The 55,231-nt window shown below is 58.6% G+C and carries 56 protein-coding genes (2 of these 56 cut by a window edge); 28 read left to right on the top strand and 28 right to left on the bottom strand.

Translation table 11 applies throughout. From position 1 onward, the window contains the following. Both DFR37_RS13575 and DFR37_RS13580 read right to left on the bottom strand, forming a co-directional pair. Positions 1–38, bottom strand: partial view of a LysR substrate-binding domain-containing protein gene (locus tag DFR37_RS13575; RefSeq protein ID WP_170139918.1) — the start only. The gene continues 334 nt to the left of window position 1, outside the view; the window shows 38 of its 372 coding nt (coding positions 1–38); it begins with the start codon at positions 36–38; the stop codon falls past the left edge of the window. Next, on the bottom strand, positions 11–589 hold the full coding sequence (locus DFR37_RS13580) for a LysR family transcriptional regulator (RefSeq protein WP_113933860.1): 579 nt from the start codon (positions 587–589) through the stop codon (positions 11–13). Before DFR37_RS13580 ends, DFR37_RS13575 begins: the two co-directional genes overlap by 28 nt. A gap of 187 nt (positions 590–776) precedes the next feature. Between DFR37_RS13580 and DFR37_RS13585 the strand changes: the two genes are divergently transcribed. Beyond that, positions 777–1,058 (top strand): hypothetical protein, encoded by a 282-nt coding sequence (locus tag DFR37_RS13585; protein ID WP_113933861.1) that lies wholly within the window; start codon positions 777–779, stop codon positions 1,056–1,058. 96 nt (positions 1,059–1,154) lie between these two features. Here DFR37_RS13585 and DFR37_RS13590 read toward each other — a convergent pair whose 3' ends face one another. The 13 genes from DFR37_RS13590 to DFR37_RS13650 form a co-directional block, all read right to left on the bottom strand. Beyond that, a complete protein-coding gene (locus DFR37_RS13590) occupies positions 1,155–2,774 on the bottom strand; it encodes a CocE/NonD family hydrolase (RefSeq protein WP_113933862.1) in 1,620 nt (539 codons plus the stop codon). A gap of 39 nt (positions 2,775–2,813) precedes the next feature. Beyond that, on the bottom strand, positions 2,814–4,097 hold the full coding sequence (locus DFR37_RS13595; RefSeq protein ID WP_113933863.1) for an MFS transporter: 1,284 nt from the start codon (positions 4,095–4,097) through the stop codon (positions 2,814–2,816). A gap of 145 nt (positions 4,098–4,242) precedes the next feature. Then, entirely contained in the window at positions 4,243–5,199 is a 957-nt protein-coding gene (locus DFR37_RS13600) for a fumarylacetoacetate hydrolase family protein (RefSeq protein ID WP_113933864.1), read from the bottom strand. After that, a complete protein-coding gene (locus DFR37_RS13605; protein ID WP_242341852.1) occupies positions 5,196–5,708 on the bottom strand; it encodes a VOC family protein in 513 nt (170 codons plus the stop codon). Before DFR37_RS13605 ends, DFR37_RS13600 begins: the two co-directional genes overlap by 4 nt. 3 nt (positions 5,709–5,711) lie before the next feature. Next, positions 5,712–6,764: a CDP-6-deoxy-delta-3,4-glucoseen reductase gene (locus DFR37_RS13610; RefSeq protein ID WP_113933865.1), complete on the bottom strand. Its 1,053-nt coding sequence runs from the start codon at positions 6,762–6,764 to the stop codon at positions 5,712–5,714. Positions 6,765–6,875: 111 nt separating this feature from the next. Next, entirely contained in the window at positions 6,876–7,805 is a 930-nt protein-coding gene (locus DFR37_RS13615) for a LysR family transcriptional regulator (protein ID WP_113933866.1), read from the bottom strand. A gap of 85 nt (positions 7,806–7,890) precedes the next feature. Then, on the bottom strand, positions 7,891–8,826 hold the full coding sequence (locus DFR37_RS13620) for an alpha/beta hydrolase (protein WP_113933867.1): 936 nt from the start codon (positions 8,824–8,826) through the stop codon (positions 7,891–7,893). A gap of 46 nt (positions 8,827–8,872) precedes the next feature. Continuing rightward, positions 8,873–10,504 carry a dipeptide ABC transporter ATP-binding protein gene (locus DFR37_RS13625; protein WP_113933868.1) on the bottom strand — a complete coding sequence of 544 codons (1,632 nt, stop codon included), beginning with the start codon at positions 10,502–10,504 and terminating at the stop codon, positions 8,873–8,875. Positions 10,505–10,507: 3 nt separating this feature from the next. Next, on the bottom strand, positions 10,508–11,404 hold the full coding sequence (locus DFR37_RS13630; protein WP_211317253.1) for an ABC transporter permease: 897 nt from the start codon (positions 11,402–11,404) through the stop codon (positions 10,508–10,510). A gap of 79 nt (positions 11,405–11,483) precedes the next feature. Next, the gene (locus DFR37_RS13635) at positions 11,484–12,425 is read right to left on the bottom strand and encodes an ABC transporter permease (RefSeq protein WP_113934016.1); all 942 of its coding nucleotides are present in this window, start codon (positions 12,423–12,425) and stop codon (positions 11,484–11,486) included. A 91-nt stretch (positions 12,426–12,516) separates the two neighbouring features. Continuing rightward, the gene (locus DFR37_RS13640; RefSeq protein WP_113933869.1) at positions 12,517–14,100 is read right to left on the bottom strand and encodes an ABC transporter substrate-binding protein; all 1,584 of its coding nucleotides are present in this window, start codon (positions 14,098–14,100) and stop codon (positions 12,517–12,519) included. Between the two features lie 34 nt (positions 14,101–14,134). Beyond that, on the bottom strand, positions 14,135–15,397 hold the full coding sequence (locus DFR37_RS13645) for a M20 family metallopeptidase (protein WP_113933870.1): 1,263 nt from the start codon (positions 15,395–15,397) through the stop codon (positions 14,135–14,137). Positions 15,398–15,701: 304 nt separating this feature from the next. Continuing rightward, complete coding sequence (locus DFR37_RS13650; RefSeq protein WP_113933871.1) at positions 15,702–17,261, bottom strand: phospholipase D family protein; 1,560 nt, start codon at positions 17,259–17,261, stop codon at positions 15,702–15,704. Between the two features lie 232 nt (positions 17,262–17,493). Between DFR37_RS13650 and DFR37_RS13655 the strand changes: the two genes are divergently transcribed. From DFR37_RS13655 to DFR37_RS13665, 3 genes are all read left to right on the top strand, one after another. Further along, a complete protein-coding gene (locus DFR37_RS13655) occupies positions 17,494–17,886 on the top strand; it encodes a DUF3597 domain-containing protein (protein WP_113933872.1) in 393 nt (130 codons plus the stop codon). A gap of 212 nt (positions 17,887–18,098) precedes the next feature. Then, the gene (locus tag DFR37_RS13660) at positions 18,099–18,776 is read left to right on the top strand and encodes a type 1 glutamine amidotransferase domain-containing protein (RefSeq protein ID WP_113933873.1); all 678 of its coding nucleotides are present in this window, start codon (positions 18,099–18,101) and stop codon (positions 18,774–18,776) included. 162 nt (positions 18,777–18,938) lie between these two features. Further along, a complete protein-coding gene (locus tag DFR37_RS13665; RefSeq protein WP_113933874.1) occupies positions 18,939–19,448 on the top strand; it encodes a DUF1993 domain-containing protein in 510 nt (169 codons plus the stop codon). Positions 19,449–19,791: 343 nt separating this feature from the next. On the opposite strand, the gene DFR37_RS13670 is transcribed toward DFR37_RS13665, so the two are convergent. The 4 genes from DFR37_RS13670 to DFR37_RS13685 all read right to left on the bottom strand — a co-directional run bounded on the left by DFR37_RS13670 (position 19,792) and on the right by DFR37_RS13685 (position 22,666). Further along, positions 19,792–20,172, bottom strand: coding sequence for a DUF427 domain-containing protein (locus DFR37_RS13670; protein ID WP_113933875.1), 381 nt, complete (start codon positions 20,170–20,172; stop codon positions 19,792–19,794). A 105-nt stretch (positions 20,173–20,277) separates the two neighbouring features. Continuing rightward, positions 20,278–20,907, bottom strand: a complete 630-nt coding sequence (locus DFR37_RS13675; RefSeq protein WP_113933876.1) for a pseudouridine synthase — start codon at positions 20,905–20,907, stop codon at positions 20,278–20,280. A gap of 68 nt (positions 20,908–20,975) precedes the next feature. Continuing rightward, on the bottom strand, positions 20,976–21,977 hold the full coding sequence (locus DFR37_RS13680) for a pyridoxamine 5'-phosphate oxidase family protein (protein WP_113933877.1): 1,002 nt from the start codon (positions 21,975–21,977) through the stop codon (positions 20,976–20,978). Between the two features lie 62 nt (positions 21,978–22,039). Continuing rightward, the gene (locus DFR37_RS13685; protein ID WP_113933878.1) at positions 22,040–22,666 is read right to left on the bottom strand and encodes a glutathione S-transferase family protein; all 627 of its coding nucleotides are present in this window, start codon (positions 22,664–22,666) and stop codon (positions 22,040–22,042) included. A 147-nt stretch (positions 22,667–22,813) separates the two neighbouring features. On the opposite strand from DFR37_RS13685, the gene DFR37_RS13690 reads away from it, so the two are divergent. Beyond that, positions 22,814–23,776 carry a LysR family transcriptional regulator gene (locus tag DFR37_RS13690; RefSeq protein ID WP_113933879.1) on the top strand — a complete coding sequence of 321 codons (963 nt, stop codon included), beginning with the start codon at positions 22,814–22,816 and terminating at the stop codon, positions 23,774–23,776. A gap of 59 nt (positions 23,777–23,835) precedes the next feature. On the opposite strand, the gene DFR37_RS13695 is transcribed toward DFR37_RS13690, so the two are convergent. From DFR37_RS13695 to DFR37_RS13705, 3 genes are all read right to left on the bottom strand, one after another. Then, positions 23,836–24,423, bottom strand: a complete 588-nt coding sequence (locus DFR37_RS13695; RefSeq protein ID WP_113933880.1) for a TMEM175 family protein — start codon at positions 24,421–24,423, stop codon at positions 23,836–23,838. A 17-nt stretch (positions 24,424–24,440) separates the two neighbouring features. Then, positions 24,441–24,938: a MarR family winged helix-turn-helix transcriptional regulator gene (locus DFR37_RS13700; protein WP_113933881.1), complete on the bottom strand. Its 498-nt coding sequence runs from the start codon at positions 24,936–24,938 to the stop codon at positions 24,441–24,443. 127 nt (positions 24,939–25,065) lie between these two features. Continuing rightward, complete coding sequence (locus tag DFR37_RS13705; RefSeq protein WP_242341858.1) at positions 25,066–27,381, bottom strand: heavy metal translocating P-type ATPase; 2,316 nt, start codon at positions 27,379–27,381, stop codon at positions 25,066–25,068. A gap of 396 nt (positions 27,382–27,777) precedes the next feature. On the opposite strand from DFR37_RS13705, the gene cadR reads away from it, so the two are divergent. The 14 genes from cadR to DFR37_RS13775 all read left to right on the top strand — a co-directional run bounded on the left by cadR (position 27,778) and on the right by DFR37_RS13775 (position 39,499). Continuing rightward, entirely contained in the window at positions 27,778–28,209 is a 432-nt protein-coding gene (cadR, locus tag DFR37_RS13710; protein WP_113933882.1) for a Cd(II)/Pb(II)-responsive transcriptional regulator, read from the top strand. 118 nt (positions 28,210–28,327) lie between these two features. Then, the gene (locus DFR37_RS13715; RefSeq protein WP_211317251.1) at positions 28,328–29,056 is read left to right on the top strand and encodes a GntR family transcriptional regulator; all 729 of its coding nucleotides are present in this window, start codon (positions 28,328–28,330) and stop codon (positions 29,054–29,056) included. A gap of 199 nt (positions 29,057–29,255) precedes the next feature. Beyond that, complete coding sequence (locus DFR37_RS13720) at positions 29,256–29,969, top strand: c-type cytochrome (protein ID WP_113933883.1); 714 nt, start codon at positions 29,256–29,258, stop codon at positions 29,967–29,969. Continuing rightward, positions 29,969–30,940 (top strand): c-type cytochrome, encoded by a 972-nt coding sequence (locus DFR37_RS13725; protein ID WP_113933884.1) that lies wholly within the window; start codon positions 29,969–29,971, stop codon positions 30,938–30,940. Before DFR37_RS13720 ends, DFR37_RS13725 begins: the two co-directional genes overlap by 1 nt. Before the next feature lie 91 nt (positions 30,941–31,031). After that, positions 31,032–31,631, top strand: a complete 600-nt coding sequence (locus DFR37_RS13730; RefSeq protein ID WP_113933885.1) for a nuclear transport factor 2 family protein — start codon at positions 31,032–31,034, stop codon at positions 31,629–31,631. Positions 31,632–31,774: 143 nt separating this feature from the next. Next, the gene (locus tag DFR37_RS13735; RefSeq protein ID WP_113933886.1) at positions 31,775–32,884 is read left to right on the top strand and encodes a transglutaminase-like domain-containing protein; all 1,110 of its coding nucleotides are present in this window, start codon (positions 31,775–31,777) and stop codon (positions 32,882–32,884) included. A 111-nt stretch (positions 32,885–32,995) separates the two neighbouring features. Then, positions 32,996–34,564 carry a phytoene desaturase family protein gene (locus tag DFR37_RS13740; RefSeq protein WP_113933887.1) on the top strand — a complete coding sequence of 523 codons (1,569 nt, stop codon included), beginning with the start codon at positions 32,996–32,998 and terminating at the stop codon, positions 34,562–34,564. A gap of 131 nt (positions 34,565–34,695) precedes the next feature. Next, positions 34,696–35,559 (top strand): MBL fold metallo-hydrolase, encoded by an 864-nt coding sequence (locus DFR37_RS13745; protein ID WP_113933888.1) that lies wholly within the window; start codon positions 34,696–34,698, stop codon positions 35,557–35,559. Between the two features lie 34 nt (positions 35,560–35,593). Then, positions 35,594–35,746 carry a hypothetical protein gene (locus tag DFR37_RS23015; protein WP_170139919.1) on the top strand — a complete coding sequence of 51 codons (153 nt, stop codon included), beginning with the start codon at positions 35,594–35,596 and terminating at the stop codon, positions 35,744–35,746. A 263-nt stretch (positions 35,747–36,009) separates the two neighbouring features. Further along, positions 36,010–36,393, top strand: a complete 384-nt coding sequence (locus tag DFR37_RS13755; RefSeq protein WP_113933889.1) for an OsmC family protein — start codon at positions 36,010–36,012, stop codon at positions 36,391–36,393. Between the two features lie 67 nt (positions 36,394–36,460). Then, complete coding sequence (fdxA, locus tag DFR37_RS13760; RefSeq protein ID WP_113933890.1) at positions 36,461–36,790, top strand: ferredoxin FdxA; 330 nt, start codon at positions 36,461–36,463, stop codon at positions 36,788–36,790. 91 nt (positions 36,791–36,881) lie between these two features. Continuing rightward, the gene (locus DFR37_RS13765; RefSeq protein WP_113933891.1) at positions 36,882–37,085 is read left to right on the top strand and encodes a SlyX family protein; all 204 of its coding nucleotides are present in this window, start codon (positions 36,882–36,884) and stop codon (positions 37,083–37,085) included. 60 nt (positions 37,086–37,145) lie between these two features. Then, complete coding sequence (locus DFR37_RS13770; protein WP_113933892.1) at positions 37,146–38,021, top strand: LOG family protein; 876 nt, start codon at positions 37,146–37,148, stop codon at positions 38,019–38,021. 35 nt (positions 38,022–38,056) lie between these two features. After that, entirely contained in the window at positions 38,057–39,499 is a 1,443-nt protein-coding gene (locus tag DFR37_RS13775) for an MFS transporter (RefSeq protein ID WP_113933893.1), read from the top strand. Between the two features lie 4 nt (positions 39,500–39,503). Here DFR37_RS13775 and DFR37_RS13780 read toward each other — a convergent pair whose 3' ends face one another. Then, positions 39,504–40,349, bottom strand: a complete 846-nt coding sequence (locus tag DFR37_RS13780) for an aldo/keto reductase (protein ID WP_113933894.1) — start codon at positions 40,347–40,349, stop codon at positions 39,504–39,506. A 252-nt stretch (positions 40,350–40,601) separates the two neighbouring features. Between DFR37_RS13780 and panB the strand changes: the two genes are divergently transcribed. Both panB and DFR37_RS13790 read left to right on the top strand, forming a co-directional pair. Next, on the top strand, positions 40,602–41,423 hold the full coding sequence (gene panB, locus DFR37_RS13785; protein ID WP_113933895.1) for a 3-methyl-2-oxobutanoate hydroxymethyltransferase: 822 nt from the start codon (positions 40,602–40,604) through the stop codon (positions 41,421–41,423). A 70-nt stretch (positions 41,424–41,493) separates the two neighbouring features. Then, positions 41,494–43,047, top strand: a complete 1,554-nt coding sequence (locus tag DFR37_RS13790; protein WP_113934019.1) for a DNA recombination protein RmuC — start codon at positions 41,494–41,496, stop codon at positions 43,045–43,047. A 15-nt stretch (positions 43,048–43,062) separates the two neighbouring features. Here DFR37_RS13790 and DFR37_RS13795 read toward each other — a convergent pair whose 3' ends face one another. After that, positions 43,063–44,640, bottom strand: coding sequence for a sensor domain-containing diguanylate cyclase (locus DFR37_RS13795; protein WP_113933896.1), 1,578 nt, complete (start codon positions 44,638–44,640; stop codon positions 43,063–43,065). A gap of 88 nt (positions 44,641–44,728) precedes the next feature. Further along, positions 44,729–45,766: an aromatic ring-hydroxylating oxygenase subunit alpha gene (locus DFR37_RS13800; RefSeq protein WP_113933897.1), complete on the bottom strand. Its 1,038-nt coding sequence runs from the start codon at positions 45,764–45,766 to the stop codon at positions 44,729–44,731. A 92-nt stretch (positions 45,767–45,858) separates the two neighbouring features. Between DFR37_RS13800 and DFR37_RS13805 the strand changes: the two genes are divergently transcribed. After that, a complete protein-coding gene (locus tag DFR37_RS13805; RefSeq protein ID WP_113933898.1) occupies positions 45,859–46,773 on the top strand; it encodes a LysR family transcriptional regulator in 915 nt (304 codons plus the stop codon). Further along, positions 46,770–47,756: a pseudouridine synthase gene (locus DFR37_RS13810; protein ID WP_346724946.1), complete on the top strand. Its 987-nt coding sequence runs from the start codon at positions 46,770–46,772 to the stop codon at positions 47,754–47,756. The genes DFR37_RS13805 and DFR37_RS13810 overlap by 4 nt, the downstream gene beginning before the upstream one ends. 37 nt (positions 47,757–47,793) lie before the next feature. Here DFR37_RS13810 and DFR37_RS13815 read toward each other — a convergent pair whose 3' ends face one another. Further along, a complete protein-coding gene (locus DFR37_RS13815) occupies positions 47,794–49,083 on the bottom strand; it encodes a Glu/Leu/Phe/Val family dehydrogenase (RefSeq protein ID WP_113933899.1) in 1,290 nt (429 codons plus the stop codon). Between the two features lie 292 nt (positions 49,084–49,375). Here DFR37_RS13815 and DFR37_RS13820 point away from each other — a divergent pair, with 292 nt between their 5' ends. The 3 genes from DFR37_RS13820 to DFR37_RS13830 all read left to right on the top strand — a co-directional run bounded on the left by DFR37_RS13820 (position 49,376) and on the right by DFR37_RS13830 (position 52,402). Then, entirely contained in the window at positions 49,376–50,107 is a 732-nt protein-coding gene (locus DFR37_RS13820) for a phosphoadenylyl-sulfate reductase (protein ID WP_113933900.1), read from the top strand. Between the two features lie 88 nt (positions 50,108–50,195). Next, entirely contained in the window at positions 50,196–51,104 is a 909-nt protein-coding gene (gene cysD, locus DFR37_RS13825) for a sulfate adenylyltransferase subunit CysD (protein WP_113933901.1), read from the top strand. A 2-nt stretch (positions 51,105–51,106) separates the two neighbouring features. Next, complete coding sequence (locus tag DFR37_RS13830) at positions 51,107–52,402, top strand: sulfate adenylyltransferase subunit 1 (protein ID WP_113933902.1); 1,296 nt, start codon at positions 51,107–51,109, stop codon at positions 52,400–52,402. Here DFR37_RS13830 and DFR37_RS13835 read toward each other — a convergent pair. Then, positions 52,399–52,878 carry an acyl-CoA thioesterase gene (locus tag DFR37_RS13835; protein WP_113933903.1) on the bottom strand — a complete coding sequence of 160 codons (480 nt, stop codon included), beginning with the start codon at positions 52,876–52,878 and terminating at the stop codon, positions 52,399–52,401. The two genes, DFR37_RS13830 and DFR37_RS13835, sit on opposite strands and share 4 nt — an antisense overlap. Before the next feature lie 86 nt (positions 52,879–52,964). On the opposite strand from DFR37_RS13835, the gene DFR37_RS13840 reads away from it, so the two are divergent. Next, the gene (locus DFR37_RS13840) at positions 52,965–53,663 is read left to right on the top strand and encodes a YggS family pyridoxal phosphate-dependent enzyme (protein ID WP_113933904.1); all 699 of its coding nucleotides are present in this window, start codon (positions 52,965–52,967) and stop codon (positions 53,661–53,663) included. A gap of 118 nt (positions 53,664–53,781) precedes the next feature. Beyond that, complete coding sequence (locus DFR37_RS13845) at positions 53,782–54,807, top strand: amino acid ABC transporter substrate-binding protein (RefSeq protein WP_113933905.1); 1,026 nt, start codon at positions 53,782–53,784, stop codon at positions 54,805–54,807. A 109-nt stretch (positions 54,808–54,916) separates the two neighbouring features. On the opposite strand, the gene DFR37_RS13850 is transcribed toward DFR37_RS13845, so the two are convergent. Continuing rightward, positions 54,917–55,231: the 3' portion of a hypothetical protein gene (locus tag DFR37_RS13850; RefSeq protein WP_113933906.1), read on the bottom strand. 165 nt of this gene lie beyond the right edge of the window; only the last 315 of its 480 coding nucleotides appear in the window; its start codon lies beyond the right edge, outside the window — the gene reads right to left on this strand; its stop codon occupies positions 54,917–54,919.

Here is a 55,231-nt window from a genome sequence, read left to right on the forward strand (position 1 = left end):
CGGCCCCGCGTCAGGCACACGCAGTCGTGCGACAGCAAGTCGTCCGGTTGCTGCGGGCGGCCCGTCTGCGCAGGTATTCGGGGGAAGCGCACATTACCAGGCGGGTGCTGGCCAGCTTGCGGGCGATGATGTCCGGAGTTTGCGGGACATTGAATTGGAACAGAATATCAAGCTCGTCTTCTGCCAGGTCGAGCGGATCGTCCGCCAGAATAAGTTCTATACGAAGCCCTGGGTACAGTTGCGCGAAACGGGCGACTTCCGGGGCAAGGCGGCTGCGGCCCAATTGCAGCATGGCGCCCAGGCGCAGGCGTCCAGTCAATTGCTGGCTATGGCAAGTAGCCTCGGCCTCGGCATCCTCGATTTCGGCCAGAATGCGCTGGGCTCGCTCGTACATCCCTGCCCCCGCTTCAGTCAATTGAAAGCGCCGCGCATGGCGGTCGATAAGGCGTACTCCCAGCCGGGCCTCCATGGCCGCCAGGCGACGGCTGACGGCAGGTGGCGAGCTATCCAGAACCAGGGCCGCTTTACTCAACGACCCCGCCGCAACTATATGAACGAATAACTCCAGGTCGTTGATGTTGTCAGCCATGCATGATTCCGTTTATTGGAATTTAACTTTGCATTTTAGGCGGTTTCTGACGGAATTGCTCAGGTCTAGAATTCATTTATAGGAAGTTTCATGCGATGTCTGTTGCATCGAAACACGAAACGACCTGTCGCTGGTAGACAGCCACGTGAATTTATTGTCTCGCAATGCAAACTATTCAAGGAAAATCATGAGCAAAACAATCAACGCCTTAGCCCTTACTTTCGGCCTTCTGGCTTCGGGATCCCTCGTCACAGCCAACGCTCAGGGTGCCAACCCTGCATCGGCGCAGAACAACCAGGCAACTTCCGTCGGGGTAACGGTGAAGCAGGACCTGGCCGACTGGCGCCAAGCGGGTTTCGACGAACAAACCTACCGTGCGTTGTCGCAAGACGTGTATGGCAAGGCTTATCAGCAGCGTTATGCGGAGTATCAGCGCCTTCGTCAATTGCACAGCCAGGCGCAGAACTAAAGTACGGACTTTTCGGCCTCTTGCGGTAAGCCGCGGGTCGATATTATTGGCCACGTCTCCGACGTGGCCAATTTCCGTTGCGGATACGCCAGATTGTCATCCAGGGCAGTGCGGCAACACCAGCCGCGATGGGTGTGCCGCATCGTGATGATAAGTGTCCGTTCCGACTTTTTGCCCATACCAGTGCGTCATGGGGGCATCCGCGATCAGCGAATCGAAGTTGCTGATTTCCAGACGAAGGCGTTCGCCCGGATTGACCAGGAACGACATAGGCAAGAGCTCGACCCGCAGCTCGTATATCTTGCCCGGTATCAGGGGGTCGGCCTTGGCGTGCGTGTGAAAAGGCAGCATGTCCTGTGTAAGGTCCGGATCTTCGGCACGGTGCGATGCCCGCAACCAGCCTTGCGTAACTTTACGCACGGTAAACCCATGCTTGGCAGGCGACAACACCTGCAGCTTGACGATCAGGTCCATATCTTCCTGGTTGCTTGATCCGTGCAGTATCAGCACGCCATGCCCGGTAAACTCCCGGGCTTCGTCAAACTCTGCGCTGGTATAAGTGATGACCCGGGCCGTATGGTCGGGAACGCCATTGATGATAGTCGTTACGCCCAGCATCCATTCCGGGTCGGGATAACTCCATGATGTGCTGTCTGCTTCCCGGTCAGAAGGGGTCCTGGCCAGCGAGCCGTCGTTCAGCGAGCGCAGTACTCCGGCTTTTTGGGATGATAAATAGAAGGTGTCGGGCACCATTTCGGGCGGCGGCCAGCGGTTGGAGGATCGATACTCGCCCGCGCCATTGACGAAAGCCCGCACAGCGGGCCGCTCCATTACTTTGGTGTCGCGTCCTTTCAAGTGGTAGTCGTACCAAGGAAGAATCTCGCGTCGGTGGAAGTCTTCATCATCGAAGGTCTTCTGGGCGTCCGAGAAAGTGTAGGATTCAATCAGCAATAATTGCCGAGGTCCGCGCACACGGTTAAACCCCATGACGTTTCCACGCAGATGCAAGCCCGCTTTGCTCCACGCCCCAATGGAAAACACCGGGATATCAACCTGGTCCAGTTCCCAGAATGGCGAACGCCTGCGATGCCATTCGTTGTCCAGTGTATTGGACATGATGTTGGGCAATAGCTCGTGCCGCTGGCCGCCGCGAACATCATGGCCTTCAGCCTGGTGCTGCATCATCACTGAGCCAAGCAGCCATGGCCCCAGCAGGCCGTGTTGGGGGATACCGCCGTGATATAGCCAGTCCCGGTACATATCATTGGAGCCATCGTACGGCACGATGGTCTTCAGATGCGGGGGGCGAGTACGCGCCGCGTTCCACTGGCTCCAACTGAAATACGACTGTCCGATCATGCCGATATTGCTGTCGCACCAAGCCTGGGCAGCCACGTATTCGATGGCATCATGGATGGCTTCTCCCTCGGTCCGCGAGACGGGGTCCCAAATACCTTCAGATCGGCCGCTGCCGGGAACGTCCACGATTACGTAGGCGTAGCCTTCGTCCAGATACATTTGCATCGGACCGTATTCGACAAAGGGAAATACCCAGTGAGCCGGAAGCCGGCGCAAAGCCTTTTGGTAGGGCGACGCTGCCAAGAGGACGGGGTAGGGTCCCTGTTTGACGGCCGGCAGATAAACATCGGCGCGTACCGTAATACCGGTGCGGGTAACAAGCTCGATTTCAAAGGGCTGCACACTGACGTCGACCATTGCCTTCCTCTTTTAATGCTGGTTGTCTAGTATTGACTGTCAAGTGGCCGTTGCGGGCTCGACAGTCGCTGCGGTATGTCCGGGGGCGGCGAAACGATAAGCCCCCAGCCTTTGGAAGCACAATGCGCACAGAACCAGCAAAAGAGCCAATGCGAACAGCGCCTGGCTATAGCTGCCGAACTGACTGCGGCTGATACCGACCGCCATGATGCCCAAGGCAGCAAAAAGCTGGAAGGCTGCGAAGATCACGCCATAGATGGCTCCAAACGCCTTGATGCCGAAATAGCGGGGAATGATGTAGCTAAGTACGTCGAACTCGGCGCCCACTACAAAGCCGATGCATGCCGCGCACAAAATTGCCGAATTGAACGGCGCGCCCGTCCCCAGGCCGGATAAAGCCAAGGCGGCGACGACGCACAGCACCATCATGATGGTCGAGGCATGGATACGGTCGAGCAACCAGCCGGTACAAACACGTCCGAAGATCAAGGCTATGCCAAGCGTTGCCTGTAGTCCGCCAGCGGCTTGCGGCGTCATTCCCAGGTCGATCAATACTCGGGTCTGATGGACGATAGCCGCTGTAGTGACTGCGCCCAATAGGGAAAATGCCGCAATAATGATTTTCAGCTCGCGCGTCTGCCATGCTGCCTTCAAGTCCATGCCGCGTAGCATGCCGGCCGATTGAGCTTGATGTTTAATGGAGTCCTTGCGGTCTTTTAAAAAGAAAAATGCTATTGGCCAGGTTATGGCTATGGCCACCAAACCCAACGCAACATAGGCATGACGCCAGCCGTAATGAGTAATTATGTAAACGGCAAACGGCGGCAGCATGGCCGCGCCTATTCCGATGCCCGCATTGGCAATGCCAAAAGCCAGGCCCAGCCGCCGCTCGAACCACATGCCCGTCAGCTTGAGATAGGCTATCGGCCATGCCCCCAACCCGCACCAGGCGATAACTACCCACGCGGCATAGAACACCCAGATGTTGTTGGGCAGGAAATACATCGACGCAAAACTAAGGCCCAGCAACGGCACTGAAACCAGCACCAGCCGTCGGCCGCCAAAGCGGTCGACCAGACGGCCCTGCACGATTGATGTCAGCATGATCATGACTGAAATGATCATGGCGCCAGCGGAAATCGACGCTATGCTCCAGCCGAATTCTTTATGCAACGGGGTAATGAATGTCCCAAAGCAGAACACCAGCAGTACGCTCGGCCCCAGCGACAGCCCGACCATGCTGGCCAGCGTTGTGGCCCACCCTTGATACACCTTGCCAGACGAATCGATCAACGATTCGCTCTCCATTGTGTTGCTATGCATGTTTGTCTCCTGTGTTTTTTATAGCGTCGCCCCATGGCGCCCGGATTTTTTCTATGTACTCAAGACCGGTCAACCGGCCTTTTATTTGCACCACATCTCCTTGCATGCCTTATCCCGGCTGCTGTACCTGATGTCTCTGTTCTTGCTACCCTTGAAGCACATTGTGTAATGTGCCGATGCCTTCGATCTCCACCTCGATCACATCGCCGCTTGTCATGTATACCGGCGGCCGGCGCCCGACGCCCACGCCAGCCGGAGTTCCCGTCAGCAAAACATCGCCCGGCCTGAAGGCATACCAGTTCGAGAAATAGGCGATGGTTTCGGGAATACTGAATATAAGGTCGCTTACCGGCGATGACTGCATAACCTTGCCGTTCAGGCGTGTCGTCAACTGCAAGGTGCTTGCGTCCGGTACTTCGTCCGCCGTAAGCAAGGCGGGGCCCAGCGGGGTAAAGCCCGGAAACTGCTTGCCCATGATGTTGACTTCCCAAGTGCGGCGGGCGTCCCAGGGCGTGGTTGCCTGCCAGACATCGCTTACCCAGTCGCGTGCGGATATATCATTGGCGACGGTATAGCCTGCGACATAGTCAAGTGCCCGCTCGGCGCAAACGCAATGACAGTCGCGGCCGAACACCACCGCCAGTTCGCCTTCGTAGTCCATGTGCCCCGAAGCGTGTGGCGGGATGGCAATCGTGGCGCCGGTTCCTGTCAAGGAATTGACGCTTTTCATGAACGCCGTGGGATGCGGCGGCACCGGAGTTCCGGCCATTTCCGCCAAGTGCGAGCGATAGGCAAGGCCTGCTGCAACGACCAGGCGGGGATTGGTTACCGGAGCGAGCAGCCGTGTCGAAGCCGGGGACAACGCCCCGGTATTGCGCAGCACAGCCAGGTCGCCGGATGACAAGGCTTCCACGCGCTGTACGATCCTCCGGATGACGTCCATCCCCTCGGCTCCGGCCTCGAGGATGTCGCGCACGTTTTCGGGTATCCAGGACTGGATTGTTCCGCCAAGGGCGGCGCGCCGCAGATGCAGGATTTCACCCGACGTGGTGATGGCACCCGGCTGGCCCGTAGAGCCGCTGTCGATGGTGACCAGCTTCATTGCGGCTTAACCTCTTTGGACGTAAAAAACCTGTCGCCAAAGTCGAAGTAATCGTCATGCTGGAAGCCGTTTTCGTAATACTGGATTTCCCACCAGTTGTGATCGAGGTCTTCCATGTAGAACGAATAAACGCCATGCATGTCCATGACGTCCAGAACCTGTCTTATCCCATACTTTTCCTTGTATTCCAGGGCCTTGGCGTGTGCCTGCTCGACTTCTTCGCGGCTTGTTACGTCAAGGCCCCAATGGTTCAGGACATTGCACGGATGTATCTGGTCGCCCACCTCGACGCAGACAATGTGAAACGCCATGCCCAGCCTCACCGCCAAGGCACTGATCGCATGATGCACGCATTCCAGGCCCAGGAACTCTTCATAGAATTTTCGGGAGGCCGCTAAATCGAAGCATTCCAAAGTGCCATGTCCGAGTACATAAGGCTTGAGCACCGAAGTGCGCTCTCCAGGGTCGATACGGCAAGATTCGGGCATTGGATTCGTGGAAGTTGTCATAGGTCAGTCCTTAATGTCCAGGGCAGGAGATGCTTTATCCGCTTCGCTGACAAAAGCGTCGGCGCGGAATTCGTGGTCTGGAAGGTGGCATGCGCCAATAAAGTCGCGTCGCGCTGATTCGACGACGATGGGGGCGCCACAGGCGTAGACTTGATGGTCCGTCAGGTCTGGATAGTCCTGCATGACGGCCCGATGCACAAATCCGTCGCGACCGTCCCAGCAACAATCGGCCGTGGCGTTGCTAAGCACTGGCGTGTAGCGGATGTATGCATGGTCGCGCGCCCACTGCAGGGCAAGCTCGTGCAGATACAGGTCTGCGCGCGTTCGCCCACCCCAATAGATGTGCATGGGACGTTTGGACTTTTGGGCAATCCCATATTCCACCATTGCCTTGATAGGTGCGAAACCGGTGCCCGATGCGAGCAGCACGACAGGCTTGTCCGACTTCTGGTCCAGAAAGAACTGGCCCAGGGGCGCTTCGATGCGCAGCATTTCGCGTACTTTAAGGGTCGAGAACGCTTTATCGGTAAATGCGCCGCCCGGCATATGCCGTAAATGCAGCTCCACTTGACGAACGCCATCGGCGGCGGGTGCATTCGCAATGGAGTAGGAGCGCCGCAACGCGTCATCGAACACAATATCCAGATACTGCCCCGCATGGAAACGCAAGGGCTCATTGGGCGGCAGGCCCAGCGTCAAGGCAATTACATCTGGCGCCATGCGGGTGATCGACAAGACGCGGGAGGGAAGTTGTTGTATGGGGTGGCTTAGCGAGGTATCGTATTCGTCGATTTCTATCGTGCAGTCGCTTAGCGGCTTGGCTTGGCATAAATGAGCATAGCCTTGGGCGCGTTCTTCTTCGCTAAGGTAGGCCGGATGTACATTGCCCAGGTCGACTTGGCCCGTGGCGACCCGCCCGCGGCAGGATCGGCACACCCCCGACCGGCAACTGAACGGCAAGCCGGCTCCGGCGTTCAGGCCCGCGCCCAGAATCGCCTGTTGAGACGTGCAACTGAATTGCCGCCCGCTGGGCTGTAGTGTCACCGTATAGCTCATGCCTATACTGTCTCCGGATATATTGTTTGTTATCGGGAAAAGTATAGGAGTACGCGGCGGCCCGCACTAACAAATTGTTGTGATAGAGATTATGGGTTTTGCGAATAAGCCTCAAGCGGGCAAAGGCGCTTTAAGGAAAGCCTGGAAAGCCAGCTCGCGAAGCCAGAGGTTGGCCGGATCCGCATTGAACCGATCATGCCATTGCTGCCAAATTGGGAATGGCCCCACGTGGAAAGGCAGACGTACGCTGCGCAAGTCGGACCGGCCTCGGAGTATGGTGCCCGCCAAACGCATCGGTAGCGATAGAACCAGATCGGACGTTGCCGCTACGTCGGCCGCGCCGAGGGCATGGGCCATTGTCAGCACGACATTGCGCTCGGCAAGTATTCCTTGCTGATACAAAGTGTCTTGCAAAGCCGCGTCGCTGGCGCCGCTGGGCCGGTACGTTACATGTTGGGACTGCAGATACTCTTTGTACGTGAACGCATCCGACTGCATACTATGCTGTCGCCCTATCAAGGCCACAAAGGTCTCCTCGCACAGAACCTGTACCTGAAACCCCGGTCCCATGGGCAGCCAGCTTCCAATGGCAATATCGACCTTGCCGCTTAGCAGCAAAGCGCGCGCCTCTTCAGCACTGGAAGCGCCAACTGTCTCGAAGCGTGCGAACGGCGCCGCGGCGCGCGCGGGATTCAGGAAGCCCGGCAATAGCACTAATTGCCCTATGTCGTTGATGGCGATCCTGAACAGGCGGTCGGTTGTCGCAGGATCGAAGCGCTGGGTCTTGTCGATAGCCTGGGTGAGTTTATGCAAGCCTTCCTCGACCAGGTCGATAAGCGCGTCCGCCAGCGGCGTCGGCACCATGCCCACTTGTGTCCGCAAGAACAGCGGATCGTCGAATCGTTCGCGCAGCCGCTTAAGCGCGTTGCTGACTGCCGATTGCGTCATGTTCAGGTGTTCGCCCGCCTTGGTGACATTGCGTGTCACGTAAATGGCTTGAAACACAAGGAACAAATTCAGGTCAACCGTTCTTATATTCATATCCGGCGTGCTTGCAGCGGTAAGTAATGGCTCGAACCAGTGTTGAACCCGCTTGGTATGGGCAGGCCGGAAGCAAGGATACGCGCTACTTCACTTGCTTCAGTGCTGCCGCTGCAACCAACCCGTAAGGGTTGCCGAAGTCGTCCATCATTTCAAAGTGGTTGTAGAACTTAGCTTTGATCAGTTCGACGGGCTTGCCGGCGGCCTGCATTGCTTGGGCAAAGCTGTCGGTTTGGCGTTTGAATTCGTCAGTTTCCAGGCTGCCGTGGGCCAGTATTACCGGCGTGTGGATTTTTTCCAGATGGCGCTGTGTGCTCATGGCGTCTTCGATGGCATCCGTAAACGGGATATAGGAGGAGCGAACCGAAAGCCGCACGGGCTTGAGGTCGTACATGCCGGAAATCAAGGTCGCGCCTTTGATGATGTCGGCGGGGACACCTTGCGCCTTCCAGTCTGTGGTCAGCAGCACGCCGCCCAGGTGGGCCCCGGATGAGTGGCCCGATATGTAGATGCGGTCGCGGTCGATGCCTAGTTTGTCGGCATTTTTGTAAATCCAGACCATGGCTTTGCGCAACTGGGCGGTCATACCGTCAAGGCCAATATCCTGAACTTTGCCGAAGTCCAAGGCAGCATAGCTGATGCCTGCATGCACAAACATTTCTGCGGGAAAGTGATAACTGGATGCATTGCCTGCACGCCAGGCGCCGCCGTGAATAAATACGTGCAAAGGCGCTTTGGCGGCCTTGGCCCGGAAAAGATCCAGACCTTCGTCCTTGCTGTCACCATAGGCGAAGTGTTCAGGAGCACCCAAGCGTTGGCGAGTTACTTCGCTGCGCATGTCATAGCGTTGCAGAATTTGCTTTATGTTTGGCGCCCATTCGCCTTGGGTGTAATTGTGATCCAGCTGCGCCTGGGTGTAATTCATGAACACGGGAGCGTCTTTAGGCGTTTGCGCCATTGTGGCGGCAGGCAGAGAGAGCAGTGCGGCACTGAGTGCGGCCACGGCGATGCGTTTGATCATTGTCAGTCTCCGTTTTTTTTAGATCTAAAGTATACCTTTGCAGCCGCTACACTGCGCCCGCAAATGAAAATCCTTGCCCAGGCGCCGCAGCCAACAAGGTCTTGGTGTAGGCGTGTTGGGGCGCAAAAAAGACGTCTTTGATTTCGCCCTGTTCGACCACTTCGCCCTGACTCATGACGATGACGCGGTCGCAAATCTGGCTGGCGACGCGAAGATCGTGGGTGATGAACAATATACCGATAGACAAGCGCTGCTGGATGTCGGCAAGCAGGTCCAGGATTTGCGCCTGTACGGAGACGTCCAGCGCGGATACGGCTTCGTCGGCTATCAGAATTTTGGGTTCGCACGCCAGGGCGCGGGCGATGGAAATGCGTTGGCGCTGTCCGCCTGAAAATTCGCTGGGGTAGCGGCGTAGCGCGTCGGGGCTTAGCCGCACCAGGGTCATCAGTTCTTCGGCGCGTGCCCAGGCCTGGTCGCGCGGAATTCCGAAATTGATGGGGCCTTCGATAATGGAGGCGCCCACGGTCTGGCGCGGATTCAGCGATCGGTACGGATCCTGGAAAATGACCTGGACCAGGCGCCGGAGCGCCGACAGATGCTTGACGCCCAGATGTGCGAACGAGTGCTCGCCAGAGATAATGTCGCCGGATGTCGGGTCTATCAGGCGGGCAATGCAGCGCGCCACGGTGGATTTTCCGGAACCGGATTCGCCGACGATACCCAGCGTCTCGCCGGGCCGGATCGACAGCGAGATGTCCTTGGCGGCCTGCACGATGCGCCGCTTGCCGGGCCAACTGCCGGTCTTGTAGGTTTTGCTAAGGTTGCGCACGTCAAGCAGCGGCACGGCATTGCCCAAGGGCGGGCGTTGCGGTGCGCCCAGCTCGGGCACGGCCTTCAGCAGCATTTTGGTGTAGGCCTCTTGGGGCCGGGTCAGGACGTCCAGCTTAGGGCCTTTCTCGACCATATCGCCCAATTGCAGCACAACGACTTCATCGGCAATTTCGGCGACCACGCCGAAGTCGTGGGTAATGAACAGAACGGCAGTGCCGTTTTCGTTTTGCAGTTCCAGTATGAGCTTGAGAATTTCGGCCTGGGTTGTAACGTCCAGCGCCGTGGTGGGCTCGTCGCAAATAAGCAGCGCGGGCTTCAGGATGAGGGCGATGGCTATGACAATGCGTTGGCGTTGGCCCCCGGATAGCTGGTGGGGATAGGACGAGAAAACGCGGTCGGGGTCCGGCAGTTTTACGTGGCGGAAGATCTCGAGGATTCTTGCCTTGCGTTGGGCCGGCGCCATGTTGACGTGCCGCGCCAGCATTTCGTCGACTTGCGCGCCGCAAGTCATTACGGGGTTCAGCGCCGTCATGGGCTCTTGGAACACCATGGCCATGGACGTGCCGCGCAAGCTGCGCAATTTGTCGGCGCTTGCTCCAACCAGTTCGGTGCCTTGCAGCTTGATCGAACCGGCCTGGGGTTTGACTTCTTCAGGCAATAAGCCCATGACGGCGCTGGCTATCACGGATTTGCCCGAGCCGGATTCGCCTACCAGGCACACTACCTTGCCGGGGGCGACATCGAACGAAATGTGCCGAACGGCATAGCGCCTGTCGGCGCCGGCCGGCAAGGCTATCGTCAGGTTTTCAATTGACAGTACGTTGGGCACTGCGGCGGTGGTTTGCATTGTTCAGCCTCCACGCTTGTTGAATTTGGGGTCCAGCATGTCGCGCAAGCCATCGCCGAAAATATTGACCGCCAGGACTGTCAGGCTAAGGAAGATGCCCGGCAACAATACGCCGTGGGGATATTGGTTGAACTGCGCGCGGCCGTCGGCCATGATGTTGCCCCATGTGGCCATTTCCGCCGGCAGCCCAACGCCCAGGAAGGAAAGAATGGCTTCGACAAGAATTGCCGCCGCGCACACAAATGTGCCTTGAATGATCAATGGCGCTATGGCGTTGGGCAAAATATGCCGCAGCAGCACTTTCCAGGTGGGGGTGTCCAGGGCCATGGCGGCTTCCACATAGGGCTCTTCGCGTACGGTCAGCACGACCGAACGCAGCAGGCGTGCCACTCGCGGAATCTCGGGAATGGCAATGGCCACGATTACGGTGGTAAGGGTGCCGCCGAATAAGGCCACCAGGCTGATCGCGAACAATATGCCGGGAATGGCCATTACTCCGTCCATGACGCGCATGATCAAGCCGTCCAGATGGCGGAAATAGCCGGCCAGAAGGCCGATCAGTATGCCTACGAACACAGCCAGGACCGCCACCGCCAGCCCCACGGTGATGGAAACACGGGCGCCATACAAAGTACGGCTCCAGATATCCCGGCCCAGGCTGTCGGACCCCATGATGTATAGATGGTTGAACGAGTCGCCTGCCAGGCTGACGAATTCGGCCTGTGTGCCGGGCAGCAGGTTGCCATTGGCCGGGTCCATGACCTGGGGATCGATGGTACCCAGCCAGGGCGCGAAGATGGCCATCAGAATCAATATCAGCAATACGATGCCGCCAATGCGGACCGACCAGTTCGACAGCACGCGGCGCATCAGCGAGCGCCTGCGTACGGGCGCCGGCATCGTGTCGTCGTTATAAAGGTCCGGCGGCTGTTTGGCGCCTGGCGCCATGGCTTCGTCGAGAGTCTTCAATTTTTTAGCCTTAATACCGGACGCGCGGGTCGAGGACCAGATAGCTCAGGTCGACCAGCAGATTGATCATGACGTAGATCACGGAGAAGAACAGGGTAATGGCCTGGATGAGCGGGAAGTCGCGCGACAGCACGGCGTCTACTGTAAGTTGTCCCAGGCCCGGAATGGCGAACACGGTTTCGGTCACCACCACCCCGCCGATCAGCAAGGCCACGCCTATGCCGATGACCGTTACTATGGGGATGGCCGCATTGGCCAAGGCATGCCGCATCAGCACGCGAAGTTCGGACACTCCTTTTGCACGCGCGGTGCGGATGTAGTCTTCGGTCAGCGCTTCGGCCACGGCCGCGCGGGTTACCCGTGCAATCAGGGCTACGTAAATGATGGACAAGGTAATGGCGGGCAGGACCAAGTGGTGCAGCCAGCCCCAGAAGTCGTCGCTGAACCGGGTGTATCCCTGAGTTGGAAACCAGTTCCAGTGCAGGGCGAAAGCCCAAATCATGAGATAGCCGATGACGAACGAGGGAATGGAAAACCCCAGCACGGAAAACCCCATCAGCGTTCGGTCCAGCCAGCCGCCATGGCGCCACGCCGCCGCAACCCCCAGGGGGATGGCGACGACGATGGTAATAAGCAGGGTAAGCAGCGACAGGGAAACAGTGGGTTCGATGCGCTGCGCAATCAGGTGGGTGACCTTCATCTTCATGAAGTAGGACTCGCCCAGGTCGCCCTGAGCCAGGCGGCCAACCCAGTGCGTGAACTGCACGGGCAGGGAGTCGTTCAGCCCCAGTTCGGCCCGCACACGGGCTATGTCGGCCGAGGTTCCGCTGTTGCCCACGATCATTGCGGCTGGGTCGCCGGGAGCCAGCCGCAGCATTAAAAATACTATCAACGCCACAATGACAAGCACTGGGACGGTTGCCACAATTCGGCGAACCAAAAGCACTAGCATTGGAACCTCGGGGTCATCGGTAGTAGAAGCATGGTTTTGCCTGTCAGGCGGTGCGCCGGTTTGCATGCGGCGCACCGTTGATTCGAGTGGCTTAGTTTTTCTTTATATTCCAGAAAACAGAGACGGGCGAATCGACCAGGCCGCTGACCACGCCTTTACGCACCGCGGTAAAGTTGGTGGACTCGCCCAATGGCGCGTACAAGCCATAGTTGAAGACTTCTGTCTGAATGGCCTGGGCCAGTTCTTTGCGTTTGGCGGGATCCATAGTGGCCAGGAACTGTCCCTTCAGGTCTTCGAGCTTGGGGTCGGTGGCCCATCCGAACCAGCCCTTTTCGCCATTGCCAGTCATGGGCGCGAAAAATAGCGGGTTCATGGTGTCGGAAGCGCCCCAGCCCGTGACAAACATATTCCAGCCGCCTTTGTCCGCGGGGTCTTTCTTGGCCCGGCGTGCCAGCAGCGAAGGCCAGTCCATCGAGACCAGGTCTACCTTGAAGCCGCCCTGGCGCAGCAGTTGAGCCAATACGACGGGGAATTTATTAAGCAGGGTGAAGTCGGACGGATTCATCAAGACGATGGGCGTGCCGTCGTAGCCGGCTTCTTTCAAGAGCGCCTTGGATTTTTCGAACTGGGGCTTGCCGGTGAAGTAGGAGGTATCGTCCGTGGCATACGTGGAGCCGCAGGGATAGATGGATGTGCAGGTGTTGTAGAGGTCCTTATTGACCATTTGGGCACGCATCAGCGCCTGCTGATTGATGCTCATGATTGCCGCTTGCGATATCTTCGGATTATTGAAGGGCGGAATCAAGTGGTTCAGGTGCATGGCATACGAACCTTTGGGAACGGGCACCAGCAACTGGATGTTGGGATTGGCCTTGAGCGCTGCATATTGCTCGGGAGGCGTCCAGGACAGCATGTCGACTTCGCCGTTGATCAAAGCGTTTGCCTGGGTTTGGCCGTCTTTCAAAATAACCCATTCGACTCGATCAACATAGACATGCTTGCCGCCCGCGGTTCCCGATGGCGCTTCGGACCGCGGTACATACTTGGTGTTTTTTTCGTAGACGACTTTTTCGCCCGGGCGGAACTCGTCTTTCTTGAAAATATATGGGCCCGAGCCCGTGTAGTCGCTGATTTGCTTGTCGGCCGGTGTTTGGGCAACACGTTCGGGCATGATGAATGGCGGGTTCGACGCGGGCTTGCTCAAGGCTTCCAGCACCATGCCGAATGGTTGTTTAAAAGTAATGGTGAATGTCTTGTCGTCGACGGCTTCGAATTTATCGATGGCGGCAAACATCTTTTGTCCCAGGCCATCGCGCTGTCCCCAGCGTTTGATCGAAGGGATGACATCCTTGGTGGTTACGGGTTGGCCGTCGTGCCATGCCAGCCCGTCGCGCAAGGTGAACGTCCATTTCATACCGTCCGGACTTTTGGTGTAGGTATCGACCATTTGCGGATGCACGTCGCCCTTGGTATCTACGCCGAAAAGCGTGTCGTAAATCATGTAGCCGTGGTCGCGCGTTACAAATGCTGTGGTCCAGATGGGATCCAGGACTTTCAGATCGGCCTGGGGCACCATGCGTAATACGTTTTTGTCATTGTTGGGGGCGGCAAAGGACATTGAGGCAGCAGCCAGCATGACGCCGGCAATCAATGGTTTTATAGCTTTTTTGAACATTTTCTTGTCTCCATTGGGGTGGGCAGGTCAGGTATTACGATTTGCCATGGCATAACCATGCCGATGCCGCGGTAAGCATCGATTGCAATCCGGTCTTTAGCGTGGGGTTGAGGACTGGCGCAAATTTGGGTGAATGGTTATTGGGTATGTGGTTGAGCGTATTGTTCTGTTTTGCTTCGTTGTACACGGCGGGGTCGGTGCCGCCCACGAACCAGAAGACATAAGGCACACCCCATACGCGGCCAAAGACGCTGAAGTCTTCGCTGGCCGCGAACGGTTCGGTTTCGTAGGCTTGTTCGCCGAACTGGCGCTTGAACGCCTGCGCCGCCTTGTGGGTGGCTTCGACGTCGTTTCGTGTAATCGGGTAGCTGTTTATCGTAGTGAATTCGGGCTCTTTGGGCGCGTTCGAGGCCATGCATTCGGCGCAGCAGATGCGCTTGATTGCGCCCAGAATGTGGCTGCGGACGTTTTCATCGTAGGTGCGGACGTTCAGCTTTAGCGTGGCGTCGTCGGGAATGATGTTTTCTTTGGTGCCCGCTTGAAGCGAACCTATGGTCAGCACGGCATTGTCGGAGGGGGCGATTTCGCGCGACACGATGGTTTGCAGCCGCAAGGCGGTGGATGCGGCCATAATGACCGGATCGATGGATGTTTGCGGTTGCGAACCATGCGATCCGCGCCCGAACAGCTTGACTTTTATGCTGTCGCCGGCCGCGAGAATAATGCCGTCCCGATACCCTACCATGCCGGCCGGGGCAACCATGACATGTTGGCCAAGGATAACGTCGGGCTTGGGAAAGCGTTCTACCATGCCATCGTCCATCATGCATTGCGCGCCACGGCCCACCTCTTCGCCGGGTTGGAATACAGCCAGCACCGTGCCTTGCCAGTGTTGTCGATTTTCGATAAGGACTTGGGCTGCGCCAAGCAGCCAGGTAGTGTGCATGTCGTGGCCGCACGCGTGGGCGACGCCTACCTCGGTGCCATCGTCATCTTTAACTCTGACCGTGCTGGCATAAGGCAAGCCCGTCATTTCGGTGACCGGCAGGCCGTCCATGTCGGCCCGAAGCATGACGGTTGGGCCTTCGCCGTTCTTCAATACGCCTACGACTCCCGTTATGCCAACCTGGCTGGAGACTTCGAAGCCGAGTTTTTCCAGATAACTGGACACGATGCCGGCAGTGCGGACTTCGTTCATGGACAGTTCGGGATTCTGGTGCAAGTCTTTGTATATTTCCTCTAGAACAGGCAGCAATTTGCTGCTTGAGGCTTCAAGGGCTTGGGTGAGCGGGTTCATCCTGTCTCCGGTTCGTTCGGTTTGCGGTATTGGCGGCATGGCCTGTTCCGTCCGATATTGGCTGAATTATTCTCGGTTTATTTCAAGTTGGCTATAGATGAAAACGTCTATATCGCCAAAAATTAGTTGCATTGATCAACTAAATTGTGAGAGCAGGAGATAACGTCTGTCAACAGATGATTCCCCTAGGATCCTGCCTGCCGGTTCGGCCGTCTCGGCCATCGGCACGATGTTTTGCCGCCGAGGCAATTCTTGCCGAAAACGGCTTGCCGAGCGGGCGTATTGTCTTGATCCTGAATGGCTTTCAAAGCATCCAGTCAATCGGCAATAGCGAAAGAAAGCCCACGGCCAGGCGGCGCCAAAGACTGGCGCCGGGCTCGGTGTCGTGGCGAATTTCTTTGCCATCTTTCTGTTCGATCCAATAAAGATCGCCCGTTTCCGACAGATGTACTTCGTAGGCGATTTCCGGAACCTTGTCGTGGAACGCTTTGGCGATAGCCCGTGCCAACTCGGGGCTGTCGATGACGAAGCCAAGTTCAGTGTTGAGTTTTGCCGAGCGCGGATCGAAGTTGAATGAACCGACAAAAACCCGCGATCCATCTACCGAGAATGTTTTGGCGTGCAGACTGGAGCCGGAAATGCCAAAACGGCCCGCGCTTTGCTTTTCTTGGCTGTCCGAGGATAGGCGGCGCATTTCATAAAGTTTGATTCCCGCCCGTAGCAGAGGTTTGCGCCGCTTGGCGTAGCCGGCGTGTACTGCAACGACGTCGGTGGCCTCGAGCGAGTTGGTCAGGATTTGTATTTTTACGCCGCGCTTGGCCATGGCGGTAAAGTTCTCGACGCCGGCCGCGGTAGGCACGAAATAGGAAGAAACCAGCTCGACCTCGGACTTCGGCTTGCCGATGATTTGCCCGAGCTCATGCGTCAACAGTTCGTTGGGGGGCGCCTCGCGCAGGCCTTTGCTTGGATCGTCGCTGACCATTTTTGTTTTTGCCCATTGCAGGTCGATGGTGCCGTCCGACAATTGGCGGATCAGGCTGGAACCACGCAGCGCCTTGAAATAAGCGCTGGCGCGTGGGTCGTTTTCCAGTTTGGAAGCCCGCTCTTCCAGCAATTGAAGCTGCAAGGGGTCGCCGGGCGGCAAAATAAGGCTTACCGGATATGACGATAGGCTGTTCCAATAGTCGTCGAAGTTGCGCGAGACGTCCTTGACCACCGGCCCTATTGCCAGCACGTCAAGGTCGGCAAAAACCATGTCGTCGGCGGCTCCGAAATACTCATCGCCGATATTGCGGCCGCCGACGATGGTGACTTGATTGTCGGCCGTGAACGATTTGTTATGCATGCGCCGGTTCAAGCGGGAAAAATCGCTTAGATAATTTATCCAACGGGGCGAGCGTATGAAAAACGGGTTGAACAGGCGTATTTCGATATTGGGATGCGAGTCCAGCGCGGCCAATAGGCTATCCAGGCCCGAGGTCGTCATGTCGTCAAGCAGCAGGCGTACGCGCACGCCGCGTTCGGCGGCCATGCGCAGCGAATCGAACAGCAGGGTACCTGTCAGGTCGCCATGCCAGATGTAGTATTGGATATCGAGTGTGCGTTGCGCGGCCCTGGCCAAAAGGACCCGTGCGGCAAAAGCCTCGCGAGCGTCCGCCAGTGTGTGGATGCCGGTTTTGCCGGGGTAAGGAGAGCTAAGGCGCATGCCGGCCTTGCCCAGTGTGGTGGCTTGCGACTCTTCGGGTGTTAACGCATGCGTGATGGTACGGTCGGCCAGTGATGGCGCGGTCGTGCAGCCCGTAATCAATAGTGACGCCAGGGAAATGCACAAAGCGTAAATCATCACACGTATTCGTATGTTCATTGTGCCGGGAGTCCGCAAGTTGTTGGGTTGGGAGTTTCAGGCTGTGTCAACGAGACCGTAGCCCAGTATAAAAGAAGGAAGCGGCTTGACCTACTTTGACCTTTGTAACGCTGCTGATACACCATGGCCAGGCGTACGTTGGTATATTGCTGAAGGACAACTCTTTGTCCATGTGGCAGCACAACTTGTTGAAAGATTCATTTTCAGTTGTTCAAACACTTAGGGGATTACCATGGGTTTTTTTAGCAAGATTCTTCAAAAGCTGGGCATCGGCGATGCGGCCGCGGCCCCCGCCAACGAGGCGTCACCCGCTTCAGCGCCGTCCGCTCCGGCATCAAGCGCGGCACCGTCCGGCGTCATGCCTATGGTCGACGTAGTCGCCCAACTGGAACAAAAGGCCGCTGCAAACCCGCAAAAGCTGAACTGGCGCACTTCCATCGTCGATCTGCTGAAGCTTTTGGACATCGACAGCAGCCTTGCTGCGCGCAAGGAATTGGCGCAAGAGCTTGGTTGCCCGGCAAACTTGATGGGGGATTCGGCCCAAATGAATATTTGGCTGCACAAGACCGTGCTGGCGCGAATCGCTGCCAATGGCGGCAACGTGCCGCAAGAGCTTTTAAGCTAATTCACATTTACGTCCGCCGGAGCCCGGCCGGTGCCATGCTGGACAGGAACGGCAATAGCAATGTCCCGGACGACGGCGTGCCGCCTGGGCGGCACGCCAACGCACCGACTCGGCTTCATGTAGCGCTTTGAAGCGTGCCTGTCCAGGACTATGATGCATTGACAGTCCGAAGAATATTCGAGGCAATTCGTCAACAATTTCGGGGGCCGAACATGAACATACTGATGGTGCTGACTTCGCATGGCAAGTTGGGCGCAACCGGCAGGCGCACCGGTTTCTGGCTGGAGGAGTTCGCCTCGCCTTACTATGTGTTCAAGGACGCGGGCGCGAAGGTAACTATTGCGTCGCCGCTGGGCGGACAGCCGCCAATGGATCCGGCCAGCGACGAACCCGCCGGGCAAACCGATGCAACCCACCGCTTCAAGGCCGATGCCGACGCCCAGGATGCGTTGGCAAACACCATAAAGCTTTCCGAAGTGTCCGCGGAAGATTACGATGCGGTGTTTTATCCCGGCGGACACGGTCCGCTGTGGGACCTGGCCGAGAATGCCTTTTCCATTGGCTTGATCAGGTCGATGTACAACAGCGGCAAGCCGGTGGCCGCGGTATGCCACGCGCCGGGAGTCCTGCGCCACGTCAAAGGCGCCGGCGACAGCCTGCTGGTCAAGGGCAAGAATGTGACAGGATTCGCCAACACAGAAGAAGAGGCCGCAGGGCTTGCCAAGGTCGTGCCGTTCCTCGTTGAAGACATGCTCAAGAAAAGTGGTGGCCTTTATACAAAAGCCGCCGACTGGCAGCCGCATGTCGTCGAGGACGGCTTGTTGATTACCGGACAAAATCCAGCCTCGTCCGAAGCGGCGGCAAAGGCGCTGCTAAAACGGCTCGAGTAGTTGGCCGCTGGCCTTTGCGCAGCCCCCGCCGGGCTTCGGCAGGCGGACAAGCACACCATGGAGTTCCGGAATCAGCTATGCCGCACGATGGCTTGCCGGTGCGGCCGCACGAATGGACGCGGGCATGCCTATAATCGCCATACACTCAATCAAGGAAAGACCATGACTATTTCTCTGTACGCTGCTTCCGTTCCGGTTTTCAAGCAAATGCTTGATGGCCTGGATGCCATTCTTGTGAAGGCGGAAGAATATGCCGCCGCCCGGAATATCGAACCTGGCGTCCTTTTGCAGTCGCGGCTTTTTCCCGACATGTTGCAAATGCTGCGCCAGGTGCAGATTGCCTGTGATTTTGCCCGCGGTGTATCGGCCCGACTGGCTGGGCTGGAGGTGCCGAAGTTCGATGACAGTGAGCAAAGCTTCGCTGACCTGCGCGAGCTGATCAAAAAGACGCTGGCCTTTATTGAAGGCATCAAGCCATCGCAAATCGATGGCCAGGAAAACCGCGAAATCGTCTTGCGCCCCGGCACGCCCAAGGAAAAGAAGCTTACCGGCCAGTCTTACTTGCTTAGCTATGGCCTGCCGCAGTTCTTCTTTCATATCACCACGGCATACGGCAATTTGCGCCACAACGGACTGGAAGTGGGCAAGCGCGACTATATGGGGCAATACTGAGCTAGATATTGGCAGCCTGCTGCCAAACTGACGGGGGTTTAGCCCGAGATTAAGGCGAGCATGTGACTGCTCGCCTTTTCAATTGGACCCGTCTGAAAATACACACGGCAAAAAAACGAAAATAAAAGTTCCGAAGTCTGTTTGCATGGGGCAGGATCTGGAGGCCGGAAGATGGAAGCTTATTGGCTTTTGGCGAAGCCCTAGGTATTTCCATGCCCAGCGGGTGCCGAGTCGGCCAATGCGAGAGCGGTGTGCTGGACGTCTAGCTCCTGTCGCTGGCCAAGCATCGCTGCGCCCGCGGAGCATCGCCGGATAAGGTGCTTGTTTTTCCGGGGCCTGCGCTTCAGTTGGGTTGCTCCGCAATCTCGTCCACGCGGTCGGGGTAAAAGGCCAGATAGTCCTTGATTTGTGCAACGGCAGGCGGTGGCGCTTCGTAAGTCCATACCGCATTGACCGAGCGGGCACCGCCCAGGGGTATGCTGTAGTAGCTTGCGTCGCCTTTGTATGGGCAGTGGGAAGTATGGTCGGTTCGTTCAAGCAGAGACATAACCACGTCTTTGCGCGGGATGTACTGAACCGCGGCGTACGAGGCTTCGTGCAGCGCCAGCGCTTCGCGCGTATCGGCAACTGTCTTGCCCGCAAGGCGCACAATCACCCTGGCCGGGCTTTTCGCGATAGTAATCGGGTGGTCGGGACCCGGAGTCTTCACCTGCTTTCCGTTCATGACCTGTCCTCCTGTGGAAGTGCCCATGGCAGGATGCGGCATGGGCCGAGATATTTATAATAATCCCGGCCAAAACAATGGGTGATTGTTGTGCCGTTGTCCCGATCAAAAAGAGGGCGGCACGGTTTCGCGCCACTGCCCCGGCAACAAGTCTTCCAGGCTCCAGTTGCCTACGCGAACTCGTATCAAGCGCAGCGTCGGCAGTCCGACCGCGGCCGTCATGCGCCGTACCTGGCGGTTGCGCCCCTCGTGGATGGTCAGCTCCAGCCAGGCGGTCGGCACGCTAATGCGAAACCGCACAGGCGGATGCCGCGGCCATATTGCCGGGGTGTCGATCAATTGCGCCAGGGCCGGCAGTGTTGGGCCGTCATTCAATACTACCCCGGTGCATAAATGCCGCAGCTGCTCTTGCGTTGGCGCGCCTTCCACCTGGACCCAATAGGTCTTGGCCATTTTGTGCTTCGGATCGGAAATGCGCGCCTGCAAACGGCCGTCGTTGGTCAGCAGAAGCAGGCCTTCACTGTCGCGATCCAGGCGCCCGGCTGGGTAAACGTCGGGGACGGGGACGAAGTCCTTGAGCGTGGAGCGGCCCTGGCCGTCGCTGAATTGAGGCAGGACGTTGAAGGGCTTGTTCAGGACAATCAGCCTGGGCTGGGCCGGCGGTGTTTGGGAAACGCGGTGTACGCCTGGCTTGTTGAGGCGGGGCTGGCGGATCAAGCGAGAGGAAGAAGGCATCCGGTAGTCACCAAAGACGGGATGCGATCAGTGTAACCGGCAGGCGTAAAAGAAAATATCAAAATTGGCTACAAGGCGCCAGCGGATTCTTGCCAGCTTCCGGTACCCGTCAACTGTTCTGAATAGCGTACGGGCGACCAGTGTATCGGCAAGGCATTGGCAATGCGTCGGACTGTATGCAGGTGAAACTGTATTAGGCGCTGCGCGCCGGTAAAAGCGCTTACCTCGGGTCCGTCCCAAATAATATGCGCATCGCCCGCAAGGTAAAGAAGGTCCGACGAGTCGAAGTCGATGAAGAGCAGGCCTGCGCGTGGATTGCGTACAAGATTGCCGATGGTATTGAACAGAAAGTTTCCAGTGAAATCCGGGAACGTCAGCGTCTGATCGTCGTCTATGCGTATAAAGCCGGGCCGACCGCCCCTATGGGAAACATCGGCGCCTTGGGCAGTTTGATCCTGTTCGCTGAAATAGGCGGACGCGATAAAAAATGTATCGGCGCGGCTTAACAAGCCTTGATCGTCCTTACTGAGCCGATCTGTATCGGGAAGGCGGCGGATTGAGTCAGGGGCTTTGTCTTTGATCGGGCTGGGCTCCCGCGCTTGTATGTACTTGCGGCAGTTGCCGAAGCTCTGCCGGACTGCCATAGTCAGGCTGTTGTCGTCGATTGCCGTAATCGCTCCGTTCACGCGATTGCGTCGACCAGTGGTGAATTGAATGCCCAGCAAGCCTACGAATGATCCGGCGCGCAGCTGTCCATGCAAAGGGCTGTGTGGCGGTATGGTGGCGGCAACATGCAAAGTCCGCTCATCGGGCGTGGTAATGAATCCGGGTTGGCCCGCAAGAACAGTAGGCCATGGCTGCCCGGCGGCGTCGGCGGCGCCGATAAGCAGGAAGGGCCGCTCGGCAAAGAACTGGCAGTGCTGATCGGGCATATAGTCGCGGATGCCAGCTTTGCGTGCGATGGCGTCGATGCGCTCACGAACGCCAAGACGATCCTGCACGGCCAGCTCGCCCGCATGGAACGGAGACTCTTTTGCTGTCCATCCGCGTAGCATGGAAGTGTTTGGCATGGTTGATTCCAGGATGCGATAGCGAAAAAGAGGGCGCCCTAGCCTATTATTCGGTTCAAAGGCTAGGCTTTGATTGCCGTCATGGGGACGAATCCAGGCAAGGCTTCAATATGCTTGAGCCAGGCCCGTATGTTTGCGTAGGGTTCAAGCGATATGCCGCCTTCCGGTGCGCGTGCGATGTAGGCATAGGCTGCCACATCGGCCAGGCTGGGCGTTTTACCCAATACGAATTGCTTGTCGTGCAGCTCGACGTTCAGCACATCGAATAGTGCTGTCGATATGGCCTTGGCGCGCTCATAGTCCAGCGGCGCCCCGAGTATTTTTACCAGGCGTGCGGCATTGGGGCCGTTATATATATTGCCGGCCGCCAGTGAAAGCCAACCCTGCACCGTTGCGGCGCGTACGGGGTCGTGCGGTAGCCATGTTCCGTTGTCGTATTTGCTTGCCAGATAGACCAGGATTGCATTGGAGTCGTATAGCGTGACACTGCCGTCTTCAATGACAGGCACCAGGCCGAAGGGATTTTTTGCAAGAAATTGGGGACGCTTGTGTTCTCCATGCGCAAGATCGACGGAAATGAACTCGTGCGGTAAGTCCAGCAAGCTTAGAAACAGGAGAACGCGATGGGTGTGCCCAGATAATGCCGATCCGTAAACGCGTATGGGCTGAGCGGGTTTGGTAATGGCCATTTGAGTGCCTGCAAAAAAGGGTTGCGGGAAACAGGCTGTCGGGTGTTTGCTGCCACGATCTGCCTGTATATAGAGAGTAGCGCTGTTGACCTTGCAGAAAAAGCGGATAATTAAGGTTTAATAATCCACTAATAATGGACAACTTGTATGAACAAGCTAGCTTCGATCAATCTTAATCGGCTGGTTGTGTTTGTTGCGGTAGCCGAATCCAGCTCATTGACGGCGGCTGCCGCTAAGCTGGGAATCGCAAAAACCATGGTCAGTACGCATATGCAGCGGCTTGAAGCGGAGCTGGGCGCCAGCTTGCTGGTGCGCACTACCCGACGCTTGAGCTTGACCGAAGCCGGACAAGCGTTTTATGCCTCGGCTCGAAGAATATTGAATGACGTCGATGACGCTGTGCTGGAAGCGGGTAGCGCTACGGCGGAGCCGCGTGGGACGTTGCGGGTTACAGCGCCTATCGATTACGGCGCCGCAATTATTACCCCCGCGCTTGTCGCGCTGCGTGCACGTTATCCGGCATTGAAGATTGAACTGATCTTGGGCGACACGCGGTTTGACCTGATTGCGGAAGGCATTGACGTTGCGATTCGGCTGGGGCGCTTGGCGGACTCAAGCCATCAGGCGACCAAGGTGGGCAGCTATGCGAAGTGGCTGGTTGCCAGTCCGAAGTTCCTGCAGGGTGTCGGGCGTTTGCGCATGCATGAAGAACTGGGGGATTTGCCTTTTATTTCGCTGTCCGTGCTGGCACAGCCTTTGTCGTTTGTATTTGAAAAGGCGGCGGGAGAAAAGTGCTTGGTTCTATTCAAGTCCGTGTTTTCGGCTAATACGGCCAATGCCTGCCGGGCAGCGGCGCTGGCCGGCGGCGGCCTTGCCGTCCTGACGGATTTTTCGATCAGCGAGGATGTGGCGGCAGGGCGCTTGATCCGTATCTTGCCTGAATGGACTTTGCCAAAGGCTGAGATCCACGCGGTTTTTCCCGCCGCACGGCATCGCTCAGTTAAAGTGCGTGTTTTTGTCGACGCGCTGAAAGCCCTGGCGTCCACCGCTAATTTGGCGGGCAACAACGCACCGAAGGGAAAAGGGGCCAACATGGCCGGGCGGGCATAGCGGCTTAGCCCGAGGGCTGCCGCCTTTCGGCGGCTTGCAGATTGCCGCCGGCCATGAATCTACTGGGGAATATGTTGGGCGACTTCGTGTTCTATTCGTCTGTCGGGTATCAGCCACATGCAGGCGGCCGCGACATAAAAGGCGCCCGAAGCCCATTGCGATACGAACGAGGCGCCAATGCCCAGCAAGTACAGTACGGGAGAGATTTTTCCTTTTATGTCGCGGCCGACCGCGTGTGCCAGGATTGAACCGGCTCCTTGCAGTTTGATGATTCCTTGCTGCAGGATGAAGTAGGCGATAGCGCAGCACAGTAAATTTATGCCGTAAAGAAACAGCGTGGCCGCAGCGAAGTGGTTCTCGCCCATCCATCCCGTCGTGAAAGGCAACAGCGAAAGCCAGAACAGCAGGTGCAGATTGCTCCATAAGACCGTACCGTTGACCCGGCTGACCAGATGCAGCATGTGGTGGTGATTGTTCCAGTAGATGCCCAGGTAGATAAAGCTGAGGACGTAGCTGAGGAAAACGGGCAGAACCGATCCTATTGCCGCAAGCGTCGGCTCATGGGGCACTTTCATCTCGAGCACCATGATCGTTATGATGATCGCCAGCACTCCGTCGCTGAAGGCTTCGAGACGATTTTTTCCCATGGTCCGCTCCCGTTTAATTAAGGCGATTTTACGCGGGCCGCAGGTTTGCCGCCATTGGCCAGGAGCTTGTCGGTAAGCTTGTCAAGCAAAAGGTTAAGGTGGTCTTGTTCGGCCTGGGTCAGCACTGAAAGCATGGAGGACTCCAGCGCGTGGCCGATGACGTCGCTGGTGGCGCGCAGTTTTTTTCCGCGTGGGGTGGGCCATAGCTGCAGCAGTCGGGCGTCGCTGCGGTGGGGGGAGCGTCGAATGAGCTTGAGGGCAAGCAGTTCGGCCAGCACTTTGGATATGGCGGTTTTTTCTACCAGGGTCATCTCGCGCAAGCCGGTGGCTGTTACGCCCGGGTTATCGCAGATGGCGCGCAGCAGGCGTAACGAACGCACGTCAAGCCCCACTTCGCGACGGTAAAGTTCATTGGCGTCGCCAAGCATTTCTGCTTTGAGTAGATCAAGCTTGAAAGTCAGGTAGTTTGCATATTCTGAACGACGTGATTGGGTCTCGTTGGTTGTTTCTGCCATACGTCATTTAGCCTTGATTTCTATATTGTTTCTCATTTTTCCTCGCCTCTGATTCTATATTAGCGGCAGAACAGTTTGCAGGAAAGGCCGGGAAACAGATGCGCCGGAATTTGAATCAAGGCGTCGGTTACTGGGGTTTTGCGCCGCGCCCCTTGCGTAGCAGGCGCAGGCCGTTGGCGACGACCAGCAAGCTGGCGCCTACGTCGGCAAAGACGGCCATCCACATGGTGGCATCGTCGAAAATGGCCAAGTAAAAGAACACGGCCTTGATGCCCAGGGCCAGGGCAATGTTTTGCCACAGCACCGAATGTGTATCGCGCGACAGCTTGATGGTTGCGGCAAGCCGGTGCAGGTCGTCGTTCATGATGATGACATCGGCAGCTTCCATGGCAATGTCGGTTCCGGCGGCGCCCATGGCAAAGCCGATATCGGCTTGCGCCAAGGCCGGCGCGTCATTGATGCCGTCGCCTGCCATGCCGGTGAGTCCATAGCGCTGCTGGATTTCCTGGATGGCTGCAAGTTTTTCTTCCGGCAAAAGATTGCCGCGCGCGTCATCAATGCCTGCCTGGCGGCCGATGGCCCGCGCCGTTGCGTTGTTGTCGCCGGTGAGCATTACTGGGGCAACGCCCAGCGCCTTGAGGTTGGCGATGGCGTCGCGGGAGGATTCCTTGATGCTGTCGGCCACGGCAAAGACGGCCAGCACGGCATCGCTGGATGCCAGCAAGGTAACGGTGCGCCCCGCCACTTCGTGGGCTTTCAGCAGCAGTTCGAGTTCGGCGCTGCACTGCCCTCTTTCTTCTATAGTCCGGTGGTTGCTCAGCACGTATTGCTTGCCGGCAATGGTGCCTTTGATTCCCCGGCCAGGGAGGGCTTCGAAGTCCTGGACTTCTTGCGAGGACAGGCCCAGCCCGAGTGCGATGGCCTGCGAAACGGGGTGGTCCGAGCGGCCGGCCAGGCTGGCTGCTATGGAGGCCGTGTGGTCTTTGGAGGCCGTATTGGAGACAAGCTGCCATTCGGCCAGCTTGGGCTTGCCGACGGTGATGGTGCCGGTTTTGTCCAAGGCGATGGCTTTAAGCTTGCGTGCCTGTTCCAGGTAGATGCCGCCCTTTATAAGGATGCCGCGGCGGGCGGCGGCCGTCAGGCCGCTGACGACTGTGACAGGGGTGGAGATGACCAGCGCACAAGGGCAGGCGATGACAAGCAGTACCAATGCTTTGTAGATGGCCTGGAATGCAGTCCAGTCGAACAGCAGCGGGCCGATTGATGCCACGGCGATCGCCATGATGAAAACCGCGGGGGTGTAGACGGAGGCGAATCGGTCGACAAAGCGTTGTGTGGGTGCACGGCTGCCTTGAGCTTCTTCGACGGCATGGATGATGCGGGCCAGGGTCGAGTCGCTTGCCGGAGCGCTGACTTCGAATTCCAGCGAGCCTGACAGGTTGATGGTGCCGGCAAATACCGGGTCGCCCACGGACTTTTCAACCGGGATGCTTTCCCCGGTTACCGGAGCCTGGTTCACCGCGCTGGCGCCGGCGGTAACAATGCCGTCCAGAGCAACACGTTCGCCGGGCTTAAGGCGCACGATGGCGCCGGGCCGCACGGAGTCGGCCGGCACGGTTTCCCATTTGCCGCCCGGCAGCGAATCGCGTAGCGGTGAAGCGTGGGGGTCCCCATCGCCGCCGGGCCGCCCCAAGGCAGATGGCGCCCCCTCGGGGGGCAGCGAATCGCGCAGCGATGAAGCGTGGGGGTCCCCATCGCCGCCGGGCCGCCCCAAGGCAGATGGCGCCCCCTCGGGGGGCAGCGAATCGCGTAGCGGTGAAGCGTGGGGGGCCCCACCATTGTCGGGCTGGCGTACCTCGGCCGTTTCGGGGGCCAAGTCCAGCAAGCCCTTGATGGTATGGCGGGCGCGGTCGACCGCGCGGGCTTCTATCAGCTCGGCCAGCGCATACAAAGCCATGACCATGGCGGCTTCAGCCCATTGACCCAGCAAGAACGCGCCGGTTACCGCGACGCTCATGAGCGCGTTGATGTTCAGCCTGCCGTGGCGCAGCGCGGCAAAGCCCTTGGAGTAGGTGTCGAATCCGGCCAGGCCGATTGCAATGGCTGCTATGCCCATTCCGGCTATTTGCCATGCCTGGGTTTGCGGCGCAAAAAAGACCAGGCTTTCCGCTGCCGCCGCAAATAGAAGGGCCAGGACGAGTCGGCCCGTTCCGCCCGAGAAACCGAGCACTTGGCCGCCGCGCGCTTGCGGCGCGCCGCTGTGGCCAGAAACTTCCTGAGGTGTGAAGCCGGCTTTGCGTATGGCCGCCAAGGCGGCTGGCAGTACATCGGGCGACGCATTGATGATCAGGGTACGGGCGCCAAGATAAAAGCGCAGACTGCGGATGCCGGCTATAGGCTCCAGGGCCCGGCGAATTTCGGACTCTTCCGCGGCGCAGTCCATGGTGGCAATACGGTAGGCGGTGCCTGCCGCAGTAAGTGCTTCTTTGGGCAGCGGTGAAGCATGGGGGCCCCCATCGCCGCAGGGCCGCCCCAAGGCCGATGGCGCCCCCTCGGGGGGCAGCGAATCGCGCAGCGATGAAGCGTGGGGGCCATCATGATCGTGGCTGTGGCTGTGGCTGTGGCTGTGGCCGCAGCAGGATGGCGTGGTGTCGTCGGCGAAGGCTTTCATGGCGGTTTTCCTTATGTACTTTGCCAATTTAAAACCCTATAGCGACTTCAGGGTCAAGTCATTTCGCTTGATTTGTCGAAGGGCGAGGCGCTGTACGGATCGGGCGTTGATTATTTCGCGGCACAACCCTATACTTACTATAAGGTTTGTTGTGCAAAGGAGTCCAGCATGAACATCAAGATCGGCGAACTGGCCAAGCGTACTGAATGCCAGGTCGAGACCATACGGTTTTACGAGAAGGAAGGCCTTCTCCCCGAGCCATTTCGCAGCGATGGCAATTACCGCCTTTATGGCGAAGAGCACGTGGAACGCCTGCGTTTCATTCGTCACTGCCGTACGCTCGACATGGCCCTGGACGATGTGCGCGTACTGCTGAAGTACCGTGACACACCTGACGAAGATTGCGCGCGGGTGAATGGCCTGGTGGACGAGCACATCGCGCAAATAGAAATCCGCGTTGAAGAACTGATGCAATTGAAGCGTCACCTGATTACGCTGCGCGAGAAATGCAAGATCGCCAAGCCGGCAGAGTCCTGCGGCATATTGCAGGCTCTTTCCGATGGCTCCTGCCATTCGGTTGCGGGCCATTCATCAAGCTGAAAATATATTAAGCTGCCGCAGATATATATCTATACAATGACAAGGCTCATATATTCCGGGCTTGCGGCATGTCTTTCACGCTGCTTTGTTCAATCTTCCGTTTCAAGATGAAATCGACATGGAACAAGACGCATTGATTAGCCGTACCATGGCATCGAGCCTGGCATCCGAAATCCGCACGGACATCATCGAAGGCGTGTTGGCTCCTGGGTCCAAATTACGCATCAAGGATTTGTGCGAGCGCTATACCGCTGGCTCAATTCCCATGCGCGAAGCGCTGTCCAGGCTTGCGGCAAGCGGATTCGTCGTCGCCGAGGATCAGCGCGGCTTTCGCGTGTCAGATGTCTCGATGGAAGACCTCATCGACATTACCGAAACCCGTATCCATATTGAATGCCAGGCTTTGCAGCGCTCTATCGAACGCGGCAATCTGGAATGGGAAGAGCTTATTCTTTCAACCCACCATCGCGTCAGCCGGCTGCCAATGAGCACCTCGACGGAGCGGCTGAATCCCGAATGGGAACAAGCTCATGTGGCGTTTCATGCGGCATTGCTGTCTGCTTCAGAATCGAAATGGCTGTGCCACCTGGCCAGCTTGCTGCGAGACCAGACTGCCCGCTACAGGCTGCTTTCGGTCAGCAAGCCGGCCGCGGTCGAGCCCGCCGGCGACGGGCAGCAGCGGATCGTTGTCGATTCGGGCATAACGCGCGACATTGCCGCCGAGCACAAGGCCATGGCCCACGCCGCGCTGGCGCGCGATTCGGCGACAGCCTGCAGTCTGCTCAGAGCTCATTTGCAAGCCACCACAGACATAGTCTTGCGCCAGGCGCAGCAAGACGCAAGCTAAGGCCGCAGCGGCTCGTTGCATTTCCAGGGGCCGGCCCTTGGCTGCGCCGCCTCTTTACGGCGGTGGGCTGTCTTTGTTCTAATCACGGGTAGTCGCAGCCTTTGGCCGCCTACCGTTTAACAATAAAACGGGATAGTCGTCGGCGTGGGGTTTTGCGCAGCGTATATTTATACTGAAATAAACCGGGAGGCTGGCACGCATGGTACGGAAAAGAGGTATTTCAGTTTTGGCGGTAGGCGGCTTGGCTATGGGGGCGTTCTTCATGAGCGCCCCAACGTTTGCCCAGACGGCGGTCGAGCAGGGACAGACACTGGCCAAATCGGGCAGCGGCGCGGTTCTGGCATGTGCCACCTGTCATGGCGCCAAGGGCGAGGGCATGGCGGCCGCCGGTTTTCCTTATTTGGCCGGCCAGGGCGCCAGCTATCTGGACGAGCAATTGCAAGAGTTTGCCACCGGGGCGCGCAGCCACCCGGTCATGGCGCCGATTGCCAAGGCAATGAATCGCAGCCAGATGCAGGCCGCTGCCGCCTACTATGCTTCGCTGGCGGCCCCGTTCGATGCCAAGGCGCTAAGCGGCCATCTTGATACCTATCCCGCCAAAGATGACGCCGGAGCCTGGCTGGCAAACCGGGGCGACTGGAGCAACAATCTTCCAGCCTGTATTCAGTGCCACGGTCCTGGCGGCGTCGGCGTGGGCGAGCAGTTTCCCGCCATTGCGGGGCAGCCTGCCGCCTACTTGCGCGAACAGTTGCTTGCCTGGAAGCAGGGCAAGCGCAATCCGGGACCCTTGAATCTGATGGGGGACATTGCAAAGCGCATGAACGAAGCGCAGATCACAGCCGCTGCCGATTATTTTGCCGGTTTGCCGCAAGCCGCCAAAGCCGCCGCGGCGCCAGCCGAAGGAGCGAAATAATGAAATCGTCTCGCAAACAGTTCATTCGCGGCACCCTGGGCTTGGCTCTTCTGGGACTGGCCGGCGCAGCAGGGGCGCAAGCAGCCGCAGCAGATGCCGCGCCGGCGAGTACAAGTTCCGCACCGCAGTTTACGCCGCCGGCCGCTACCGCCATTCCCGATGACGCCTTCGGCAAGGTGGTAAAACAGGGGCAGGACATATTCCTCAAAACCGGCCTATATGCCGGCAAATACGTCGGCAACAATTTGAACTGCGTCAGTTGCCATATGGATGCGGGGCGCCGCAGCGACGCTTCGCCGTTGTGGGCCGCCTATGTGCTGTATCCGGCATATCGCGCCAAGAACGGGCATGTGAATACCCTGGCCGAACGTTTGCAGGGCTGTTTCCAGTACAGCATGAACGGCGCCAAGCCGGCGGCCGACAGCGAAACCATCGTGGCGCTTGAAAGTTATATGTACTGGATGGCCAAGAACGCTCCGACCGGCGTCAAGCTTGAGGGCCAGGGCTTCAAGCGGCTTCCCAAGCCGGCTCAGCCGGCCGACTATACGCGCGGCCAGCAGGTGTTCCAGAAAAATTGCGCCTTGTGCCACGGTGCCAATGGGCAGGGTCAAAGCGTCGAGGGCCATATGGTGTTTCCGGCTTTGTGGGGCGACGACTCCTTCAATTGGGGCGCCGGCATGCACAGCATTCCGACGGCCGCCGCTTTTATCAAGGCCAATATGCCTTTGGGCAAGGGCGGTTCCCTGACCGACCAAGAGGCCTGGGATGTTGCGTACTACATGAACGCCCAAGAGCGCCCGCAAGATCCGCGCTTCAATGGTTCTGTCGAAGAAACACAGAAAAAATACCACGACGCGGCCACGGACCTGTATGGACAGACGGTTAATGGCAAGGTCCTGGGCGCCAACTCCACGCCGCACGGCGGAATGCTAAGGACGAAGGCGCCGTCGGCATCGAAGCCGGGCGCATAGCAAGGGCCAAGGGTTTATTGTTTTTTCGCCTGTGCCGGCAGCAGTGCCAAACGCGGCAGGCTTCTTTTGAGTCACTTTTTAAGGTATGTGAATGGACGAGCAATTGAAAGACCGGCTGGAGATTCGGGACCTGATCGAAAATTGGGCCGTATGGCGCGATGCAGGTGACTGGGACCGGTTCGCGACGGTCTGGCACGACGACGGGGTAATGATGGCGACCTGGTTTCAAGGCCCCGCCCTTGACTTCATTCGTGTGACGCAGGAAGGATGGGCCAAGGGAGTAAGCATATTGCACTTCCTTGGCGGAACATCCATCGACTTGAAGGGCGATCGCGCCATCGTCCAGACGAAAATGACTATTTCGCAGCGCGGCGATGTCCAGGGCGTGCTGTGCGATGTCGTTTGCACAGGCCGCTTCTACGACTTCCTGGAAAAGCGCGATGGCCGCTGGGGCATGGTGCTGCGCCAGCCCATTTACGAAAAGGACCGCGTCGATCCCGTGGATCCCGCGGCGCGTTTGGAGCTTGATCGCGAGGCGCTTGCCGCATTTCCCGCGGGCTATCGCCATCTGGCCTATATTCAGACGCAAATCGGCTACAAGGTCAAACTGGACATGCCACAGCTTGTGGGCGCCGAGGTCGAGAAGCTTTACGTGCGCGGCCGCGACTGGCTAGCTGGCAAGCCGCTGTAACGCATTTTCAGGCGCCTTCGGGGCAGTAATTTAATTCCGGCTTATTTGCCCCGGCATGGTGCTATGATTAACGAGCTTTTCGCTTCCTGGTGGCAGCGGTAAGGGCCGCCTGTTTCAATACACTTACGTATGCAGGAGACGCCATGGATCGCCGAAACTTTCTTCGTTTGTCATCCACCGCCGGGGCTTTGTATGCCGCCTCGGGTATTGCCGGCTTGCCGGCGCGAGCTGCCACGACGCACATTGACTCAGGCTGGCGCACGTTTGAATTGGCCACGGAAATCAATGTGGCCGATTCCGGCGCCCATGCGCGTATCTGGATTCCTATACCGGATGCACACAACACTTCTTATCAGCGGGCGGCCACCACTACCTGGCAGATAGGGGGCGGCGGAAGCGCCCAACTCATGCACGCACCGGGTTCCAATGTGCAGATGCTGGCCGCTCAATGGCCAGACGCGGGGCCTTCGCGCACGGTCTCTGTCACCAGCACATTTCAGATTCGTAACCGGCAAGTCGACTTGACCCAACCGCCGTCGGCCGATGCGCCGCCCGAAAGCAGGGCGGTTCTTGAACGTTATCTGCAGCCTACCGCGTTGCTGCCTACCGACGGCATCGTCAAGCAGACCGCCGAACGCATCATTCGCGGCAGGCGAGGGGATATTGAAAAAGCCCGTGCTATATACAACTGGGTGGTCTTGAATACCTGCCGTACGGCCTCTACCCGGGGCTGCGGCATCGGCGACGTGCGCTATATGCTTACCGCGAATGATCTCAATGGCAAATGCGCCGACATCAACTCCTTGTTTGTGGCGTTGGCTCGGGCTTCGGGCATTCCTGCGCGGGATGCCTACGGCATACGCGTGGCCGATTCCCAACTGGGCTATCAAAGCCTCGGCGCCTCTGGCGATGTTACGGGGGCGCAGCATTGCCGTGCCGAATTCTACGCGGCGGGCTATGGGTGGGTGCCGGTGGATCCCGCCGATGTGCGCAAGGTCATGCTGCAGGAAAGCCCGGGTAATTTGCCGCTTGGCGACCCCAAAGTACATGCAGCCAGGGTTATGTTGTTCGGGGCCTGGGAAATGAACTGGGTGGCGTACAACCATGGTCACGATGTGGCGCTGCCTGGCACTCAACACGGCGCGGTGCCTTTCTTGATGTACCCGAACGGCGAGTCCAGCGATGGCCGTTTCGACAGCCTGGACCCCAAAACTTTCAGTTATCGCCTCAAGGCGCGTCAGTTGACGACGTGAAGCGCGCGCGGTGCTGTTTGCCGCTTCAAACAGCACCATCGCATCAACTGTCTGGACGAACCATAGTCCCGGATGGCATTATCTCTTTTAAGCTTAAAGGAGATATTGGGCATGACGTACGACGCGGTAATTATCGGCGCGGGGCATAACGGCCTGGCTGCCGCAGTGGATCTGGCGGCCAAGGGCTGGAAGGTGGTGGTGGTCGAGGCCAGGGCCGAGGCGGGCGGCGCGGTCAAGACGCAAGAACTTACCCTGCCGGGCTTCCGGCACGACTGGGGCGCGATGAACCTTTCCATGTTTGCCGGTTCGGCGTTTCATGCGCGCTATAAAGACGAACTTGCCGCGCATGGGCTTGGCTTTGTGCCCGCGCCGCATTGTTTTGCCAGCGTTTTTCGCGACGGCGGCTATTTGGGCGTAGGCACGGATGTCGAGCAGACCGTGGCTGGCATACAGGCCATTTCCGAACACGACGCCCAGGCCTGGCGCAAGATGCTCGAGCATTTCGGCGAGCATGCTCCGCACATTTTCGGGATACTGGGTTCGCCGATGCCCTCATGGGCAGCGCTCAAGGTTGTGTGGCGCGCCTGGCGCAAGCTGGGCACTGCCGGCCTGTATGGCCTGCTGCGCTTGATGCTTTCATCCCCGCGCGACTTTCTTGCCGCGAATTTCGAACACAATCATGTGCGCACCCTGATGGCAACCTGGGGCCTGCATGTGGACTTCGCGCCGGATGCGGCAGGAGGTGCGCTGTTTCCCTATCTTGAATCCATGTCGAATCAGGCTTTCGGCATGGTCATTGGCCAGGGCGGGGCCGATACCATCATCAAGTCCATGGTGGACTTGTTGCGCGCCAAGGGCGGCGAACTGATCCTGAACGCCCCGGTTCAATCGATAATTACCGGCGGCGGCGCGGCAACCGGCGTGCAATTGGCGGACGGCCGCGTCTTATCGGCCCGGCGAGCCGTCATTGCCAATGTGAACCCCAAGAACGTGTTCGGTGCTTTGCTGCCCAACGGCGCCGCCCCTCAGGCGTTCGAGTCCAAGGTCCAGGCGTTCCGCCCCGGCCTGGGCACCATGATGATCCACCTGGCCTTGAAGGAATTGCCTCAGTGGCTGGCAGGTGAAGAACTGAGAAAGTACGCCTATGTGCATGTGGCGCCCGACATGGCGATGATGTCGCGCGTTTATGCCGAAGCTGCCGAAGGTTTGCTGCCGGCCGAACCGGTGCTTGTTGTCGGCCAGCCTACGGCGCTTGACCCGTCGCGTGCGCCGCAAGGCCAGCACGTGCTTTGGATCCAGGTACGCGTCTTGCCTGCGGTGATCAAGGGCGATTCGCTGGGCACCATTGGCGCTACCCACTGGGATGAGGCGGGCGAGGCCTATGCCGAGCGGGTGCTGGATGTTCTTGAACGGTATGCGCCCGGTGTGCGGCAGAATATTCTTGCGCAGAAGGTCTTTTCGCCCCTGGACCTGGAGCGTGAGAATCCCAACCTTATCGGCGGAGACAGCGTCTCGGGCAGCCACCATTTGGACCAGAACTTTATATTCCGGCCCGTGGCGGGGTATTCGCGCTACCGTACACCGATCAAGTCTTTGTATTTATGCGGAGCCTCGACTTGGCCGGGAGCTGGTACGGGGGCAGGGTCGGGCTTCATGCTGGCTAATCTATTGACTGAATAGCCCGGGCCCGTCCATGGGTTTATTCCGGCCTGGCGGTATGGCATCATGGCAACAGGTGTCTGCATGACCGCGGCCGGGCACGGCCAATGCAGGCTTGTGTCGTCATATTGAGCTTGAAAAGGGGGGTGGCAATGGTCCCAGTTGTAAAAGGCTTCTTCGACTCGGTCACCGGCACCATTTCGTATGTAGTGTTCGAACGCGCTGGCTCGGCCTGCGCCGTCATTGATACGGTCTTGGACTATGAACCGAATTCGGGCCGTACGCATACCGCTTCGGCGGATGCGATTATTGCCTTCGTTCGCGAACATGAGTTGACGGTTCAGTGGCTGCTTGAAACCCATGCCCATGCCGACCATCTGTCGGCGGCCCAATATATGCGCCAGCAATTGGGCGGTACCTTGGCCATAGGCACGAATATTATGCAGGTGCAGGGTGTATTCGGGAAAATCTTTAACTTTGAACCCTCGTTTGCGCAGGACGGCAGCCAGTTCGACCGTTTGTTCGGCGACGGCGATACCTTCGCCATAGGAAATCTGCCCGCACGGGCGCTGTCCGTGCCGGGCCATACGCCGGCCTGCATGGCCTACCAGGTAGGCGACGCTGTATTTGTGGGCGACACATTGTTCATGCCCGATGTGGGCACGGCGCGTTGCGACTTCCCGGGCGGCGACGCGCATATTCTGTATCGGTCCATACGCAAGCTGTTCGACTTGCCCAATACGGCGCGTCTTTTCATGTGTCACGACTACCCTACGGAATCCAGGCCCGAACCCGCATGGGAAGCCACCGTCGCCCAGCAGCGCGCCGACAACATCCACGTGCACGACGGTGTTACCGAAGAACAGTTCGTCGCCATGCGCACCGCGCGCGATGCAACCCTGGAGCTTCCTACGCTTATCGTTCCGTCGATACAAGTCAATATCCGCGCGGGCGAAATGCCGCCGCCGGAAGACAATGGCGTACGCTATCTGAAGGTTCCGCTTAACACCTTGTAGTTGTGCAAAGCCGCATTGCCGAGATCGTTAATATATGAACATCGCGCTGGCTGGCGCCGCCGCCGTGGCCGCCCAGCCCGTGGCGGCCGCCTCCGAGCCAGTTCATTCCGATTTGCGCGTGCATCTTCTGGGTAAGCACTTACGCGCACAACATATAAAGGACCGCTGGTCGTCGGCGAAGATTTAATGACCTTCGACATCGGCGATAAAATCACCGTCAGTAAAACGCAGCCCAAGGAATAGGCGAATGAAGACGGCAAGAGAGTGCGCACAATAGGAATCATCGCGGCCTTGCAGCCGGAAATTTCGGGCTTGCTGGATTAGAGCCCGGTACTCGCCTATACCGATGTAGTATTGAAGTTTCTGGAATAGGGCGCTGGGCGACATGGGCTTACCCATGAAGGCGCTTCGCACTTATTCCTGCCAACTTCAATCAGCCGGAGGCGCGAGATGGATGTCAAGGTATATAAGGGCGAGGGCAAGGTTCAGCGCATTATCGAGATCGGCCGGCATAAGCTGGTAACCGATGTGCCCGAGGCTTTGGGCGGCGAGGACGCCGGCCCCGAGCCGCACGACCTGGTGGCGGCCGCGCTGGCGGGCTGCACGGCGCTTACCGTAACTTTGTACGCGCAGCGCAAGGGTTGGGACGCGCAGGATGTTCAGGTGCGTGTCGAGCACGAACTCAAGGACGGGGTATTGAACCTGACCCGGCACATTCACTACGTGGGCGAACTGGACCAGGAGCAACGCGACCGGCTTACTGAAATCGCGAATAAGTGCCCGGTGCACAAGATGCTGTCGGCGCAGATTCGCATTGATACGCGTGAAGAATAGCGTAGCGGCAAAACCTGGGCCGGTTTCCTTCGGTAAAATGCTTCTTACGACGTTGTAAGAGGTAATAATGACTTTTGTAGTAACCGAAGCGTGTATCCAGTGCAAATATACGGATTGCGTCACTGTCTGCCCGATGGACTGCTTCCTGGAAGGTCCCAATTTTCTGGTGATCAATCCGGACGAATGCATAGACTGCTCTATTTGCGTGCCGGAATGTCCGGTGGGGGCCATCGTTGCGGACACCGACCTTGCCCCGGCGCAGATGCATTTTCTCGAGCTTAACCGCGACTTGTCCCGCAATCGGCAATGGACGCGTATTTCGCACGCCAAAGCGCCCTTGCCCGAACACGAAAAGTGGGCGGGCGTTACGGACAAGCTGGGGCTTTTACAACGCTAAAAAGACGCAGGCCTGGCCGCGCCCGGCGCCTGCGCGCCCGCGGCGGCATGGGCGAGCTACACTGTATTTTTCATCAAAATGGGTAATTCCGGTGACAGACGAAGAACGTTTCATCGACCTTGAAGTCAAGCTGACCCGCCAGGAGGATTTGACGCAAGAGTTGAACGAGGCCGTCTATCGGCAGCAAAGGCAAATCGATGAGTTGCAGGCGCTATGCAAGATGCTGATGGGACGCCTGAACGATGCCTCTGGCGGAGCGGACGCCTACGTGCACGAAAAGCCGCCGCATTATTGAACTCGCGGCGGCTAGGCCGCCTGGCATGCGCCAAAACCAACAAGAGCGAGGAGGCTATCCATGCGCAGTGACGATTTGACCAACGAACAGCTGGAGGCGATGCAGACCAAGCTGGCTGCCAGCGAGCCGTATCGGATTGCGTTCGAGGATGAAGCGTTCATGACGAGCAAGGCATTGCGGCCAGTGCGGCTGCAACTGGAGCTGCTCAAGCCGGAACATAACCTGCAACGCTGCGAGGTGGACTCTACCGTGGTGGTGTTCGGCAGCGCACGTATTCTTCCCCCCGATCTGGCGATAATGAACCTGGAGCTGGCCGAGCAGCACGCTCGTAAAAACGAAAACAATGCGCAGGCCCGGCGTGACCTGATAAAAGCCCGCAAGCGGGTCGAATATTCGCATTATTACAACGAGGCCAGGCGGTTTGCCACCATGGTTTCCCAGCGCTTCCAGCCACATAGCCCGAACCGCCTGGTGGTGGTGACGGGGGGCGGGCCGGGCATTATGGAGGCCGGCAATCGCGGCGCCTACGACGCCCGGGCCATGAGCATAGGCCTGAACATTACGCTCGAGCACGAGCAACTGCCCAACCCGTTCATCAGTCCCGAACTATGCTTTCACTTTCATTACTTTGCATTGCGTAAAATGCATTTCTTGATGCGCGCGCGCGCATTGGTGGCTTTTCCTGGAGGCTTCGGCACTATGGACGAGCTATACGAGGCTTTGACGCTGGTTCAGACCAGAAAGATGTCGCCCATGCCGATTATCCTGGTGGGGCGGGATTTTTGGTCCAAGGCCATGAATGTTGATTTTCTTGTAGAAGAAGGCATGATCGATGCCAAAGACAAGAAATTGATGGAAGTAGTAGAAACGGCTGAAGAAATCATGGAAATTCTTGAGCGTTTGCCCGCCAAGGGCGCGCCGGGCCGTGTGCCGTAACGCGATGTGCCATAACAAATACAAATAGGTCGATTATGCAAAATACCAAAGCCGCGTCCTGGGGCGAACTATTATCGGGGCGTAATGCTTTGCGCTCGATAGCGCTGGCCGGCGGCGTCGCCTTGCACGCTGTAAATGTTTATATCGCCACGACTATTCTGCCTTCGGTGGTGGAAGATATCGGCGGCCTGGAGTATTACGCCTGGAATACCACGCTGTTTGTGGCCGCATCCATTTTCGGCTCGGCGCTTTCGCCCAAGACGCTGCACATATTCGGGCCGCGGCGTGCGTTTCTGGTGGCCATAGCCCTGTTCGCGCTAGGCACCGCGGCCTGCGCCGCCGCGCCCACCATGGGGTGGATGCTGGCAGGCCGCACCTGGCAGGGACTGGGTGGCGGCCTGCTGCTGGGGCTGTGCTATTCGTCGATACGCATTGTGTTTGAAGAGCGGCTGTGGCCGCTGGCGACCGGGCTGACTTCCAGCATGTGGGGCATTGCAACTTTGCTGGGGCCGGCCATAGGCGGGATTTTCGCCGAAACCGGGCATTGGCGCTGGGCGTTCTGGGTGGTTTTGCCGATGTGCGCCGGTCTGGCGTGGCTGGTTACACAGCAAATTTCGGCCAAGGTGTCCAGCCCGCGAACCGATGTCAAGGTACCCATGCTCCAGATCGCCTTGCTGGTGGCTTCGGTCCTGGTGATTTCGGTTTCCAGCCTTACTTACCAGGTGTCATGGAATGCGCTGGGCATAATAGCCGGCCTGCTGATTGGCCTTGGGGTGGCGCGGGTCGATAAAACCGCCTCCGTACGCCTGATGCCGACAGGAGCCTATTCTTTGAAGAAGGGCGGCCTGGGCAGCCTGTATGCCTGCGTCTGCTTGCTGAGCATCGGGATTACCGTCGAAGTCTTTGTGCCGTATTTCCTGCAAATGATCCATGGCTATACTCCGCTGATAGCCGGCTATATGACCGCGTTGATGTCCGCGGGTTGGACGGTGGGCTCTATTACAAGTTCCAGCCGCAGTTCGGCGACCGCGCGCAAATTATTGCGTGCCGGTCCTTTGGTGTCGGCCGCTTCTTTGGCCGGGCTTGCCGCGCTGGTTCCTTGGTCGGGGCTGAACGCGAACGCCAATGGGGTGTGGTGGCTGTTGCTGCCTTTGATGGGCGTTGGCCTGGGTATAGGGCTATGCTGGCCTCATTTGTTGACGCAAGTGTTCAAGACATCGCCGCCGGGCGAAGAGAACATGGCGTCGTCCGCCATTATTACCATTCAGCTTTACGCGATGGCCCTTGGCGCCACGCTGGGCGGCATGATAGCCAATGCCGCCGGCCTGATCGAGCCGGGCGGGGTAGAGGGCACGCGGCATGCGGCGTTGGCCATGTTTGCCATTTTTGCGCTTTCGCCGGTGGCGGCGGCAATATTCATGGGGCGTGTGCTGCGCCGCCCGGCCGCGGCCGTTGCGGCGGCCACCGACGCCGCGTAGGAAGCTAAACCGCCTTGGGCAGGCGGAAACGCTCTGGGTCGGGGCCGTGGCGCGCTTCGGGGTCATGCAGCTTGCCGATGGCCGCCATGTCGTCGTTGTCCAGAGTAAAGTCGTAAATGGCGAAGTTTTCGGCAATGCGGCTGGGCGTGATCGACTTCGGGATGACCATATTGCCCAGTTGCGTGTGCCAGCGAATCACGACCTGGGCAACCGAGCGGCCGTGCTTGCGCGCAATGCCCACCAAGACCGGGTTGTCCCACAGCAAGCCATTGCCCAGCGGGCTCCAGGATTCGGTGACAATATTGTTTTGCGCATGGTATTCGCGCAGTTCGGGCTGCTGGAAACGCGGGTTTAGTTCTATCTGGTTCAGCACCGGCAGTACGCCGGTTTCGTCCAGCAGGTGCTGCAAGTGCGGGATATTGAAATTGCAGACGCCTATCGACTTGACCCGACCTTCTTCGCGCAGTTGAATCAGCGCTTCCCAGGTTTTGACATACAGGCCTATTTTGGGCGCGGGCCAATGGATAAGATACATATCCAGGTAGTCCAGCCCAAGCTTTTCCATACTTTCGTCGAATGCGGCCATGGTTTCGTCGTAACCGTGGCGGTCGTTCCAGACTTTGCTGGCGATGTATAGTTCGCTACGGTCGACGCCGCAGTCCCTGACGCCTTCTCCCACGCCGCTTTCGTTGCCGTATATGGCCGCGGTATCGATCAGGCGGTAGCCTACGTCGACGGCGGTCTTGATGGTCGAGGCGACAATATCGTTGTCGATTTGCCAGACGCCGAAGCCAAGCTGCGGTACGCTATTGCCGTCGTGAAAGGTTACGGTATTCATAATGTTGCTCATGGTGCTCTCCGTGGTGCTGTAGTGCGCTGTCTGGCTGAATCGAATGCTCGATTCCGGCCATGCGTCCGAATTGGAATGCATGAATTGACCGAACGGCACACTGGCGCGGTATGCTGATTATTTTGCGTGTATGTTAATTGGCTTATATTGCCGGGTTCAGTAGTTCGATTATACGTATGTTGCAATAAGCTGCCGCGCGGCGCACGGTTGTTGCGGGCGTTGTGGGCAGGATGAATATTTCAGGAGCAGGAAATGAGTGTACATACCGATGTAAAACGCATTAGCGTGCCGCAATTGATGGCATACAAGGGGCAAAAGAAAATTGTCTCCCTGACGGCCTACAATGCGCCGATAGCCCGGTTGCTGGACGAACATCTGGACATGATCCTGGTGGGCGATTCGACCGCCATGGTGGGCTATGCTTTGCCCAATACGCTGACCATCACTGCCGAGCAAATGGCTTTCCATGCGGCGGCGGTAGTGCGGTGCACCCAGCGCGCCTGCGTAATCGTCGACATGCCTTTCGGCAGCTACCAAGAGTCGCTTGAACAGGCGTTTCGCAACTGCGCCATGGCCATGGCCACCAGCGGCTGTGACGGCATCAAGATGGAAGGCGGTGCCGCCTTGGCGCCGACCACGCGCTTTCTGGTCGAGCGCGGCATTCCCGTGCTGGCCCATGTGGGCTTGATGCCGCAGTATGTCAACACGATGGGCGGCTTCAAGGCGCAAGGCATGACACAAGAGTCGGCCGACCGTATCTTGAATGACGCCCTGGCGCACGAACAGGCCGGCGCCTTCGGTGTGGTGCTGGAGGGCGTGGCGGAAGGCCTGGCGCGGCATATCACCGAGAAGCTGTCCATCCCCACTATCGGCATCGGCGGTTCGCCCGACTGCGACGGCCAGGTGCTGGTTACCGAAGACATCCTGGGTCTGAGCGGCGCTCGCATCCCCAAGTTTGCAAAACAGTTCGCCGATGTCGGAGCGCTGATCAGCCAGGCGGTCGGGCAATATGCGGGCGACGTGCGCAGCGGCGCTTTCCCAACCCTGGACAACTGCTTTGGCGTGAAGAAATGAACTGCGGGCTGAAATCCGTAGTTGCCGGTGAACCGGCAGTCGGCGGTAAAAGGATATGAATGTGGAACAAATGAATCCTGTGATGCTGATGGGCGTTCTAGTGCTGGCGGGATTGCTGGCCGGCATCCTTGCCTGCATGTTTTATTACCGCAAGGCGGTGTCGGCTGCGCAGGCCGAACTGGCGGCAAGCCAGGCTTTGGCTGCGCAGCGCGAGACGCAGGCCGAGCAGTTGCGCTCTGAACTGGCGCAGCTTCGTGCCGCGCATGCGGCGTTGGACGAGCGCAAGGACGAACTCGATCGTGCGCGTGTACGGGCAGAATCCGAAGCGCAGAACCTGCGCGAACGCATGCTTGAAGGGCGAGAGAGCCTGGCGGCCCGCGAACACGAGCTGCGGCAGGTCAAGGAAACACTGGCCGACACCGACCGGCGGCTTACGGGGCTTACCGTCACCCACGACGAAAAGCTTGCCAACTTCGAAGAGCTCAAGCGTTCGCTCGAGAGCGCCCGCCAAATGCTCAAGACTGAATTCCAGAACCTGGCCAATGAGATCCTCGAGGAAAAAGGCAAGACCTTTGCGCAGACCAGCCAGTCCTCGCTCGATGCCATGCTCAAGCCGTTCCGAGAGCAGATTCAGGGCTTTCAACAACGCATCAACCAGGTGCACGACGAGTCCGTCAAAGGCAATGTGTCGCTGGGCGCGGAGATCAAGCAGGTGCTGGAAATCGGCCTGAAAATGAGCGCCGAAGCCAATACCTTGGCCAGCGCGCTAAAGGGCGACAAAAAAACCACCGGCAACTGGGGCGAGGTACAGCTGGAAAGAACCTTGCAACTGGCCGGGCTGATGAAGGGCGACCATTACGAACCCCAGGCGCATTTCAAGGACGACGAAGGCAATTCCCGCCAGCCCGACTTCGTTGTGAAGCTGCCTGACCAAAAGCATATGGTCATCGACAGCAAAGTCTCTTTGGTCGACTACGATCGCGCCATAGGCGCGCCAACCGAGGCGCAGGCCGAGGCGGCCCTGGAAGCGCACGTGAAGGCGGTCAAGAACCATATCGACGACTTGTCCAAAAAGGACTACAGCAATCTTATCGGCATGCGCAGCCCCAGTTTTGTGCTGATGTTCATGCCGATCGAACCCGCCTACATAGAAGCGCTAAAGCACAATCGGGACTTGTTCAACTACGGCTATCAGCGCAATGTCATCATGGTCTCGCACACGACGCTGATGCCTATTCTGAAGACAGTCGCCAACTTGTGGATGGTGGCCCGCAGCAACGAGCAGGCGCATGAGCTCAGCAATCGGGCAGGCGAAATCTACAACCAGGTGGTGATCGTGGCCGAGAACCTCAAAAAACTGGGCGACACCCTGGGCACGGTCAGCGGCCACTACAACCGCACGGTTACGTCGCTGGCCGGCAAGCAAGGCCTGTACGGCAAGGCGGCGCGCTTTAACGAGTTGTCGTCCAAGGCCAATAAAGTCATGCCGGCCATCGAACCGCTGCATCGGGATGTGGACACCGAAAAACTGGAACTGATTGTCGGAAACGGTACGGTTCCAAGCCTGGAGCTGGATGACGGTTCTAGCGTCGCGGACGGTTCCGGTACAGCGGACACCGAATAGCCGCGGGCGGCGCGTTCAGATCGCTTCGTGCCGGCCGGCCACCCGCACGCAGTTCCTGCCCGCGTTTTTGGCTTGATAAAGCGCTGTGTCGGCCAAGGGCAACAGGGTGTCGATGTCCTGGGTGTGCAGCGGATAAAGGGCAACGCCCAGCGAAACGGTAACCTGTCCGTCCTGGGTGATGCGTGCGCGTCCAATCTCTTCGCGCAGGCGCTCGGCAAATGCCAGCGCAGAATCCAGAGCGCTGCCAGGCATCAGCACGACGAACTCTTCGCCGCCCATGCGGGCAACCACGTCGGATTCGCGGGCGGTTTTTCGCGCGATTGAGGCAACCGTCACCAGGGCTTCGTCGCCGGCAACATGCCCGTGCGTATCGTTGATGGCCTTGAAATGGTCGATATCGAACATGACGGCGGCCAATGGATTCCCTGCCTGTTTCAGTGCGGCAAGCGCCGACTCCAGTCCGCGCCGGTTGGTCAAGGAGGTCAGCGGGTCGGTTTCGGCCTGGCGATGCAGGCGGCTCATGCGCGTAGAGACGGCGGAATACCCGGTAAGCAGCGCCTTGCGTATCAAGGAGACCTCGATATACCAGCCGTTGATCAGATGAATGCGGTCGAAACTGGGACGGTCGTCGAGGTGGACGGCCACTTCGGCCAATTCCCGCAAGGGGCGCGAAATAAGCGTGGCCAGCCACCATATGGCCAGCAGGCTAAGCAGTGTAATGGGCAGTGAATAATACAGAGTGCGCCAGAACAGATCGTAAAGCGCTGCCGTCGCCGCCTGGGTCGGACGCTGCACGACAATACCCCAGCCAGTGGCTGCTACCGGGGCATAGCCGGCCAGCATATCGATTTGGCGCGTATTGCTTAGCCGTATTGCGCCGCTTCTGCCGTGCACCACTTGCTGGACGGCCGGATTATTAAGATTCGATGTTCCTATGCGTTTTTTGTCGGGGTGGTAGATAAGCAGCCCGTCGCGGTCGACGACATAAATATACGAGCCGTCCCGGTAGTAATGTTCGCCCAGGACTCTTTGCAAGGCGTTGGGAGAGTGCAGGTAGATGGTTCCGCCGATGAACCCGGCGTAAGCGCCATTAGACTGAAATACCGGCTGCGAAACCAGGATCAGCCAACGGTCCGCGGGCGCCAGGAACGGCCTGCTGATAAGCGGTTGCCGAAGCTTGAGCGCCTCCAGCGAGTAGCGGCTTTGCACATTGGTACCGGCAAGCTTGTCGGCAAGCGGAAGCGCCGCCATGACGCGGCCCGAGGCGTTGGTGAAGAACAAGGAATTGAAGTTGTGCGTCATGCGCGCAACACGCCCTAGTTCGTCCTGGGCCGCGGCGCTGTCGCGTCCCGTTTTGCCGATTTCATGGCTTGCGGCTTCAAGCACCCTTTTGGAAGATTCGATGTACGCATTGGTGATTTGCGCAAGCTTCAGGGCGTAGACGTGGTTGGCTTCGAGGGTATTGTGAAGCAGGATCTCTCGTTGGACCTTGTACGAAGCGTATAGATTGTTTGCCAGCGCCAGAAAGACGAAAAATAGACACATCCACAGGATGAGACGCCTTAGGTCGATGCGGAATAGTTTTTCTTTCATTGGCCCGTCTGGTGTCGATGGTGGCTTGCGTTCGAACGCAAGCCACCACGATTATAAGCGAGGGCCAATGCCTGCCGGCAATTTCCTGTTATTCGGCGGCTACTTGCTCCAGCGTCTGCAGGTTCAGGCGCGTGATGATGCGGCGCGCTCGGTTGGCTCCCGCATCGACATGGATGTCCACACAGGCGGGATTGTCGAATTGCAGCATGTTTTTATACTGGGCCTCGATAATGACTTTGTCTTCGGCAAAGGTATTCTTGGTTTGCTCGTAAACGGTAGGGAAGTTGTCGTCGCAATCGGGGTGCGAGTTCGATGCGATAGTCCAGAAATAATGCGATGTGGTCTCGGTTTCGGGCGTAATGCCATGAAAGCCGCGCATGTGGAAGCCGCCGCGCGCCGGATCGGCCAGGTCTTCGGTGCCGGCGTCGGTGGCGCCGGTCCAGATGGCCAGGTAGGACAGGTTGAACTCGATTTCCTGCCAACGGTCGATCAGGCCTTTGTAGGGCCAAGCGGCCGTATAAGTGGGAGGCGGCGCCGACTCTTTCATCCAGCGCACGACACGTACGGTGTCGCCTTCCCCTTCAACGCGGGTGGGAGCGCTCATGTGCAGCCTGGCGTTGCCGCCTATGGTCTTCAAGTGGACGTAGCCCAGGTGGCTAAGGTCCAGCAGGTTGTCGTGAATCAGCTGGTATGGCGCTTCGTAATGGAACAGCCCGCCCTTGAACTGATATTTGGGATTGTCGTGGACCGCGTATTCAGGCGGCTCGCAATCGGGGGCGGTGTCGTCGGTCTGGCCTATCCAGATCCACACGATCTGATTGCGTTCCTGCACGATGTACGGCTTGACGAAAGCCTTCGAGGGGATTTTTTCCTGTCCGGGAATTTCCAGGCATTTGCCGTCGGGGCCGAACAGCAGGCCATGATAGCCGCAGCGGATGCCGCCGTCTTCAAGCGTGCCATAGGACAACGGCAACTGCCGGTGGCAGCATCTGTCTTCCAGCGCTGCGGCTTCGCCGGACGGACCACGGAAGAGCACGACCGGCTTGCCCAGCAGGGTGCGGGCGACCGGTTTGTCTTGAAGTTCGCTGGACAGGCCGGCGACATACCATTGATTGCGGGGAAACATGATGTGGCTCCTGTGTGTAGCACCATTGGCACCATGCTAAACATTCGTATATATTAGTCAATTAGATAAACTTGATACCGCGTATCCAAAGTATGAATTTAAAAAAGATCAAGGATCTCGATTTCAAGCTGCTGGCGGTGTTTGATGCGGTCTTCGAGACTCAAAGCGTGACTGTGGCCGGTAAACGGATCGGCTTGAGCCAGCCGGCCATGAGCTATTCGCTGACCCGGCTGCGGGCGGTATTCGGCGACCCGCTGTTCATCCGCGTTGACAACTGCATGCGGCCGACTCCCCGCGCGCTGGAGCTGGCGCCCGCGGTCAAGCGTGTCATGGATGTGTTGCAGGGCGAATTGCTGGGCGGCGCGGGCTTTGATCCGGCGACTTCGACGCGCCAGTTCGAACTGTGCATGTCCGACATCGGCGAACTCTATTTTTTGCCGGGCCTGGCGCGCGGCATGTGGGCGCAAAGTCCCGGCTCCACGCTGCGCACCCGGTCCATGGCGATCGGCGAGCTGGTGGCCAAGATGGAAGAAGGCGGAGTCGACTTGGCCGTGGGCTATTATCCCGATCTGGACAAAGGCGGGTTTTATCAGCAATTGCTGTTCGAAAGTGTTTTCGTTTGCATTGCCAGCAGCGATAACCGCGCCTTGGACAAGGGCCTGTCGCTGCAGACGTACAAAAGCGCGCCGCATGTGGCGGTGGCCTACGAAGGACGCAGCCAGGAAATGATCGATCGCCACCTTATGCAGATGAAGATAGAACGCCGTGTGGTGCTGAGCGTGCCGCACTTCCTTAGCTTGGCCGAAATTGTGCCGCAGACCGACGTCATTGCCACCGTGCCGCGGGAAGCGGCGCTGCAATTGGCCAAATCCGGCCGTATCCGCGTACATGACTTGCCGGTCGCGGCCCCAGGATTTCCGCTGATGCAGTTCTGGCACAAGCGCAATCATGCGGACCCGGCCAGCCAATGGCTGCGAACAGTCGTGCGCCAGGCGTTCCAGCAATGAGCGCGGAAAACGGCATGCAGGACTTCAGGCGGACGGCGCCACCGCGGGCGGCCTCGTCTCCTTTGCCGATGCGCGACGGAGTAGCCGCCAGCCGGGTGTATTTGCCCCCAGGCCCGTGGCCCACTGTCCTGGATTTTCTGGTCGAGCGGTTTCGCTTCATGGCGCCGCAAGTGTTGCGCGCGCGCCTGAACGTAGGCGCCATCGTGGACGAGACCGGCATGCCGCAGCGCGCCGATGCGCCGTACAGGCCCCGCCAATGGCTGTGGTATTACCGCGAAGTGCCCGACGAAGCCGCCGTGCCGTTCGAGCTGGACATCTTGTACCGGGATGCGCACCTTGTGGTCGTTGACAAGCCCCATTTTCTTGCCAGTACGCCCGGCGGGCGCTACTTGCATGAAACGGCGCTTACGCGCTTGCGCAAGCGGCTTGACCTGCCTGCAATAAGCCCTGTGCACCGCCTGGATCGCGAAACGGCCGGCGTGATGCTGTTTTGTGTGGACGTGGCCAGCCGCGGCGCTTATCAATCCTTGTTCCAGCAGCGGCAGGTCGTCAAAGAGTATGAGGCCATTGCTCCGTGGCGCGACGACCTGGTGTTTCCGCTGGTGCACCGCAGCCGCCTGCAAGACTGCGCGTCCAGCTTTGCCGTACAGGAAGTAGGGGGCGAGCCCAATAGCGAAACCCGCATTGAAGTCAAGGAAAGGCTGGGGGCTTTGGCCCACTACCACCTGACGCCAAGCACCGGGCGCAAGCATCAGTTGCGCGCGCATCTAAGCGCGCTGGGCATCCCAATATGCAACGACCTCTTTTATCCATGCTTGCAGCCCCGCCATGACGTGGACGATTACGCCCGTCCTTTGCAATTGCTGGCGCGCGCCATTGAGTTTACCGATCCTATCAGCGGCGAAAAACGCCGCTTTGAAAGCCGGCGGGTGCTGGCCCAGGCCCGTTCAGAGGCATCGACGTCCGCGGGCACGGTTGCCTAGCCGTGCCCTGCAGGCGCCGCCGTGGCGCGCGCCTGCTTTACGGATAAAGCCCGCGCACTTGGCGGGCTTCCAGGATGCGGGCGCAGCCCACGATGAACGCGGCGGTGCGCAAAGTTACCTTATGGGTTTTGGCCACGGCTGAAGTGGCGGTGTAGGCGGCGCGCATCATCGATTCAAGCCGGTGATTGATTTCGGTTTCCGTCCAGTAGAAGCTGGAAAAATCCTGGACCCATTCGAAGTAGCTGACGGTAACCCCGCCGGCATTGGCGATGACGTCGGGCACGATAAGAACGCCTTGTGACGTAAGTATGTCGTCGGCTTGCGGCGTGGTCGGGCCGTTTGCGCCTTCGACGATAATGCGGGCCTGGATCGAGCCGGCGTTGTCGGCGTTGATTTGGCTTTCCAGGGCGGCCGGGATAAGCAGCTCGGTTTCCAGGGCCCAGAAGTCGCTGGGCGCCATGCTTTCGGTTTCGGGTGCGCCCGCTACCCCGCCGTGTTCTTCGGCATATTGCAGCAGGGCGTGTATATCCAGGCCGTTGGCATTATGCACGCAGCCGGTGTGGTCTTGCACGGCAATAATTTTGGCGCCTTGTTCGTGAAACAGGCGCGCCGCCGTGCCGCCCACATTGCCGAAGCCCTGGACCACTACCCGCGCACCCTCCAGGGCAATGCCGCAGTCGTGGGCCGCTTCGCGCCCCGTCACAAAAACGCCCCGCCCGGTGGCTTCAACGCGGCCAAGACTGCCGCCCAGCGACACCGGCTTGCCGGTGACCACGCCCGTTGTGGTGCCGCCTTCGTTCATGGAATAGGTGTCCATCATCCAGGCCATCGTCTGCGCGTTGGTATTGACGTCGGGCGCCGGAATGTCTTTATTGGGACCGATGATGACGCCGATTTCGCTGGTGTAGCGCCGCGTTATGCGTTCTAGTTCGTCAAGCGAGTATTGGTGCGGGTCGAGGCGGATGCCGCCCTTGGCGCCGCCAAACGGCAGATTTACCGCTGCGGACTTGACCGACATCCACGCGGCTAGCGCCATGACTTCGGCCAGGGTAACGTCCTGGTGGTAGCGCACGCCGCCCTTGCCCGGGCCGCGTGATGTGTTGTGTTGCACTCTATACCCTTCAAAGTGGGCAATGACGCCGTTGTCCAGCTTGATGGGAATATCCACGATCAACGCCCGCTTGGGGCGCTTCAAGGTTTCGACCCATTTGCCCAGTTCGCCCAGGTAGGGCGTAACCCTGTCGACTTGTTCCAGATAAACGCCCCAGGGCCCCAGAGCCTCGGGGTTGAGATACGAAGGCAAGCGATGTACGGGCTGTTGTGCCATTGTGGTTCCTAGGTGAGGGGAAGTCGAACGAAACCGGCTACCCGTTTATTCTAGTGCAGTGCAAGCCGCATGTCGTTCAGCCCGGCAAATCAATGCAGTTGTCGGGCAAAAGCCGTTTCAGCGGACACAGCAGTTTCTAAATATCCAAACGCGATAAACAGCTAACGATTAAGTAGTTCACTTGTCGCGCCGCAGCGACGACACTAGAAGCCTTACTTCATTACTACGCCATCCTTGTGGCCGGTCAGTTTTGCAAAGCACAGGGCCGGCAAAAGAATATTGCGACGCAAACATGCCCGATAGCTCCGATGTTGTTTTAGATCCTCAAACGCGCAAGCAATGGAATTCGTTGCTGGAGCGCCTTGCCGAAATTTCCGCCAGGCATCCGGATGCCATGTTTGCCTCGTCGTTGGCCGTTGAAGATATGTTGCTGGCGCATGCCATATTCCAGGCCCGTTTGCCGATCGCGGTGTTTACCCTGGATACCGGCCGACTGCATCCTGAAACGCTGGGCATGGTGGACAAGATCGCAGAGCGCTACGGCGTGGCCGTACAGGTGGTGCACCCGGACAGCGCGGCTGTTCAGGCCCATGTTGCGGCCCATGGCAGTTTTGCTTTCTACGACAGCATCGCGCTGCGCAAGGAGTGCTGCGGGCTGCGCAAGGTCGAGCCCTTGCGCCGTACGCTGGCCGGGCATTCAGCCTGGCTTACCGGCCAGCATCGCGACCAGTCGCTTACGCGCAGCCACCTGGCTGAGTCCGAATACGACGCGGTGTTCGGATTGCAAAAATACAACCCTCTTGCGAACTGGACCAGCGAGCAAGTCTGGGAGGCGGTGCGCGCCTTCGACATTCCTTATAACCCCTTGCACGATCAAGGCTATCCCTCGATAGGCTGTGAGCCGTGTACCCGGGCGGTACGGGCGGGCGAAGACCCGCGCGCCGGCCGGTGGTGGTGGGAGCAGTCCGCTTCCAAGGAGTGCGGGCTGCACGAGGCCAACCTCAAGGCCGAGCAAAGCGCATAGCCGGGATAGTTCGCCAGTTGGTTTTCGCCAGGCTGGAGCCTGGCTCCGGACGCGGCACATTGTTCGATTCGATTTTCAAGGTAAAAAAATGGGTGATCTTTCCGCACGCACGCATCTGGATTGGCTGGAGTCCGAGGCCATTTATATTTTGCGCGAGGTGGCCGCCGAATGCGAGCGGCCGGTATTGCTGTTTTCGGGCGGCAAGGATTCCGTGGTGCTGCTGCGCCTGGCCGAGAAGGCGTTTCGCCCGGCGGGTTTTCCGTTCCCGCTGATGCATATCGATACCGGGCACAATTTCGACGAGGTCATACGCTTTCGCGACAAGCATGTCGCGGCGTTGGGCGAGAAGCTTATCGTGCGCTCGGTCGAGGACTCGATTGCGCGCGGCACGGTAGTGCTGCGCCGCCCGACCGACTCGCGCAATGCAGCGCAGGCAACGACTTTGCTGGAGGCCATTGAAGAGTTCGGCTTTGATGCATGCATAGGCGGTGCGCGCCGCGACGAAGAAAAAGCGCGAGCGAAGGAGCGGGTATTTTCGTTTCGCAACGAGTTCGGCCAGTGGGACCCCAAGGCGCAGCGCCCAGAGCTGTGGAGCCTGTTCAATACCAAAGTTCACAAAGGCGAGAACATGCGTGTTTTCCCAATCTCGAACTGGACTGAGCTGGATGTGTGGCAATACATAGCCCGCGAAGGCCTGGACCTGCCGTCGATCTATTACGCGCATGAGCGCGAAGTGGTGCCGCGCAATGGCTTGTTCGTTCCGGTAACGGAATTGACGCCACCCAAGGCGGGCGAACAGCCCGAAGTGCGCATGGTGCGCTTTCGTACGGTGGGTGATATTTCGTGCACCTGCCCTGTGGCTTCGACGGCTTCGACGCCGCTGGAAATCATTGCCGAGACGGCCATCACGACCATTACAGAACGCGGCGCAACGCGCATGGACGATCAAACGTCCGAAGCGTCCATGGAAAAACGCAAGAAACTGGGGTATTTTTAATAATGAACGCATTCAACGAATCCTGGGTCGCGGCCTCCGAAGCCGGAGTCCTGCGCTTTATTACCGCGGGCTCGGTCGACGATGGCAAGTCCACGCTGATCGGGCGCTTGCTGTACGACAGCAAGGGCGTATTCGCGGATCAGCTGGACTCTATTGCCCGCTCCAAATATAAACGCGTCCAGGCCGACGAAATCGACCTGGCCCTGCTTACCGACGGCCTGGAGGCCGAACGCGAACAAGGCATTACCATCGACGTGGCCTACCGCTATTTTGCGACGCCTGCACGCAAGTTCATCGTTGCCGATGCACCGGGGCACGAGCAATACACGCGCAACATGGTGACCGGCGCGTCCACGGCGCATGTGGCCATTATTCTTATCGATGCCAGCCGGGTCCATGAAGGCCGCTTGCTGTCGCAAACCATACGGCATACAGCCTTGGCAAAAATGCTCGGCATCCAGCATATTGTGGTGGCGGTCAATAAAATGGACCTGGTCGACTGGAGTCCCGCTTTGTTCGAGCAGATTCGCGCGGCATATGCCGATCTCGCCGAAAAACTGGATATCGATCAGTTCCATATCATTCCGCTGTCGGCGCTCAAGGGCGATAACGTGGTGGCGCATTCCGACAAAGCGCCCTGGTATAAAGGGCCGACCTTGCTGTCCTTGCTTGAAAGCCTGCCGGTCCAGGCCGAGGGCAACAACGGTCCGGCGCGCTTTTTCGTGCAGTGGGTCATACGCCATGGCGGCGACTCGGTCGACGACTTTCGCGCTTATGCTGGGCAACTGGCCAGCGGGGTGCTGCGCGTGGGCGACCAGGTCAAGATACTGCCGTCGGGGACAACCGCCGTTGTATCGGGCCTGCGCCAGTTCGATAGCGATGTCGAACTGGTACAAAGCGGCGACAGCGTGGCGATTATTCTGGATCGGGATATCGATGTGTCGCGCGGCGACCTCATTGTGGCCGCCGATGCGCAGGTTCGTGTGACCAAAGAGTTCGAGGCTGAAATCTGCTGGCTCGACCAGCAGCCGCTTAATCCGGCGCGCCAGTATTTGCTGAAGCAGGGCACACGCGTAACCCAGGCCAAGGTCCGGGCGGTGCATTCGCGCCGCGATATGGGCGAGCTATTGCAGCTTGGCGCTGGCGGCGCCTTGTCCATGAACGATATCGGGCGCGCTTCGCTGGTCTCGCGCGATGCCCTGGCCCTGGATCATTATGCCGACGTACCGGCCACCGGAGCATTCATTCTGATCGATGCGGCAACTTATCAGACGGCGGCAGCGGGAATGGTGGTCTAGCCTTCCTTGATAAGCAGGTGGCGCCGTTCCATTTCCTGGCGCAATTCGCGGCGCAACTGGGCGGCCTTGTAGCGATTGCATTCTTCTTCGGTGTGCGGTTCCAGCGCCGGGACCGGCACGGGCACGCCGTTTTCGTCGACGGCAATCATGGTGAAATAGCAGCTATTGGTATGCCGCACCAGCTTTTGCTGGATGTTTTCGGTAACCACCTTGATACCGATCTCCATGGACGTCCGGCCGGTATAGTTGACCGAGGCATAAAACGTGACCAGTTCGCCCACATGTATGGGCTGGCGAAAAATGACCTGGTCTACGGATAGCGTGACGACATAAGTGCCGGCATAGCGGGCGGCACAGGCATAGGCCACCAGATCCAGATGCTTGAGTATGGCTCCGCCGTGGACATTGCCGGAAAAATTGGCCATGTCCGGAGTCATGAGTATGGTCATGGACGTTTTATGGGGCAAGTCGTTCATCGTGTCACCATGGAAGGTAGCTAAAGGGCGGGGGCGTTGCTTGCGTCGTACACTACAGTCAATACATTACCAGTTCAAGTCCATTGATGCCCGAGTCCCTAGAAAACCGCCTGGCCAGTATTCAGCAGAAGATCACCGCCGCCTGCGCGAAGGCGCACCGCGACCCTGATACCGTTGCCTTGCTGCCTGTCACCAAGACTTTTGATGCTGAAGTCGTGCGTGGCGCCGCGAGCCTGGGCTTGCGCCGCTTCGGCGAAAATAAAACCCAGGAAATACGCCAGAAATTCGAGGCGTTGTCCGACCTGAACCTGCAGTGGGTGCTGATAGGCCATTTGCAAACGAACAAGGCGCGGGACGCTGCACGCTTTGCCAGTGAAGTGCAATCGCTGGACCGGCTGTCCTTGGCCCAGGCGCTGGATGCGCGCCTGCAGGCCGAGGGGCGCGCCCTGGATGTCCTGGTGCAGGTCAAGACCTCGGACGAGCCCAGCAAGTTCGGCCTGGAGCCGGCGGAACTGCCCGTCTTTTTAAAGCAACTGGCCAGCCTGGATACTTTGCGCGTCAAAGGATTGATGACTTTGGCCGTCAACTCCCCGGACGCGCAAGCGGTGCGCGCTTGCTTTCGTTCGTTGCGCGAGTGGCGCGACCGTTTGCGCAACGAAGGGTTCGAACAGGTGCAGCGCCTGTCCATGGGCATGAGCGGCGACTTCGAACTGGCCATTGAGGAAGGTTCCAATGAAGTGCGTATCGGCTCGGCCATTTTCGGCCGGCGCGATTATTCTCATTGAACGAGCCTGGTCGACCGATTCGGCGAAGTTCCCGCCTCGCCGCAAGGCCCGTCCGATTGCCGCTAGGCTTGGCATTTACAATCGAATTCATTCCAGAACTCAGAAAAGGGGGATGCAGATGCGTCGCTTGGGACTAATACAAGGAGCCGTGGCGTCATTGGCCTTGGTAGGCTGGCTGCCGCTGGCTCAGGCCGATACGCTGGACGTAGTGAAAGACCGCGGTTATGTGCAGTGCGGCGTCACTACCGGCTTTGCCGGGTTTTCGACGCCCGACGACAAAGGCCAGTGGCATGGCCTGGATATCGATTTATGCCGTGCGGTCGCCGCCGCCGTATTGGGCGATGCGGACAAGTTCAAGGCAGTGCCGCTTAATTCGCAGCAGCGCTTTACCGCGCTGCAGTCGGGCGAAATCGACCTGCTGGCACGCAACACGTCTGTTACGCAGCGGCGCGACACAGCGCTGGGCGCCATTCACGCGGGCATCAATTTTTACGATGGGCAAGGCTTTCTGGTACCCAAAGAGCTGGGCGTAACCAGCGCCAAAGAGCTCGACGGCGCAACCATTTGCATGCAAACGGGCACCTCCAACGAAAATACCATGGCCGATTGGGCCCGCGCCAACAACATCAAGTACAAGCCGGTGGTCATCGAGCAATTCAGCGAGGTGGTCAACGCGTTTGCAGCCGGCCGCTGCGATGTGTTCAGCACCGATGCCTCGGGGCTGGCGTCGATTCGCATTTCCAAACTGAAGAATCCCGACGATTATGTGGTTTTGCCTGAAATCATTTCCAAGGAACCTTTGGGGCCGTTTGTGCGCCAGGGCGACGATGTCTGGCTCAATGCCGTGAAGTGGAGCTTGATGGCCATGATAGAGGCGGAAGAGCTGGGAGTGACTTCGGCCAACGTCGAGCAACAATTGAAAAGCAGCAGTCCCAGCATACAGCGCCTGCTGGGTGTTGTGCCCGGCGCGGGCAAGAACCTGCGCCTGGACGACAAATGGGCCTATAACATCGTGCGCCAAGTCGGAAACTACGGCGAAAGCTATGAGCGCAATGTGGGCATGGGCAGCCCGTTGAAAATACCGCGCGGCCTGAACGCTTTATGGACCAAGGGCGGCTTGATGTACGCCTTGCCCATACGCTGAGTTTTTCGATCGCTGCGGTTTGCTGGCTTTGTTGTCCACGAGTCGAATTGAAGGCCTCGCCCTTTGGGAGGCAGAGACCTTCACCAGTCGCGGTATTTCGGGCCCGCGGCTATTGCCGCCGTTTGTAAACCAGCGAAATGCGGGCAAAGGCAATTTGCAGTTCGCGCGTGCCGGCCTGGAAGACCAGGGGCCGGCCCGAGCCGGTAAAGCAGATAAGGCGCTTGGAGGCGATCATGGGGATGAATTTGGCGAACTGGATTTCTTCCCAGCTTACGCGCCGGCGCGTAATCCATGTTTGCTCGATGCCTTCGCGCGTGATGATGGTTTCCGAGACCACCATGTAGCGGGCCACCAGCAGCAGGCCGCAAAAGCAGATAATGATGCAGCCCGCTATGACCGGGTTGACGCTTTGGCCCTGGGGGCC

The sequence above is a fragment of the Eoetvoesiella caeni genome (genome assembly GCF_003315175.1).
In the GTDB taxonomy this organism is placed as follows: domain Bacteria; phylum Pseudomonadota; class Gammaproteobacteria; order Burkholderiales; family Burkholderiaceae_B; genus Eoetvoesia; species Eoetvoesia caeni.

Excerpts from the sequence above, each read along its gene's own strand:
- DFR37_RS13830 (WP_113933902.1), top strand. The coding sequence starts at position 51,107 with ATGAACGCATTCAACGAATCCTGGGTCGCGGCCTCCGAAGCCGGAGTC.
- DFR37_RS13590 (WP_113933862.1), bottom strand. The coding sequence starts at position 2,774 with ATGGTCGACGTCAGTGTGCAGCCCTTTGAAATCGAGCTTGTTACCCGC.
- DFR37_RS13715 (WP_211317251.1), top strand. The coding sequence starts at position 28,328 with ATGGAACAAGACGCATTGATTAGCCGTACCATGGCATCGAGCCTGGCA.
- panB (WP_113933895.1), top strand. The coding sequence starts at position 40,602 with ATGAGTGTACATACCGATGTAAAACGCATTAGCGTGCCGCAATTGATG.
- DFR37_RS13685 (WP_113933878.1), bottom strand. The coding sequence starts at position 22,666 with ATGGCCATTACCAAACCCGCTCAGCCCATACGCGTTTACGGATCGGCA.
- DFR37_RS13650 (WP_113933871.1), bottom strand. The coding sequence starts at position 17,261 with ATGAACATACGAATACGTGTGATGATTTACGCTTTGTGCATTTCCCTG.
- DFR37_RS13680 (WP_113933877.1), bottom strand. The coding sequence starts at position 21,977 with ATGCCAAACACTTCCATGCTACGCGGATGGACAGCAAAAGAGTCTCCG.
- DFR37_RS13705 (WP_242341858.1), bottom strand. The coding sequence starts at position 27,381 with ATGGACTGCGCCGCGGAAGAGTCCGAAATTCGCCGGGCCCTGGAGCCT.
- DFR37_RS13835 (WP_113933903.1), bottom strand. The coding sequence starts at position 52,878 with ATGAACGACTTGCCCCATAAAACGTCCATGACCATACTCATGACTCCG.
- DFR37_RS13780 (WP_113933894.1), bottom strand. The coding sequence starts at position 40,349 with ATGAGCAACATTATGAATACCGTAACCTTTCACGACGGCAATAGCGTA.
- DFR37_RS13800 (WP_113933897.1), bottom strand. The coding sequence starts at position 45,766 with ATGTTTCCCCGCAATCAATGGTATGTCGCCGGCCTGTCCAGCGAACTT.
- DFR37_RS13725 (WP_113933884.1), top strand. The coding sequence starts at position 29,969 with ATGAAATCGTCTCGCAAACAGTTCATTCGCGGCACCCTGGGCTTGGCT.
- cysD (WP_113933901.1), top strand. The coding sequence starts at position 50,196 with ATGGGTGATCTTTCCGCACGCACGCATCTGGATTGGCTGGAGTCCGAG.
- DFR37_RS13620 (WP_113933867.1), bottom strand. The coding sequence starts at position 8,826 with ATGATCAAACGCATCGCCGTGGCCGCACTCAGTGCCGCACTGCTCTCT.
- fdxA (WP_113933890.1), top strand. The coding sequence starts at position 36,461 with ATGACTTTTGTAGTAACCGAAGCGTGTATCCAGTGCAAATATACGGAT.
- DFR37_RS13795 (WP_113933896.1), bottom strand. The coding sequence starts at position 44,640 with ATGAAAGAAAAACTATTCCGCATCGACCTAAGGCGTCTCATCCTGTGG.
- DFR37_RS13810 (WP_346724946.1), top strand. The coding sequence starts at position 46,770 with ATGAGCGCGGAAAACGGCATGCAGGACTTCAGGCGGACGGCGCCACCG.
- DFR37_RS13585 (WP_113933861.1), top strand. The coding sequence starts at position 777 with ATGAGCAAAACAATCAACGCCTTAGCCCTTACTTTCGGCCTTCTGGCT.
- DFR37_RS13820 (WP_113933900.1), top strand. The coding sequence starts at position 49,376 with ATGCCCGATAGCTCCGATGTTGTTTTAGATCCTCAAACGCGCAAGCAA.
- DFR37_RS13770 (WP_113933892.1), top strand. The coding sequence starts at position 37,146 with ATGCGCAGTGACGATTTGACCAACGAACAGCTGGAGGCGATGCAGACC.
- DFR37_RS13595 (WP_113933863.1), bottom strand. The coding sequence starts at position 4,097 with ATGCATAGCAACACAATGGAGAGCGAATCGTTGATCGATTCGTCTGGC.
- DFR37_RS13790 (WP_113934019.1), top strand. The coding sequence starts at position 41,494 with ATGAATCCTGTGATGCTGATGGGCGTTCTAGTGCTGGCGGGATTGCTG.
- DFR37_RS13775 (WP_113933893.1), top strand. The coding sequence starts at position 38,057 with ATGCAAAATACCAAAGCCGCGTCCTGGGGCGAACTATTATCGGGGCGT.
- DFR37_RS13745 (WP_113933888.1), top strand. The coding sequence starts at position 34,696 with ATGGTCCCAGTTGTAAAAGGCTTCTTCGACTCGGTCACCGGCACCATT.
- DFR37_RS13670 (WP_113933875.1), bottom strand. The coding sequence starts at position 20,172 with ATGAACGGAAAGCAGGTGAAGACTCCGGGTCCCGACCACCCGATTACT.
- DFR37_RS13735 (WP_113933886.1), top strand. The coding sequence starts at position 31,775 with ATGGATCGCCGAAACTTTCTTCGTTTGTCATCCACCGCCGGGGCTTTG.
- DFR37_RS13720 (WP_113933883.1), top strand. The coding sequence starts at position 29,256 with ATGGTACGGAAAAGAGGTATTTCAGTTTTGGCGGTAGGCGGCTTGGCT.
- DFR37_RS13635 (WP_113934016.1), bottom strand. The coding sequence starts at position 12,425 with ATGCTAGTGCTTTTGGTTCGCCGAATTGTGGCAACCGTCCCAGTGCTT.
- DFR37_RS13645 (WP_113933870.1), bottom strand. The coding sequence starts at position 15,397 with ATGAACCCGCTCACCCAAGCCCTTGAAGCCTCAAGCAGCAAATTGCTG.
- DFR37_RS13580 (WP_113933860.1), bottom strand. The coding sequence starts at position 589 with ATGGCTGACAACATCAACGACCTGGAGTTATTCGTTCATATAGTTGCG.
- DFR37_RS13695 (WP_113933880.1), bottom strand. The coding sequence starts at position 24,423 with ATGGGAAAAAATCGTCTCGAAGCCTTCAGCGACGGAGTGCTGGCGATC.
- DFR37_RS13815 (WP_113933899.1), bottom strand. The coding sequence starts at position 49,083 with ATGGCACAACAGCCCGTACATCGCTTGCCTTCGTATCTCAACCCCGAG.
- DFR37_RS13625 (WP_113933868.1), bottom strand. The coding sequence starts at position 10,504 with ATGCAAACCACCGCCGCAGTGCCCAACGTACTGTCAATTGAAAACCTG.
- DFR37_RS13630 (WP_211317253.1), bottom strand. The coding sequence starts at position 11,404 with ATGCCGGCGCCCGTACGCAGGCGCTCGCTGATGCGCCGCGTGCTGTCG.
- DFR37_RS13675 (WP_113933876.1), bottom strand. The coding sequence starts at position 20,907 with ATGCCTTCTTCCTCTCGCTTGATCCGCCAGCCCCGCCTCAACAAGCCA.
- DFR37_RS13840 (WP_113933904.1), top strand. The coding sequence starts at position 52,965 with ATGCCCGAGTCCCTAGAAAACCGCCTGGCCAGTATTCAGCAGAAGATC.
- DFR37_RS13700 (WP_113933881.1), bottom strand. The coding sequence starts at position 24,938 with ATGGCAGAAACAACCAACGAGACCCAATCACGTCGTTCAGAATATGCA.
- cadR (WP_113933882.1), top strand. The coding sequence starts at position 27,778 with ATGAACATCAAGATCGGCGAACTGGCCAAGCGTACTGAATGCCAGGTC.
- DFR37_RS13655 (WP_113933872.1), top strand. The coding sequence starts at position 17,494 with ATGGGTTTTTTTAGCAAGATTCTTCAAAAGCTGGGCATCGGCGATGCG.
- DFR37_RS13660 (WP_113933873.1), top strand. The coding sequence starts at position 18,099 with ATGAACATACTGATGGTGCTGACTTCGCATGGCAAGTTGGGCGCAACC.
- DFR37_RS13730 (WP_113933885.1), top strand. The coding sequence starts at position 31,032 with ATGGACGAGCAATTGAAAGACCGGCTGGAGATTCGGGACCTGATCGAA.
- DFR37_RS13610 (WP_113933865.1), bottom strand. The coding sequence starts at position 6,764 with ATGAGCTATACGGTGACACTACAGCCCAGCGGGCGGCAATTCAGTTGC.
- DFR37_RS13755 (WP_113933889.1), top strand. The coding sequence starts at position 36,010 with ATGGATGTCAAGGTATATAAGGGCGAGGGCAAGGTTCAGCGCATTATC.
- DFR37_RS13845 (WP_113933905.1), top strand. The coding sequence starts at position 53,782 with ATGCGTCGCTTGGGACTAATACAAGGAGCCGTGGCGTCATTGGCCTTG.
- DFR37_RS13690 (WP_113933879.1), top strand. The coding sequence starts at position 22,814 with ATGAACAAGCTAGCTTCGATCAATCTTAATCGGCTGGTTGTGTTTGTT.
- DFR37_RS13600 (WP_113933864.1), bottom strand. The coding sequence starts at position 5,199 with ATGAAGCTGGTCACCATCGACAGCGGCTCTACGGGCCAGCCGGGTGCC.
- DFR37_RS13640 (WP_113933869.1), bottom strand. The coding sequence starts at position 14,100 with ATGTTCAAAAAAGCTATAAAACCATTGATTGCCGGCGTCATGCTGGCT.
- DFR37_RS13605 (WP_242341852.1), bottom strand. The coding sequence starts at position 5,708 with ATGACAACTTCCACGAATCCAATGCCCGAATCTTGCCGTATCGACCCT.
- DFR37_RS13615 (WP_113933866.1), bottom strand. The coding sequence starts at position 7,805 with ATGAATATAAGAACGGTTGACCTGAATTTGTTCCTTGTGTTTCAAGCC.
- DFR37_RS13805 (WP_113933898.1), top strand. The coding sequence starts at position 45,859 with ATGAATTTAAAAAAGATCAAGGATCTCGATTTCAAGCTGCTGGCGGTG.
- DFR37_RS13740 (WP_113933887.1), top strand. The coding sequence starts at position 32,996 with ATGACGTACGACGCGGTAATTATCGGCGCGGGGCATAACGGCCTGGCT.
- DFR37_RS13665 (WP_113933874.1), top strand. The coding sequence starts at position 18,939 with ATGACTATTTCTCTGTACGCTGCTTCCGTTCCGGTTTTCAAGCAAATG.
- DFR37_RS23015 (WP_170139919.1), top strand. The coding sequence starts at position 35,594 with ATGAACATCGCGCTGGCTGGCGCCGCCGCCGTGGCCGCCCAGCCCGTG.